Genomic DNA, 54,837 nt, shown 5'->3' with positions numbered 1-54,837 from the left:
GGTGAGGACCCGTCCGAACAGGAATTGCTCGGCTTTTTTGACGGCAAGATCGCCAAATGGCAGGTGCCCGACAAAGTGGTCTTTGTGGATGCGTTGCCCCTGAACGCAACCGGCAAGGTCCTCAAACGCAACCTGCGCGACGACTTCAAAGATGCCTTTTTGGGGTCGTGAAACTAAGGAAATTGGCTCCGGCGGTAGGGATCGAACCTACGACCAATTGATTAACAGTCAACTGCTCTACCGCTGAGCTACGCCGGAACGGTTCGCGCCGTATAGCAACCTGTTTTCACGCCGTCCAGAGGGGGATTTCAGTTTTTTCACCACCTGGCAAACGGCGCAATGCGACCGCAGGTTTGACGGAGTCTTGTGACAGATGATGTTGGAAATTGGCTCCGGCGGTAGGGATCGAACCTACGACCAATTGATTAACAGTCAACTGCTCTACCGCTGAGCTACGCCGGAACTTTCAGCGCGTATAGCAACAGGGATTTTCGGCGTCCAGAGCATAAAACGCGATGGCGCTCAAAAAATCTTGCATCAGCTCAGGCGCTTGAACCGCGCGTGCGCAGACAGAATGCCAACCGGTGCCACGGTGGATTTTCCCGTCAGATCAACAAGATGGGCCAGAACATTGCGCTCGGCGGCTGGCAGAAGCGCCGTTGGCGTGTCGTTGTAGATGCGCCGCGCCAATTGGCCAACATCTGCTGGGCCATCCTCCAGCTCTGTCAGGATCTGGCGTTCCCGTTCCAGGCGATGGGCAATCAGCCAGTCCAAGCGGCCTGCAGGGTCAGTGATCGGTGCTCCGTGGCCTGGGTGAAACACCGACCAGTCGCGGGCGCGCAGTTGGTGGCAGGCTGCCATGAAATCGGTCAGATCTCCGTCTGGTGGTGAGACCAGAGAACTGGCCCAGCCCATCACATGATCTGCGGTAAAACAGATATCGTCCCAGGCCAGTGCAATATGATTGCCCAGATGCCCGGGCGTGTGAATCACCTCAAGCGTGATCCCGTCGCCTTGGACTTTTCCACCATCGTCCAGTTCGATATCGGGGCGAAACGCATGGTCGATGCCCTCACCGCCGCCCACCAAGCCGTTTTGAGCCAGTTCCGTCATCACCGCGCTGCGCCCGGACCCCGCTGCGCCAAAGGCCAGAATCGGAGCACCGGTCTCGGCGGCAAGCGGGGCGGCCAGAGGAGAATGATCCAGGTGGGTATGGGTGACAATGATGTGGCTGATGCGCTGATGCGGCTGTATCGCATCCAGAATGGCTTGCAAATGCGGCGCGCTCTGTGGGCCGGGATCGATGACAATCACGTCGCCGGTACCCAGCAAATACGTGTTGGTGCCCCGATAGGTCATGGGCGAAGGGTTGGGCGCCAGGATCCTTTGCAGCCCCGGCGACAGCGTCTCGGGCTGGCCCGGGACAGGGTTGAAATCATCAGGGGCCTGCATCGTCACCTCTTCCTCTTGTCCGGGTGGCTCGCTAGGGTTTAGCTCATGTGGACGCAATGGCTCAAACGTTATATGCCGCGCAGCCTTTACGCGCGTGCCGCCTTGATTTTGGTTCTGCCGGTGGTGGTTGTGCTGCTGGTGGTTTCGATCGCCTTTGTGCAGAAACATCTTGAGGATGTGACCGGGCAGATGACTGATAGCACCTCGCGTGAGATTGACCTTGTTCTCGATGCGATGGCCGATGTCGAAACCCAGCAGCAAGCGCTCGCCGCCGCGCGGGCCGATCTGGCCGCGTTGCAGATGAGCGCCCGTTTTCTGGGCCTGAGTGAGGTGCCCGATCAGGGGCGGAGGCGTTGGTACGACTTTATCGCCCCGCAGGTCGATGCGGATTTGACGGCACGATACCCGCAGCTTGTTGCGCTGGCATTGCCAAATGGCCGTGAGGCACATCTGTATTTCGAAACCTCATTGGGGATTTTGGAACTCAGCTTTGACCGACGTCGCTTGTCCCCTGTGGCTCCACATCAGTTGATCGTGACGGTGGTTGCCTTTGGGATTCTAATGACCTCGATCTCGTTTCTCTACATGCGCAACCAACTGCGCCCGATTACCCGTTTGGCGGATGCGGCGCAGGCTTTTGGACGCGGCAGAACCGTTCCTTATGCGCCCAGTGGCGCGCTGGAGGTGCGCGCAGCGGGCAACGCTTTTCTGGACATGCGCGCGAGGATCGAACGGCAAATCGAACAGCGCACATTGATTCTGTCCGGCGTCAGCCATGATTTACGCACACCGTTGACGCGGTTGAAACTGGGGCTGTCGCTCTTGCCGGAAGACGAGGCCAAGCCGATGCTGAAAGACGTTGACGAGATGCAGTCGCTTCTGGATGCGTTTCTGGAGTTTTCGCGCGGGGCCTCGGAGGTCGCACCGCAAGAGGTTGATCCAGTCGAATGGTTGGGCCAGATCATCGATGACGCCCAGCGGGCGGGTCACAAGGCAGAGCTTGTCTCGGTCGAAGGGCAGGGCAACGTGATGCTGCGCCCCACAGCGATGCGACGGGCGGTTGAGAACCTGATCGGCAATGCCGTCCGGTACGGAGATCGGGCCGAGATCAGCCTGACGGTGACCAACAAGTCCATGCGTATACGGGTCGAAGATGACGGACCGGGCATTCCGTTGGAACAGCGCACCGAAGCGGTGAAACCATTCACCCGTCTGGACGCGTCACGCAACCAGAACCAAGGCAGCGGTGTTGGTCTGGGGTTGGCCATCGTGGCCGACATCGCCCGTGCCCATGGCGGCACCTTGCGCTTGGGAGCAAGCCAGAAACTGGGCGGGCTGTGTGCGGATATTGTGATTGCTCGGTAAAGTGCCGTAACGGTGTGCGAATCTAGAATTCCCAGCCGAAGGCTTTGATCTCACTGGCGTAAACCGTCGCAACCATATCGCGTAGCTCATCATCGTAATAGTCACGATAGTGCAGCTTTTCCTTGTCGCGGAATTGGCCTTTCAGGCGGGGTAATTCTTCGGTTTGCAAGTCGAGTTTCTCGCAAAGTTGATTGAAATCATCCGTCAGTCTTTCATGGCGCAGGTACACGTCGGCAACCGGCGCGCCATCGATAAAATAGATGTGGGTATCGCGACCATTGCGATTCGAATTGCGCATGAAGTCCCGGAATTTGGCAATGATCTCGGCTTTCGGCAGGGACGAAACAGAGCGGTTGTTGAAGTGAAAGAAGGATACGGTTTTGTCCCAAGGGTTCCGAATATTGCAGATCTTGGTGTAGCCATCCCAGATCTCTGGAGAAACAAGTGCCTTGATTTCGGATGCTGTCATATGCGCAAACCAGGTATTGCGCGTTTCGGGATTGGGACCGCGACCGCCAACGACACCAGCGTCGGTGACAATCTGGTCAAAAGGATCGGCCGGAAAGCTGAAACCCTGCGGCACACAGTATTTTTGCAGCAACACCTCGACAGATGTACCGGCAGTCTTGGTCGTCTTGATGAAAATGAACTTCTTTGTGTGGGAAATCAGCATCCTAATGCTCGTTTCATTGGCGAAAAAACCTTTGGTTTGGGCGCCTTATAAGCCAAGTCGGCACCAGCTGCAGCCGAAATTTCGATCAGAACCACTGATGACGTATCAAAGCCATGCAGAGCATAGTCATCCCAATCTCAGTCACCGGCGGTGAGATCGTGGTAGGCCCGGAGGGACTCGAACCCCCAACCAAAGCGTTATGAGCGCTCTGCTCTAACCAATTGAGCTACAGGCCCGCCTGAGCGCCTTGGGTATCACGATCAGGCCCCGCGTCAAGCCTGACCGTTGCATGACGGCGCACAATCGACTAACCCGCGCGCAACACAGTCACAAGGGGTCGGCCATGACAGCGGGCAAGAACGGAATCACCTATGCGGATGCGGGTGTGGATATTGATGCGGGCAACGCTCTGGTCGACCGGATCAAACCTGCGGCCAAACGCACCAACCGTCCGGGGGTGATGAGCGGCCTGGGAGGCTTTGGTGCGCTGTTTGATCTGAAAGCGGCCGGATATGACGACCCGATTCTTGTGGGCGCTACGGATGGTGTCGGCACCAAGCTGCGGATTGCAATCGATACTGGCGTGGTCGATGGCGTCGGCATCGATCTGGTGGCCATGTGCGTCAACGATCTGATCTGCCAAGGGGCCGAGCCGCTGTTTTTCCTCGACTATTTTGCCACCGGCAAACTGGATACGGACACAGCGGCACGCATCATCGAAGGTATCGCTGAAGGCTGTGCGCAATCCGGCTGCGCTTTGATCGGTGGAGAGACCGCCGAGATGCCCGGCATGTATCCTGATGGTGACTTCGACCTGGCCGGTTTCTCGGTCGGCGCGATGGAGCGTGGGGCCGCATTGCCCGACGGCGTGACATCGGGTGACGTTCTGCTGGGGCTGGCCTCGAACGGGGTGCATTCGAACGGGTATTCTCTGGTGCGCAAACTGGTCGAGCTTTCGGGCCTGGGCTGGGATGCCGCATCTCCGTTCGGCGATGACACTCTGGGGGCCGCGCTGCTGACGCCCACGCGGCTTTATGTAAGACCGGCCTTGGCGGCGATCCGGGCCGGGGGTGTACACGCGCTGGCCCATGTCACCGGTGGTGGACTGACCGAGAACCTGCCGCGGGTCTTGCCTGAGGGGCTGGGCGCAAAGATCTATCTGGACAGCTGGGATCTGCCTGCCGTCTTTGGCTGGATGGCGCAGGTGGGCGGAATTGCCGAAGCCGAGATGCTCAAGACTTTCAATTGCGGGATCGGGATGATCGTAGTCTGTGAAGCGGAACAAGCCGATGCCCTGACCACGTTGCTGACCGAGGCTGGCGAGACCGTCGCCCGGATTGGTGCGGTGACGGATGTGCCCGGCGTGACCTATGCGGGTAAGCTCTTGTGAGCCAAAAACGCGTCGCCATTCTGCTCTCGGGCGGTGGGTCGAACATGGTGTCGCTGGTCGACAGCATGGTTGGCGACCACCCGGCGCGGCCGTGTCTGGTGCTGTCGAATGACGCCAATGCCGGAGGCCTGAAGAAAGCCGCAGACAGGGGCATCCCCACGGCAGCGGTGGATCACCGACCCTATAGGGGTGATCGTCCCGCCTTTGAGGCGGAGTTGATCAAGCCGCTGCTGGCCGCGCGACCCGATATCATTTGTCTGGCTGGGTTCATGCGGGTGCTGACCGGCGATTTCGTCTCACAGTTTCAGGGGCGTATGTTGAACATTCACCCCTCACTGCTGCCGAAATACAAGGGCCTGCACACTCATGCCCGGGCGATCGAGGCAGGCGACGCAGAGCATGGCTGCACTGTCCATGAGGTCACAGCTGCGCTGGACGACGGCCCCATCCTGGGACAGGCGCGGGTTGTGATCGCGCCAGACGATACGCCAGAAAGCTTGGCGGCCCGCGTTCTGACCTGGGAACACAAGCTCTATCCGGCGGTGCTGCGCCGCTTTGCCGTTGCGGACAGGACACCCGTTCTTCTGCCTTGATCCTTGGGTGATTTACACCCGCCCGATATTCGGCTTATGGTCGCCCTCAGCGCTCGGGATGAGGATGGACAATCGGGCAGTTATCTAAAGCAAAACCAAGACTAGCACGGCGTATGAAAACCCTGACAACCACGCAAGAGCTGGCCGATTTCTGTGAAACGGCGGCACAATACCCTTACGTTACCGTAGACACCGAGTTCCTGCGTGAACGGACCTATTATTCCAAGCTGTGTTTGGTGCAATTGGCCTATCCCTCGGACGACCCAGACAGTGCGGTTCTTGTGGACCCGCTGGCCGACGGCATCTCACTCGACCCGCTGTACCAGCTGTTTCAGAACGACACGGTGGTCAAAGTGTTCCACGCAGCCCGCCAGGACCTTGAGATATTCTGGGTTGAGGCCGGTATCTTTCCCACACCGATGTTCGACACACAGGTCGCGGCCATGGTCTGTGGGTTTGGTGAGCAGGTTGGCTATGAAACGCTTGTGCGCAAGATCTGCAAGGAAGGTGTCGACAAGACCTCGCGCTTTACCGACTGGTCACGCAGGCCGCTGACTGACGCGCAGAAAACCTATGCACTGGCCGACGTGACGCATCTGCGCAAGATCTATGAACATCTGGCAACACAGTTGGACAAGTCACGGCGCAGCCATTGGGTGGCGGAAGAGTTGCGGATCCTGACCAACCCGGCGACCTACGATATTCGTCCCGAGGATGCTTGGCGCCGTGTCAAGACACGTACGAACTCAGCAAAGTTTCTGGCCGTGGTGCGCGAGTTGGCCCATTTCCGAGAGGCCCACGCGCAGGAAAACAACGTTCCACGCAGCCGCGTCTTCAAGGACGATGCTTTGATCGAGATGGCATCGACCAAACCGAAATCCATGGGTGATTTGGGACGGTCGCGCCTGTTGCTTCGCGAGGCCCGTAAAGGGGTGATCGCCGATGGTATTCTGGCCGCAGTCAAACGGGGTATGGATTGCCCACCGGATCAATTGCCTAAACCTGACAACAGCCGCGAAAACCTGAAAGTGAACCCGGCGCTTGCGGATTTGCTGCGCGTCTTGCTGAAATCCAAAACCGAAAGCGCTGGCGTTGCGGCCAAGCTGATTGCCTCAAGTGCTGAATTGGATCAGATCGCGGCAGGAGAGCGCGACGTGCCCGCGATGACCGGATGGCGGTTCGAAGTGTTTGGCGAAGACGCTTTGAAGCTGTGCGAAGGTAAGATCGCCCTCGCGGCCAAAGGCTCGGCCGTCGAGGTTGTCAGCTTATAGATTGCGGTTAGCGCCTGCGTGATTCCAGCGCGTTTTGTTGCCCGACCACTCGGATCAGCCGAATACCCTGCAAGTCCTGCGTGCTGAGATTTGCCGCATCCGACACCGTGCGGGATTGCACGCTGCCTTGGCGGGTTGCGAAGTCGGGATAGTTCACGCGGAAAGAATACTCGATGATACCGTTTGCGGTGTTCTCTTCCGAGACCACGCGCCGCAACTCGGCGTCAAATGCACCTTGGCGGATCGCGGTTCCCGACGCATAGATGATTGCGCCATGTGGGGTCGGGTCGATGCGAAGCTCATCAATGATCGCAATAGGAACGGTGGTGTCTTGCGCCTCAGGCCGTGAAAACAATCCGAGACTGTCCGAGTCTTGCGGGATCAGGGCGTTGGCATCGTCAGGCGAGACCTCGACCGGGGCAGGGTCGCTGCGTCCGAACCAATTCGAGGGGTTCGCCCGAGAGTTGCCCCAATTTCCACAGGCTGAAAGCAAAACCGTGGCAACGAGCAGAGCGGACAGATTTTTGTACATGGGCCCCAACATTTAGCACTAATTCACCCGCACCGGATTAGCCTAATTCCGCAGCTTTGAAAACCCGCGCAAGGGGTGGACAGTCGGCAAAGGCGGGCCTAGGTCTCAGTTGTGAACACGAACCGCTAGAAAGAGCCGCACCATGGCAACGCCCGCCTTTGAAGAGATCGTTGAAGATTTTGAGTTTCTGGACGATTGGGAAGATCGCTATCGCCATGTGATCGATCAGGGCAAAGCGATGCAGCGATTGGATGACGCGCTTAAGGTTCCGGCAACAAAGGTTGATGGCTGCGCGAGCCAGGTCTGGCTTCATCCCGTTGTTGAAGGGGGCGTTTTCCGGTTTGATGGCGATAGTGATGCTTTGATTGTGCGCGGGCTTATCGCGGTTCTGCGTTGTCTTTATAACGGGTTGCCGGTTGCCGAGGTGCCTGGTGTCGATGCTGCCGCCGAGCTGGCGCGGCTTGGTCTGAACGATCACCTGTCGGCGCAGCGTTCGAACGGGCTGCGCGCGATGATCGAACGCATTCGCGAGGTTGCACAGGCAACCGCCTGATCACTCACTCTGGGACAACGGCCTGGCGGCCCAGTCGGACAAGGTGGTTTCCAGATCGCCATAGCCAGTCAGGCGACGCTCGAAAGCCAGTCCCATGCGCTGTGCGCAGTCCTGCGCGCGCCGTGTCAGTTCCGGGTCGTCTGTCTGAGCCTGATAGACAAGCTTGGTGTAATTGCCGAAATACATGTCACGCAGTTCGGGATGACGATCCAGGCCCAGCGGTTTCCAGACAAAGGCGTCAAACTGACGGGCCAGAAAATCTGTCAGGTAGAATGCCGTGGTCTCATCCTCACCATGGGCCGCGAAGGTGTCATTGCCTTCGAAGAAGGAATAACAATGTGGCCCCTGGATCATCTCGACATTCAGCTTTTCGCAAGCCTTCTGCAACATCCCGCCGGTGCCACAATCTGCATAGACCACGTAGACCTGTTCATAGCTGTCGCGGTGTTTGGCAATGGCGTCCTCAACCGCTTGCGTGATCTTTTCGGGATGCACGTGCAAAATCGCGGGCAGGCAGGTCAGCGCGATGTGATCCCAGCCGTTGCGGTTTTTCAGATCAAGGATCTCGCGCGCAAGTGCTCCGCAGGCGATCAGCAGGATCCGACCACCGGTGTTGGTGGAAAACGTGTTGTTGGTCAGTTGGGTCGGGTCGGGCAGGGTGTCGTTGGGCATTTTGGGGGGCTTTCAGCTGCGCTTGGGCCACAGAACGACGATTGGGGCACCAAGGCAAGCCTTGCACCGACATCTTTTTCTAGCCCACCGACGCCTGTGTTTCGCTCCGGGCCAGCAAAGGCCGTGCTGTGGTGCCATAGGCGGCAAGCCCTTCCGTCTGCAACTCGGGGAACAAGCTTAGGATTTCAGAGCGCGCCTTTCGATCCAGACTGTTCCAGCCCTGAGCACCGGGATGAAAGCTTTCGGTCAAACATCCCTCGGACCAGATCAATTCATGCTGGTCGAACATCAGGTGGACATAGGTGACCATTCCGCCATCTATCAGCATAATATCATCGCCATTCACCAGATGTTTGGCCGGAGCCAGCGCTTCGGCATATCCGCTGCAAAGCTCGCCCCTGAAGTCGTTCAGCAAAACCCGATGTTGCTGCGATACCCGTAAATCGCGTGTATTTCCCAAGGCGTGAGCCTTGAACAGAATCGGTGCAAAAGCGCCTTCGGCTGGTACTGTGCGCTGCCCAATCCATCGAACGGGTTGAAACCCATGATCCAGAGTGCGAACCCCGTCGCCCGCGCGGATGGTTTCGATCGCACTGATACCCGTTTCGGTTTCGATCCGTGTGCCCATGGTAAAGCAGGTCACCAGATCCCAGTCTTCACGCACAGAACCCAGCCCGCTGAACCGGTTGCCAGCAAGCCCGTCAAGCGAGATGGATTGGATCGGCTTCGCCTCAAGCGCGGCTTGATCCGCATTGTCCGAGAGTTCCGGTGCGAGATAGGTGTCTCCGGTAGTGTCCTGAACGATAACGGCCGAAAACGTATCTGTTGAGCCATCGGAATAGGTCAGAGTTGCCTGATAAACCGCCGTGCCATCAACGGTCTGCGGCGGGCCGCCATCGATTGAGAACTGATCATTCGAAATGGCGTTGTTCATGTTGTAAACGCCCCTCGGATTGCCAACCGGTGACCAGGTCACCGCGTTGCTGAACAAGGCGTTCCCCGGGCCGCCAAAGCTTTGCCCCACCAGCGCGGCGGCGTTTTCGGCGGTTGTGTTTCCTTCAAACGTGTCAATGTCTGACAGGTTACCCAACGAAATTACGGTGAATGTCGTCTGCACAAGAACCTCAAAGCTGCTTCCGCTCTTGTGTAACGGCAGGCCGGTTTAAAAGATGTTAAGCGCGAGGCGACGCAAGGCATCTCGTGGCCCAAAAAAAGAAGCCGCCCGAAACCGGACGGCCCATTGCAGAAATTGTGAGGGGTTTTAGCCAGCCAATTGATTGTGGCGGCGAGATACGAATTCCTTCGCAGTCTCAACGGCCACCGCGGCATCGCGGCAATAGGCATCGGCTCCAATGGCCTTGCCGAACTCTTCGTTCAGGGGCGCACCGCCCACCAGAACGATGTAATCATCGCGCAGGCCTTGTTCGACCATCGTGTCGATCACGACCTTCATGTAAGGCATTGTGGTTGTCAGCAGTGCGGACATTCCCAGAATATCAGGCTTCTCGGTCTCGAGCGCTTCCAGATAGTTTTCGACCGGGTTGTTGATGCCCAGATCAACCACTTCAAAGCCTGCGCCTTCCATCATCATCGACACCAGGTTCTTGCCGATGTCGTGGATGTCGCCCTTGACGGTACCAATCACCATCTTGCCCACACGAGGGGCCCCGGTTTCGGCCAGAAGCGGCTTGAGAATGGCCATTCCGCCCTTCATCGCATTGGCGGCCAACAGAACTTCGGGCACAAACAGAATACCGTCCCGGAAATCATGGCCCACGATGGTCATCCCGCCGACCAGAGCCTTGGTCAGGATGTCATAAGGCATCCACCCGCGCTCGAGCAAGATGTTGGTGCCTTCTTCGATCTCTTCCTTCAGACCGTCATAGAGGTCGTCGAACATCTGTTCGACAAGCTCTTCGTCGTTCAGTTCGGACAGGACGATATCTTCTTCGTCGGACATGGAGCGTATTCCCGAGCTTTGGGGCCAAGCGGCCCACAGTGGCTATATTTTCCGTTTTTGGCCATTTCGTCGCAGAAACACTGTGTCGATTGCGACCATGGCCGTTCTCAGACCGACCTTTATGACAGTTAAGCTGATGTTGCAGTAGAATAGTTTACAAGATGATCTAGCGGAAATTTCATCTTAGCTGGGGGCTTTGCGGAGTTTTGACTGCGCAGGGGCGCCACGCGGTCAAGGCTTGTCAGGCCCTTTGGTGTCGCGTAAGACTGAAGGTGAAATGAGAACAAAAAGCGAACAGATTGGGTCGGCGATACCGATCGGGCGGGGCGCTGGGTCGAACACCACAGGTCGGTTCGAACCCCTGTCGGTCACGCCAGTCTCAGATGATTGGGACCTGCCGGAAGACCTGCCGCCTTTGCGCACCGAGGTCAGCGACGAGGTGGCGCGCAGCCTGATCAGCTATAACCGATCTCCGGATCTGCCCTTTGACCGGTCGATCAACCCGTACCGCGGATGCGAACATGGCTGTGTCTATTGTTTCGCACGGCCCAGCCATGCCTATCTGGGGTTGTCGCCCGGGTTGGATTTCGAGACGCGCTTAATTGCCCGACCGAATGCCGCCGAGGTCTTGCGGCGCGAGCTGTCGGCGAAATCTTACAAGGTGGCGACGCTGGCGCTTGGAACCAATACAGACCCGTATCAGCCCATCGAGAAAAAGCGCGAGATAACAAGGGAATGCCTGCAGGTTTTAAGCGCGTTCAAGCACCCGCTGGGGATCGTGACCAAAGGGTCGCTGATCGAACGAGATATCGACATTCTGGCCCCTATGGCCGCACAAGGTCTGGTGCGTGTCGGCATCTCTCTGACCACGCTTGATGCCGGTCTCAGCCGCCGGATGGAGCCTCGGGCGCCCTCGCCAAAGCGCCGGTTACGGATGATCGAACGGCTGAGCCAGGCGGGTATTCCGGTGCGGGTGATGACGTCTCCGGTGGTTCCCGGACTAACCGATCATGAGTTGGAAAGCCTTTTGGAGGCCGGTCAACAGGCAGGCGCGGACGCGGCCAGTTGGATCATGCTGCGTCTTCCGCGTGAGGTGTCACAGCTCTGGCAGGAGTGGCTGGCCGAACATGAGCCGGGCCGGGCCGAAAAGGTCATGGCGCGCCTGCGTGAGATGCATGGAGGGCGGGATTACGACCCGCGTTGGGGTCATCGGATGCGCGGAGAAGGGATCTATGCCCAGATGATTGCCCAACGGTTCAAGGCGGCAGTCAAACGCCTGGGGTTAAGAACAAAATCACCCCCATTGCGCTGTGATCTGTTCGCAAGACCGGCACAGGCGGGGGACCAGTTGTCGCTGTTCTAATGCTTAAAAACTGATGCCGATTCCGGCACTGAACCCGTTGACCGTATCGCTTCCGTAATAGCGGACCATAATCCGTGTGGTGCTCACCCACGGCACCCATGTGTCCGAAAGATCCACCTCGATGCCGCCACCAATCCGGGCCAACCAATCGGTGCCCAGCACAAGCGACTGATCTCCGACCAGGTATGACAGTGACAGATCACCGACCCAGCGTATCGAGCGCCCGAACATCCGCTTGCCTGTTGGAAAGCGGTATCTGCTCCACAACACCGCATTTGCCGCCGTGGACCGGATCAGCAGGTCCTCGTCATCTCCAATGGGCCGGTATTCAATATGGGTATAGCGCAGGCTGGCCTCGAACTCGCGATCGTTGGACAAGGGGCGTTCGTAGGCAAGCGTCATCGATCCACCCGCGCCACCAGCCCAGAGCCCGCCGCTTTCAAGATAATCGCGATCCAGGCCGAGGCGGTCGGCGATTACCTGCGCTCCGATCGAAGCGTCAGATTGCGTGCGCCCGATCGAGATATGAGCCATGGGCGTGACCGTCCACGCCTCGCCGATATCGAATTGATAGCCGATCCCGCCGGTCACGGCAGCACTGGTCCATTTCAAGGGTACGCTGTTGGTCGTGCCGGTCCCACTGAAAAAAAGAACTGGGTCGTATCGGGCATATCCGATGTAACCTTCCAGATAGAGCGGAAACCTTTCGGCAACGCGAAAGCCACCGCCCAATTGGGCGGACCGAAAGTCGTAATCGCGATCACCGGTATTGGATTCCAAAAATATCGTACTGGCAGAGTTATCTGGAATGCCGGCCAGACCCAGGATCGCCAAAGAACCGGCTGCGTTTTCCCGTTGCAGATTCTCGAAAGCTCTTTCCAGAAGTGTTTGGCCCGTGGCCGGGGTGGCGATCAGAAAAGACAGAAAAACTGCGATACGTCGCATGATCTTGGCACTTACCCACACTCAGACAGCAGGCAGCCTAATTCTACCTTTGTTGTAGGGAAAGTTCTGACAGTCCAATGGTATGGCTTCGCAGTACAAGGTTTCATTTTGGTAACACATGACCCCAGCAAAAAACCCCGCAGCGACGCGGGGTTTTGTCTTGGCGTTCGAAACCACAGATCAGCGGTTTTCGATATCCACGTAGTTGCGTTCGGTCTCACCCAGATACAGCTGACGTGGACGCCCGATCTTGTTCTGCGGATCGGCGATCATCTCTTTCCACTGGCTAACCCAGCCGACGGTGCGCGACAGCGCGAAAATCGGCGTGAACATCGAAGTCGGGAAACCCATCGCTTCGAGGATGATACCGGAATAGAAGTCCACATTCGGGAACAGCTTCTTCTCGGCGAAATACGGATCTTCCAGAGCCTCGCGTTCCAGCTCTTTGGCGACCTGCAGTTTCGGGTTGTCTTCGACGCCAAGCAGATCCAGCACTTCATCAGCCGATTGCTTCATCACTTTGGCGCGCGGGTCGAAGTTCTTATAGACCCTGTGGCCAAAGCCCATCAGGCGGAACGGGTCGTTCTTGTCTTTGGCGCGGGCGATATATTCGGGGATACGATCCACCGACCCGATCTCTTCCAGCATCTCAAGGCAGGCTTGGTTCGCACCACCATGTGCAGGCCCCCATAGGCAGGCAATGCCGGCAGCGATACAGGCAAACGGGTTCGCGCCCGAAGACGACGCCAGACGCACGGTCGAGGTCGAGGCGTTCTGCTCGTGATCGGCATGCAGGGTAAAGATGCGGTCCATCGCGCGGCTGAGGATCGGGTTGACCTCATACTCTTCGGCCGGAACGCTGAAACACATGCGCAGGAAGTTCGACGCATAGTCCAGATCGTTGCGCGGATACACGAAGGGCTGACCGGTGTGGTATTTATAGGCCCAGGCCGCAATGGTCGGCATCTTGGCGATCAGGCGGTGCGAGGCGACCTCACGCTGATGCGGGTCCGAGATATCGGTCGAGTCGTGATAGAAGGCCGACATTGCGCCCACAACGCCGACCATGATGGCCATCGGGTGCGCATCCCGACGGAAGCCGCGATAGAAATACTGCATTTGCTCGTGCAGCATCGTATGGCGTGTGATCGTTGTTTCGAACTTTTCCAACACAGGAGCCGTCGGCAGCTCTCCGTAAAGCAGCAGATAGCAAACTTCGAGGAAGTGCGATTTGCTGGCCAGCTGATCAATCGGGTACCCGCGGTGCAACAGCTCACCCTTTTCCCCGTCGATATAGGTGATGGTGCTGTCACAGCTGGCAGTCGATGTGAAACCCGGATCGTAGGTGAACACTCCGGCCTGTCCGTACAGCTTGCGAATGTCGATTACGTCGGGTCCTGCCGTGGGCGAGTGAACCGGCAACTCGTAGGTTTCGCCATGAACTGTAAGGGTGGCTGATTTGTTGCTGTCGGTCATATTTTCCCTTCCTCATTCTTCGCATATCGGCGCCGAAACCGGGCCTGCGGGCAACGGCTGCGCAAGGACGCGCAGTCCGGGTGTTAGCGCAGCTGCGTTACCCGAATGTGAAGGTCGGGATTAAGTCACTGCATCTGAAAGCCGCGCCAGGGTTTCTTCACGTCCCAGCACCAGCATCATGTCGAAGACCGAAGGTGTTACAGCGCGTCCGGCCAGAACCGCGCGTAACGGACCCGCCAGTTTGCCGAACTTGACCCCTTTGGCTTCCGCGTAGGAATTCAGGGTCTCCTCCAGTTCGTTCCGCGTCCAGCTAACACTTTGCAACTGCGGCGTCAATTCATCCAGTATACCATCGGATACAGAAGCCAGCGCTTTTGCTGCTTTTTCATCGGGTTGGATTGGGCGTGACGTGAGGGCAAAGTGCGCTTTTTCAAGGAGTTCTGGGAAAGTTCGGGCGCGTTCTTTCAGGCAATACATGGCGCGTTCCAGATCACCAGATTGTGTCTCGCTCAGCGCCGGAAGACCGGCCGCGACCAGGTAATCCTCGGCTTCTTGCCGCAGCGCGGCATCGTCCGAGACCGCGATATGCTGACCGCATAGGTTTTCCAGTTTCTTCAGATCAAACCGCGCCGGGCTTTTGCCAATGCCATCCAGATCGAACCATTCTCGGGCTTGCTCATCGGTAAAGAATTCATCGTCACCATGGCTCCAACCCAGACGCGCCAGGTAGTTGCGCATGCCGGCAGCGGGATACCCCATCGCCTGGTATTCCTGCACCCCCAAAGCGCCATGGCGTTTCGACAGTTTCTTGCCATCGGGCCCATGAATCAGCGGGATATGCGCCCAGACAGGGACGTCCCAGCCCATCGCCTCATAGATCATCATCTGACGCGCAGCATTGTTGAGGTGATCATCGCCCCGGATCACATGGGTCACACCCATATCGTGGTCGTCGACAACCACAGCCAGCATATAGACCGGAGTGCCGTCCGAGCGCAGAAGGATCATGTCGTCCAACTGATCATTGCGGATGGTGACATCGCCTTGCACCTGATCGCGGATCACGGTCACACCATCCTGTGGTGCCTTGATGCGGATCGCAAAGGGTGCGTCCGGGTGGGTTGACGGATCAGCGTCGCGCCACGGGCTGCGGAACAAGGTCGATCTTCCCTCGGCCCGGGCCTGTTCACGGAACGCGGTGATCTCGTCCTGTGTCGAAAAGCACTTATACGCTTTGCCTTCTACCAAAAGCTGATGCGCAACCTCTGCATGGCGGGCAGCACCCTCGAACTGGCTGATCACATCGCCATCGTGGTCCAGCCCCAGCCAGGACATCCCTTGCAGAATCGCGGCTGTTGCCTCGGGGGTCGAGCGTTCACGATCCGTGTCCTCGATCCGCAGCAGAAACTTGCCGCCACGTCCGCGCGCAAAAAGCCAGTTGAACAGCGCAGTGCGCGCGCCGCCGATATGCAGAAAGCCAGTGGGCGAGGGGGCGAAACGGGTGACGACCTGTTCGGACATGGTGGGGATTAACCTTTTGGTAACCGGAGCGGGCTTAGTTTGGCGACTGTCTAACGAGCCCGAAGGACGGGGGCAACCATGCGTGTTCTGACGGGGATCGAGACGGCTCTGCTGAACCAGAGGGGCTATTGGTTTCCGTGGTCGCCAGTATGCCTGGCAATTGGTATCGGGATCTATTTTGGGCTGCGGTTTGAACCCGGCCCTCAGAATTACGGTTGGGTTATCTTCCTGACCGGCGGTACCTGGGTATGGGGACGCAGCCTCTCTGCGACCTGGGCACCGCTTTTATTTGGCCTGACCCTTGTTGGCTGCGGTTTTCTGCTGGCCGGGGCGCGGGCCCATATGGTTGCAGAGCCGGTTCTGGATTGGCGTTTCTACGGCCCGGTCGAGGGGCGGGTCGTGGCGCTGGACCGCTCTGCGTCGGACGCGCTGCGGGTGACATTGGATCGGGTGCGACTTGGGGATGTAAGCGCCGATCAACGCCCAACGCGCGTCCGGCTTTCCATTCATGGCGACACGGTTGATCTGTCCCCCGGACAACGGATCATGACCACAGCGCTTCTGTCGCCACCGCAGGGCCCTGTCGAACCCGGAGGGTTCGATTTTCGCCGCCATGCCTGGTTCCAAGGATTGGGTGCGGTTGGTTATACCCGGTCGCCGGTGCTGACCATTGCCGGGCCGCAGGACGGGTTGGACGGCGTCAGGATCACGGCCTGGCGCATCGCGATTTCACATCATGTTCGCAAGATCTTACCCGGTGAAGTGGGCGGTTTTGCAGCCGCCGTAACCACCGGCGATCGCAGCGGCATCAGCCAACAGAGTCTTGAGGCGCTGCGGGCCTCTAACCTGGCGCATCTGTTGGCGATTTCCGGTCTGCATATGGGATTGCTAACGGGGTTTGTCTTTCTCTCCTGCCGCATTGGATTTTCGGCTATCCCGGCGCTGGCCTTGCGCTGGCCGGTGCGCAAGCTGGCCGCGATCGGTGCGCTTGTTGCTGCGGTCATCTACCTGTTGTTATCCGGTGGCAACGTCGCGACCGAGCGCGCCTTTGTGATGGTCACTGTGCTGTTGGGGGCGGTACTGATCGACCGCCGCGCCATATCCTTGCGCGCAGTTGCTGTGGCCGCGCTGATCGTCTTGATACTGCGACCCGAGTCGCTGCTTAGCCCCGGATTTCAGATGTCCTTTGCGGCCACCACCGCCTTGGTTGCTATCTTTGGCGTGTGGCGGCAAAACCAACTGCCGGGGCCCAAATGGTTGCGACCCGTTCTAGGGGTCTTGATGTCTTCGGGCATTGCGGGCCTGGCGACGGCGCCCATCGGCGCCGCGCATTTCAACACCATGTCGCATTACGGCCTTGTGGCCAATCTCTTGTCGGTTCCGGTCATGGGTACTGTTGTGGTCCCGGCAGCGGTGGTCGCCGCCTTGCTGGCGCCCTTGGGGCTGGAGTGGATTCCGATGGCGGTGATGGGCCTTGGCCTGGGCTGGATTCTGGACGTGGCAGAGTTTGTTTCAGGACTGGACGGCGCTCAGGGCTTTGTTGCCAGCCCACCTGACTTGGTTCTGCCCGTGCTGACCTTGGGCCTATTGTGGGTGATCCTTTGGCAGGGGCGCGCGCGATGGCTGGGTCTTGCGCCTGCGCTGTTTGCGATGGCGTTCTGGGGGCAGGGGCACCGGCCCGAGATTCTGGTGGCCGATACCGGCGGGCTGATCGGCGTGATGACGGATGAGGGAAGGGCTTTGAGCAAGGCCAAAGGCAGCGGCTTTATCGCCACCGTCTGGCTTGAAAATGACGGCGACGGGGCGGACCAACCGCTTGCGGCGGGGCGCTGGCCGCATGAGCCCGCGAGTATTCAGAGATATATACTGGGCGGTAAGGAACTTGTGCATCTGACCGGCAAACGCGCCGCCGGGCAGTTCAGCGAATGCCTGGGCCATCAAATCGTTGTCGCCCCGGTGGCGCTGCACCTTGATGGCGCATGCCAGATCATCGATCCCCATATGCTGCGCCAGACCGGCAGCCTCGCCATCACAGATAGCAAGATCACCACCACCAGCGCGGTCACGGGGTTCCGGCTGTGGTCACCGCAGCCCCGCAAACGGGATCAATAGCTGCGGATCAGGCCGACCAACCGCCCTTGAACCTTAACCTTTTCCTGCGGTAGAACACGCGTCTCATAGGCCGGGTTTGCAGCCTCAAGCGCGATGGCCTGACCACGGCGGAAGAACCGTTTCAGAGTGGCTTCCTGATCTTCGACCAGAGCCACCACGATGTCGCCATTGTCTGCAATGTTGGTTTCACGGATCACCACCACGTCACCGTCATTGATACCCGCCTCGATCATCGAATCGCCGCGCACTTCCAGCGCGTAGTGCTCACCCTGACCCGACACCATGCTGCCGGGAACAGCGACGCGGTGTGAGACATGGCTGATCGCCTCAATCGGCACACCGGCGGCAATGCGGCCCATGACCGGCAGTTCCATCGCGTCCACGGTAACCGGTTCAAAATTCGCAGGCCGTGGGCCCGAGGGCCGGTCGCCTTCGATCACACGCGGGTTGAAACCGGCGGTGGGCTCTCCGCCCAGGCTTTCGGGCAGCTTCACGATCTCGATCGCGCGGGCGCGGTGCGCCAAACGGCGGATAAAGCCGCGCTCCTCCAACGCTGTGATCAATCGGTGAATGCCGGATTTGGATCTCAGGTCCAAAGCCGCCTTCATTTCATCAAAGCTAGGGGGAACACCATCCGCTTGCACGCGTTTATGGATGAATTCCAGCAAATCCAACTGTTTCTTGGTCAACATCGCTCGCACCTCGTGGCTTATGCGTTTTCTTTTGTTCTACGCATGTTCACGTTTTGTGTCAACGGATAGAGCGGTGTTCTGTCAGATCGGCAGGTATTCGACTTCTTCGCCAATGGCGCGGGCAGGATCATTGGGGGCGCGGACCAGCAAGGCATTCGCCTCGGCCAGAACACTCAGCAGTGAGCTGTCCTGATCGGCGCAGGCCCGGATACCGTCCGGGCCAATAACTGCGCGCATATAGTGTTCGCGCGGCCCGTTTGGCGTGAGCGGTTCGGTCAGCTTGGCGGTCTGGAACGGAGGCACCGTTTGCGCGACCCCAAGCATCCTGCGGATCATCGGGGCCAAGAAAAGATAGCCGCAGACCATGGCGCTGACCGGATTGCCCGGCAGGCCAACCATGGCCGCATCGCCGATCCGGCCCGCCATCAGGGGTTTTCCAGGCCGCATACGGATTTTGTAGAAAGACCGCTCCATCCCGAGGCTGTGCGAGACATCTGCGACCAGATCATAGTCACCAACCGAAGCACCACCGATGGTCACGACAAGATCGGCGCCTTTGGCCAGCTCAAACGCCATTTCAAGCGAAGACACCGTATCGCGCGCAATGGGTAGCATCCGCACCTCGGCTCCAAGACCTTCCAGTAAAGCTTTGAGACCAAAGGTATTTGACGCGATGATCTGGTCTGGGCCGGGGGTTTCGCCGGGCATTACCAACTCATCACCGGTTGAGATCAGCGCCACCGTGGGGCGGCGGGTTACAGGTACGTCCGCGATATTCATCGCCGCCATCAGCGCCACATCTTCGGGTCGCAAAAGACGCGGGGCAGAGATCACCGTACCTGCGGTAAAATCCACTCCCGCAGGCCGCACATTTGTTTTGGTTCCCGGATCGTCCGAGATTGTGATCAGATCGCCGCGCCGGTCGATGTCTTCCTGAATGACCACAAAATCGGTGCCATCTGGCATCGGCGCGCCGGTAAAGATGCGAACGGCCTGACCTGCGCTGACCGACCCATCGAAACGGTTTCCGGCAGCGGATTCGCCGATAACCTTAAACATGGCGTGCAGCTCAACCTCGGTCGTGTTGACCGCATAGCCATCCATGGAAGATGCCGCAAACGGTGGTTGATTACGCGTTGCTGTCACGTCTTTGGCCAATACACGCCCGGCGGAGTGCGCCAGCGGCACAGTCTCGCAAGGCAACTGTGAGACCAGATCGAAAAGCAGGGCGCCCGCCTCTTTGACGCTGATCATGTCGCCTCGTAACGGCCTGATTTGCCGCCATCTTTCAGCAACACGCGAATGCCGCCGATCTCCATCGCCTTGTCCACGGCTTTGGTCATGTCATAGACGGTCAACGCGGCAGTCGAGACCGCCGTCAGCGCCTCCATCTCAACCCCGGTCTGGCCGGAGGTTTTGACGGTCACCTCGATCTGAACACCGGGCAAATCCGGGTCGAGCGTCAGTTCCACAGCCACTTTGGTGACCGGCAGAGGGTGACACAATGGGATCAGGTCAGGTGTTTTCTTGGCACCCATGATCCCAGCCAGCCGCGCCACGCCCAGCACGTCGCCCTTTTTCGCTCGCCCTTCGGTGATCAGGTCATAGGTGGCCTGCGCCATGCGAATATGACCCGCCGCAACGGCCACGCGGTCTGTGACGGCTTTGTCCGAGACATCGACCATGTGGGCCTGACCTTGCGCGTCGAAATGGGTGAGTGCCATCACATCACCCCGGGAACCAGAGGATTCGCCAGCAGATCACGCGTTGCTTGTTCCACGTCATCCTGCCGCATCAGGCTTTCGCCGATCAGGAAACAGCGCGCGCCATAGCGAGCGATATCGGCCAGATCCTCGCGCGTGCTGAGCCCGCTCTCGCACACAATCGTCCGGTCCACCGGAACCAGTTTGGACAATTGCCGCGTCGTATCAAGAGTGGTCTCGAAGGTCTTGAGATTGCGGTTGTTTATGCCCAATAGGGGGCTTTTCAGATCGGTCGCGCGTTCCAGTTCTTCGGCGTCATGCACTTCGATCAGAACATCCATGCCCCAGTCAAACGCGGTCTGCTCAAGCTCAGCCGCTTGCGCGTCGCTGACCGAGGCCATGATGATCAGAATGCAATCCGCCCCCAGCGCGCGCGCCTCGACGACCTGATAGGGGTCATACATGAAATCCTTGCGCAAGGCTGGCAGAGACGTTGCTTCGCGTGCGGCCACCAGGAACTCTTTGGCACCCTGGAAACTGGGGGTATCGGTCAGAACCGACAGACAGGCCGCGCCACCCGCCTCATAGGCTTGGGCCAGCGAAGGCGGATCAAAATCGGCGCGGATCAGACCTTTGGAGGGGCTGGCTTTCTTGACCTCGGCGATCAGGCCATAGCCTGTGCGAGTGGCCTTGTTCAACGCTTTGGCAAAGCCACGCGGTTCCGGGGCTTCGTGCGCCTCGGATTCCAGAACCTCCAGCGATTTCTGCGCCTTATCTGCCGCAACTTCTTCAAGCTTATAGGCTTTGATCCTGTCCAGAACGGTCTCGGTCATGCGGCTTCCTGTGTGATGCAGGCCAGGGTGGCGATCTTGTCTTTGGCAGCGCCGCTGTCGATGCTTTCGGCGGCCTTGGCAACACCTTCGCGCAGATCCGTGGCAGCATCCGCCACCACAAGCGCAGCGGCTGCGTTCAACAGCACCGCGTCGCGATAGGCCGAAGGTTCACCCTCCAGCAAGGCGCGGAAGGCCTTGCCGTTTTCTTCGGGTGTACCACCCAGAATGGCCTCGAACGGATGCACGGGCAGGCCTGCATCTTCGGGATGCAGTTCAGCCTCTTTGATCTGGCCATCTTCGACCGAGGCAACCCAGCTGATGCCGGTAATTGTCAGCTCATCCGTGCCGTCCGAGCCATGGACCAGCCAGGCGTGATCCGAGCCCAACAGGCGCAGGGTTTCGGCCATGGGGCGGATCAGGTCGCGACTGAACGCGCCAGTGAGCTGGCGTTTGACGCCTGCGGGGTTGGTCAGCGGTCCCAGGATGTTGAAAATCGTCCGGGTCCCAAGCTCTTGCCGGGAGGGCATGACATGGGCGATGGCCGGGTGGTGCATCGGCGCCATCATGAAACCGATCCCGGCCTCTTTCAGCGCTTTCTCAACGGTTTCCGCGCCGACCATCACGTTGATACCCATCTGTCCCAGCGCGTCAGCGGCGCCCGATTTCGAGCTGAGATTGCGGTTGCCGTGCTTGGCCACGGTGACACCTGCGCCCGCCACGACAAAGGCGGTTGCGGTCGAGATGTTCAGCGTACCCTTGCCATCGCCACCCGTCCCTACGATGTCCATCGCGCCCGCGGGGGCCTGAACCGCGTTGCACTTGGCGCGCATCACGGCGGCGGCTGCGGCATATTCATCGACCGTTTCACCCCGGGTGCGCATGGCCATCAACAACCCGCCAATCTGGCTGGGCGTCGCTGCGCCGTCGAACAGGATCTCAAAGGCTTTTTCAGCCTCGGCACGGGTCAGGGGCCGATCAGCCGCAGCGCCGATCAGCGGTTTAAGAGCGTCGCTCATGCGGGGACTTTCATCTCTTTCAGGAAGTTTTTGAGCAGGGCATGACCATGCTCGGAGGCGATGGATTCCGGGTGGAACTGCACGCCATGGATCGGAAGCTCGCGGTGCTGAAGCCCCATGATCGTGCCGTCTTCCAGCTCTGCCGTGATCTCAAGGCACTCGGGCAGGGTTTCGCGCTCCACGATCAAGGAATGATAGCGCGTCGCTTCGAACGGAGATGGCAGGCCGGCAAACAGGCCTTTGCCGCCATGGGACATCGTGCCCATCTTGCCGTGCACGATCTCGTGGCAGCGCACCACCTTGCCGCCAAAGGCCTGCCCAATGGTCTGGTGCCCCAGACAGACGCCCATCAGCGGCGTCCGTGTCTCGGCGGCGGCCTCGGTTAGGGCCAGGCAGATACCCGCCTGATCGGGGTCACAGGGGCCCGGGCTGAGAAGGATGGCGGCAGGGTTCATTGCCATTGCTTCTTGCACATCCAGCGCATCATTGCGGCGCACGACCATTTCGGCCCCAAGCTCGCCCAAATAATGAACCAGGTTGTAGGTAAACGAATCGTAGTTGTCGATCAGCAGCAGCATTTGGGTACTTATCTTGTCTTTGGCATTTCGGGCTGGCGATGCAGGCCCGAGCCACGGTATAATGTCGCGACATACATGCTCAGGCTTGTGCGGCAGCGTCAAGAGGACATTCCCCTTGAGGCCACCGGGCGGGCAAGTGCCGCAGCAGATGGCGCATGTGCGAGTGAGGCAGAAAACAACGCGAAAGGCGAGAGTTCGATGAGCGGTTTTTTCGGTGGAGTGATCATAGGGGCATTGACTGTCCTGATCCTGGGCGTGGTGCTGTCGGTGACATCACCATTGGCGCGCAAGCCTGAGGTGGCCGAGCAGGCACCGCAAGAGGTTGTGGTTCCCGATGTGCAAGAGGTCGCCTCTGTGGCCGCGGCTGATGCTGGCGCCGATCTTCTTGATCTGCCACCGGTTGGCCCGGAAAGCCCGGCGGCAGAAGCTGATAGCTTGGTCAATCTGGACGGGCTGGAGGTTGAGGCGGACACCCAACCCGTGACCGAGGCAAACTCTGCGCATCAGGGTTTAGGTACTCCGGGCATTGGAAATTCTGCGCCCGTTGTGGTGGCCTCGGCGACTCCGGTGGCGCTGCAGGCCCCAGGTGTTGTTCCGCAATCGCCCACCCAGGATTCGCAACCCGAAGTGGTGACGACGGCTCCGCCGGCACCAGAGCCAGTGGTTGCAGAAGAAGCCGCCCCGCTGCCCGCGCCCGAGGTCGTTGCCGAGACCCCGTCGCAGCCCGTCGAAGATATCACGGACGAAATTGCGACTGCCCCAGAGTCTAAAGACGAGGAAGAATTTGAGGTCGCTATTGTGCAACCAGAGCCTCAACCCGAACCCCAAAAAGTGCCCGCAGCGATCCCACGTCAGGAAGACATTCCGCTGCAGCCAAGCGAACCCCAGGCGCAAAAGCCCCAGTTGATCGAGTTCGATACACCCGATCTGCCTCAGGTCAACGCCACTCCGGTTGAGGCTGAAGAAAAGCCAGCCGAGCAGAAATCACCTCGTATCGCGACTCTGCCGCAAATCGGGGGAAATCAGACCGCTCCCGCTCCGACGCAGGTTGGCAAGCGTGTGGTACCGCTGACTGAGCGGGAAACCGCGCAGGACAAAGAAGCATCTGCGGCTGAGGATGCGGCGACAGATCCGAAAACGGGCAAGCCGATTCAGGATTATGCCGCCAAGTTTGAAAACCCCGAGGCAAAGCCGTTGATGTCGATCATCCTGATTGACGATGAAGGCGCGTTTGGGGCCGAGGCGTTGCAGGACTTCCCATATCCGCTCAGCTTTGCTGTCAGCCCGGAGGACCCGGATGCCGCAGCCAAGATGGAGCGCTATCGCGCCGCCGGGTTTGAAGTTCTGGCCCTGGCCGATCTGCCCGTTGGAGCCAGCGCGCAGGATGCCGAAGTGTCGTTCTCGGTCTGGCTGGACCAACTGCCCGAGACGGTGGGCATACTGGAAGGCGTGAACACCGGTATTCAGGGCAACCGCAAACTGGCTGACCAAGTGGCCGTGATTGCAGGGGATACGGGCCGTGGCTTGGTCACGCAGGGCAAAGGGCTCAACACTGTTCAAAAGCTGGCTGCGCGCAATGGCGTTCCTTCCAGCGTTGTCTTCCGCGACTTCGACGGTGCACGGCAGGATCCAAATGTTATGCGGAGGTTCCTGGACCAAGCGGCCTTCCGCGCCGGGCAAGAGGGCGCGGTTGTGATGCTGGGCCGTTTGCGCCCCGAAACGATCTCAGCCCTTTTGCTATGGGGGCTAGAAGATCGCAGCAGCCGGGTGGCGATGGCTCCGATCTCTGCCGTGATGCTGCACGAAATCCAGTAATGTGCAAAGGCGGCAGAATGCGCTCTGCCGCCTGTCAAAGGTCAGCCCCTATTGGGATAAGCCTATGAATTCCCGTTTCCGGTAAACCGGGCCGCATCCGCAGCTGCCCGACGGATCGCGTTCGATTTGTGAACGGTCTCCATGAACTCCGCTTCGGGGTCGCTGTCATAAACAACGCCGCCACCGGCCTGGATATAAAGCTTCTGATCTTTCACGATGGCTGTGCGCAAGGCGATGCACATGTCCATATCGCCACCGGCGCTGAAATAGCCAACCCCACCGCCATAGACGCCCCGTTTTTCGGGCTCCAACTCGTCAATGATTTCCATTGCGCGCACCTTGGGTGCGCCCGAGACGGTCCCTGCGGGCATCCCGGCAAAGAACGCGTCCAACGCGTCTTTGTCTTCGGCCAGCTCGCCCACCACGTTCGATACAATATGCATCACGTGGCTATAGCGCTCGATGATGAACTCTTCGGTCGGGCGCACGGTGCCGATTTTGGACACGCGGCCCGTATCGTTGCGGCCCAGATCCAAAAGCATTAGATGCTCGGCGAGCTCTTTCTTGTCCGCCAGCAAATCCAACTCGTTTGCCTTGTCCTCTTCCGGCGTGGCACCGCGCGGGCGGGTACCTGCGATGGGGCGGATGGTAACCTCGCTGCCGAAGACCCGCACAAGGATCTCGGGGCTGGCCCCCACGACCTGAAAGCCGCCGAAGTTGAAATAGAACATGAAAGGCGACGGGTTGGTGCGCCGCAGCGAGCGATAGAGCGCAAAAGGAGGTTGCGGGAAATCCTGGGTCCAGCGCTGCGCCGGAACAACCTGAAAGATGTCACCGGCGCGAATGTATTCCTTGGCCTTCTCGACCGCCTCCATATATCCGGATTTGGTAAAGTTCGAGACAGGCGGGCCGGCCTCAAGCGCTTCGCCCAGATCGCGTGTCTCGCTTGGCATCGCGCGTTCCAGATCGCGAACCGCATCCATCACACGTTCTGCAGCCTGCGCGTAAGCTGCCTTTGCCGACTGTCCGTCACTGACCCAGGCCGGAGACACCACGGTCACCTCGCCTTTGACACCGTCCAGCACGGCAATCACCGACGGGCGCAACATGATCGCATCGGGCAGGCCCAAAGGATCTGGGTTCACATCTGGAAGATGTTCGACCAGACGCACCATGTCATATCCCAGATAGCCAAAGAGCCCGGCCGCCGCTTGCGGCAGGTCATCCGGCAGTGCAATACGGCTTTCAGCCAGCAGCGCGCGCAGGTTGTCCATCGGGTTGCCGTCCTGCGGAACAAAGGCCTCCGCATCATAGCGGGCCGAGCGGTTCAGGGCCGAGCCTTCGCCGTGACAGCGCCACACCAGATCGGGTTTCATACCGATGATCGAATACCGGCCCCTGACTTCACCACCGGTGACCGATTCCAGCATGAACGCATCTTTCTGCGCACCGGTCAGTTTGAGCATCAGCGAAACCGGCGTATCCAGATCCGCTGCAAGGCGCGTATACACGACTTGGTTTTCGCCCGCTTCGTAGGCGCGCGCGAAACTGTCGTACTCGGGTGTCAGGGACATGTCAGGTCTCGTTCAATAGGCGGCTTGCACGGCGTTCAGCGCTTGCTGATCCACAACCGGGCGCGCACGTGTCTGTGCGTCACGGACGTAGATTTCAAAGATGTTCTGGGCCAGCTCCTGATTCATCTGCGCGGCCAGCGCCTCTTGCATACGGCGTTGCTCATCGGTTTCTGCCGGGGGCAATTCCTCATCCAGACGCACGATATAGGCCGCACCGGGCCCCGAAATGACGCGCAGTTCACCGGTGTCCATCTCAAAGACCTGAGACATGAAATCAGCGGGCACGTCATCCAGGAACGCAGTGCGCGTCAGCGCATTTTCCACGCGGAAAGGCAGGCCGGTGGCGGTAAAGTCACCATCCGTGGCCAGTTGTGTCAGCACGGTGTTGGCTTGCTCTTGCAGAGCCTTCGCGATTTCCTGCTGAACCCAGGCTCCGGCCACGCGCTCGCGCGCGCTGTCCAAGGGTTCGGGACGGGGTGCCAGTTCTTCTTCGAGCCGCAGCGCAAAGATCGAGCCGTCCTCAAGGAAATCGATCTCGGGGAAATCACCCTCTTGCACGGCCTGCGCCGCTGCCCGGAATTCGTTATAGGCGGCTATGCCTTCGCCACCCTCGCTGGTCCAGTCGATTGTGCCCAGTTCCAAGTCGGATTCACTGGCCAGTTCTTCCAGCGTCGCGCCCCCGGCCAACAGGTCATTGAGATCTTCGGCTTGCGCCTCGATCTGGCGGCGCGCACGGTCTGCGGCCAGTTCTTCGCGCAATTCCGGCTGTGCATCTTCAAAGCTGACATTGCTTTCGGCAAGTACACCGTTCACGCGAAACAGGGCTGGGCCAAAGACAGAAGGCAGTGGCCCCACAACGTCATCGATCTCGGCGCCAAATACGGCATCTGCAGCGTCACCAAGATCTTCGCGGGTCACATCACCCAGATCAACATCGCTCAGTTCCAGATCGCGGGCACGAACCAATTGTTCGAACGTCGCCCCACCGACCTCGAACTGGGCCAAGGCTTCGGTTGCCGCGGCCTCGTCAGAAAAGACGAGACGTTCGACAAGGCGCCGCTCGGGCTGTTGGTACTGGCTGGCGCGGTCTTCATAGAGCTTGCGCATCGCGTCTTCATCCACCTCGATCGAGTCCAGCAGGCTGTCGGGTGAAAGAACCACATAAGTCAGTCTTTTGGTGCGGGGCAGGGTGAATTGGTCAGTATTGTCATCGTAATACGCCTGGATTTGAGCATCGATAGGGGCAGGGACCTCAGACTCCAGTGCGGATTCGTCCAAAGTTGCAACTGTGAAGCTGCGCCGGGCCAGCACATAATTTGCCAAGGCTTCGGTAAAGATTGCGGGCATCTGAACACCGCTGGTGACCGCACCCTGGACAAGCGTGCGCGCAGAATCCTTGCGCAGATCTTCCTCAAACTCAGATTCGCTCAACCCGGCCTGTTCCAGTTGAAACCGATAGGCTTCACGGTCGAACGTACCGTTCACGCCTTGAAACGCTTCGATCTGCACGATCTCGTTTTGCAGGTTTTCATCGCCCACCGACACGCCAAGCTGGGCCGCTTCGTTGTCCAATGCCGCCTGCGCGACAAGACGCGACAGGGCAAGCTGATCCAGACCCAGTTGATAGGCCTGCGAAATCTGCATCGGCTGACGCGTCTGCGCCTCGATCGCGCGGATTTCGTTCTGAAGCTCGCGCACATAGGCATCAACCGAAATGCTCTCGTCGCCGACCTGCGCCACGGTCCGGACAGTCCCCGTCAGGCTGGTGGCGCCGAACCCGGCCAGACCCAGCATCAGCAGGCCCATGAGGATCCATACAAATGTCTTTGATAGGTTTTTCATGCCTGCGGCCATGGTGCCCTCTTGTTCAGTGTTTGCGGGTTTGAACCCGAGTGGGTGCGGCTTTGAATACGACGCCGACTGCCGGGGGGCAAGCTTAGAAGGTCAGAGCCTGCAACCGGTCAAACAATTGCGTGATACCGGCACGGTCGAGATTGGCAAAAGCCACGCGCAACTGTTGTTTTCCGGCTGGATCATGGTCGGGCATGAACATTGTGCCAGGCAGCAGCAAAATGCCTGCATCCTTCACCAACTGGCGCGCCAGATCGTCAGACGCGATGTCGAACGGGTGTTCGAGATAGGCAAAATACGCGCCCAGACCCAAGAGCTTCCATCCTTTGGCTTCGAGTGCAGGCATGCCCTCGGCAATGGCGGCGCGGCGATCCAGGATTTCATCCCGTTCCCCGGCCACCCATTGTGACAGGTTCTGCATCCCCCAAAGGGCCGCGAACTGGCCCAACTGGCCGGGGCAAATGGCGACGGTATCCAGAAATTTCTCGATCTCGGACAGCAGCGCGGGGCTGGTGGCCAGAGCGCCGACACGATGCCCGGTCAGGCGGTAGGCTTTGGAGAAGGAATAGAGATGCACAAGGGTCTGATCCCAGCCCGGTTGCTGGAACAGATCGTGCGGCGGGCCGGACCGGCTGTCGAAATCGCGATAGGTTTCGTCGACCAGAAGATGGATACCAGTCTCTTGCGCCAGTTCATAAAACGCGTGCATCAGTTCGGCGGGGTATTCAACGCCGCCGGGGTTGTTGGGGGTCACCAGCGCGATTGCGCGGGTTTTGTCGGTGATGAGTGCACGGGCCTGTTCCGGGTCGGGCAACAGATCGTCCCCTGTTGGCAGGTCAACCGCGCGCACGCCCGCCATGTCGAGCCACATTTTATGATTGAAATACCATGGGGTCGGCAGGATGACCTCATCCCCCTGATCGGTAAGCGCCGCAATCGCTGCGGAAAACGCCTGGTTGCAGCCCGAGGTGATGGCCACCTGATCGGCAGAGACGGTCGCGGCGTAATGGGAGCTGATCTGCTGTGCCAGTTCAGCGCGCAGATCCGGGTTGCCCAGAACCGGCCCATAGAGATGGGCGCTGTCTTGTGAGAGCGTAAACTCGGCCATGGCCTGTCGCAGGGCCAAGGGCGGCGGATCCACCGGCGCGGCCTGGCTGACATTGATCAATGGTGTGTCGTTGCTGAAGGTTACACCCTCAAGCCAGCGGCGCGCCTCCATCACCGGAGGGGGGAACGTGGCGCTGGTGCGTGTGTGAGCCATGGCAGGACCGATATTTTTGGGCGAGGCTCTGCCTCGCGCTCCGAGGTATTTTTGAACAGAAGAAGTCAGTCGGTGCCGCGATAGGGCTCGACATATTGCAGGGCCATGTCCCAGGGGAAGAAGATCCAGGTGTCCTGGCTGACCTCGGTGATGAAAGTGTCGACCATCGGGCGGCCTTTGGGTTTGGCGTAAACCGTCGCGAAATGGGCCTTGGGGTACATCTCGCGCACCAGCTCCAGGGTTTTGCCGCTGTCAACAAGGTCGTCCACGATCAGGATACCGGTTCCGTCGCCCATCAGGTCGGCATCGGGCGCTTTGAGCACTTCGGCTTCGCCCTGTTCCTGATGATGGTAGGACCGCACACTGATTGTATCGACAGTGCGAATGTCCAACTCGCGGCTGACAATCATCGCAGGCGCCATGCCACCACGGGTGATCGCCACCACGGCGCGCCAATTGCCGTCATCGGGCCCTTGCCCATCCAGCCGCCATGCCAGAGCACGGGAATCGCGGTGGATCTGATCCCAGCTGATGTGAAAGCCTTTTTCGTGCGGCAGACGATCTTTGGCGCTCATGATCCTTATCCCTTTTCGATATCGGGCGCGTCGACGGCTTTCATGCCGACAATATGATAACCTGAATCCACATGCAGGTTTTCGCCGGTAACCCCGCTGGACAGGTCTGACAGCAGATACAGCGCGGATTTGCCGACATCGTCGATGGTCACGTTGCGACGCAGGGGCGAGTTATATTCGTTCCACTTCATGATGTAGCGGAAATCGCCGATACCGCTGGCGGCCAATGTCTTGATCGGACCTGCCGAGATCGCGTTGATGCGGATACCGTCCTTGCCCAGATCCTCGGCCAGATACTTGACCGAAGCTTCAAGTGCGGCTTTGGCCACGCCCATCACATTATAATGGGGCATGACTTGCTCGGCACCGTAATAGGTCAGCGTGATGGCGCTGCCGCCTTCGCCCATCATCTTCTCCGCCCGCTGCATCACCGCGGTGAAGGAATAGACGGAAACGTCCATCGTCAGATTGAAATTGGCGCGGCTGGTGTCGACGTAACGACCGCGCAATTCGTTCTTGTCCGAGAAGCCGATGGCATGGACAACGAAATCCAGTTTGCCCCATTTCTCCTGAAGCGCGGTAAAGAGGGCGTCAATCGAGGCCTCGTCGCTGACATCGCATGGCAGGACGATATCGCTGCCCAATTGCTCGGCCAGCGGATCAACGCGTTTTTTCAGCGCATCCCCTTGGTATGAAAAAGCCAGCTCTGCCCCGGCATCGGACAAGGCGCGGGCGATTCCCCATGCAATTGACTTGTCATTGGCCAGCCCCATGATGAGGCCACGTTTGCCGGCCATCAACTGATTTGACATGTTCGGATCTCCGCCTGTCGTCGCGTTACGTTCGGTTGGTTTATGCCATTGAAAGCGCTGCATCAAGGCCGTGCGCTCTTGCCGTAGGGCGGTTCTCGGCCTAGGGTCGTGCCTAATACTTTCCGAGGGATGGAAATGGACGAACGCAGCGGCATATTTGCTGGGACTAATCCGTTTGAAATTGCGCAGCGCTGGCTGAACGAGGCCGAAGCAAGCGAGCCAAATGACCCCAATGCGATTGCCCTGGCGACCGTAGATAATGATGGTTTGCCCAATGCCCGTATGGTATTGTTGAAAGAGATCGAGTCCGATGGGTTTGTTTTCTATACAAACTATCAAAGCGCTAAAGCCGCAGAATTGGACTCCGCCGGCAAAGCAGCCTTTGTGATGCACTGGAAATCACTGCGTCGGCAGATTCGAGTGCGCGGGGAAATTTCGAAGGAAAACGGCGCGCAGGCAGATGTATATTATGCGTCGCGTTCCCTCAAAAGCAGATTGGGGGCTTGGGCCTCGCGCCAGTCACAGCCCCTGGAAAGCCGTGCGTCGCTGATGGCTGAGGTCGCAAAGGTCACTGCAAAGCTCGGGACTAACCCACCCAGGCCAGAGTTTTGGGGAGGATATAGACTAAGGCCGCTAGAGATCGAATTTTGGGCAGATGGGGCGTTTCGCCTTCATGACAGGTTCCGGTGGAGGCGGGACTCAGGCGATCAGAGCTGGGTGGTGACCCGCCTAAATCCGTGACTTTCACGTCACGTGAAATGCAAGATGTTGTAAACGCAAGGGATTTTCGGCTTGAATTTGTGTGTTAATCTCATAGAACCGAAGACTCCAAAACGTTAATGTTTTCATGAAGAGAAGACAGTGCCAGAAGATCTGAACAGCATGTACCGCGTCCGCGGACACGTAAAGTGGTTCGACCCTGCCAAAGGGTACGGATTTGTCGTGTCCAATGAAGGTGGTCCTGACATTCTGTTGCACGTCAATGTGCTGCGCAATTTCGGGCAAAGCTCGATTGCGGATGGCGCTGGTATCGAGATCATGACACATCGCACGGATCGCGGTGTTCAGGCCGTTGAAGTGGTGAGCATCGATCCGCCCGAACGTGGCGATATGATGATGTTGGCCGATTTTGCCGAGATGGATCCTACTGCCATTTCGACCGCTCCGCTTGAGGCCGCGCGTGTCAAATGGTTCGACAAGGGCAAAGGCTTTGGTTTCGCCAATGTGTTTGGCAGCAGTGAAGATGTGTTCCTGCATATAGAAGTCTTGCGCCGTTCGGGCCTGGCTGATTTGCAGCCCGGTGAGGCGCTTGCCATGCGGGTGATCGACGGCAAGCGTGGCCGGATGGCTGCACAGGTGCTGGCTTGGGAGGCCGCTCTGAACGGATGAGGACCCCATGATCAGGTTCTTCTGGGTTCTCGCCTTTATGACATTGGCGCTAAGTTCTGTTGCTTCGGCCGAGTGCCGCGCAGATCGGGTTGCGTTGCGAAATGATGCAACGGAAGTCCGTTTCGACATCGAACTGGCCGTGACGCCGCAAGAAAGATCGCGCGGGCTGATGTTCCGCGAAGAAATGCCGCTCAGATCTGGTATGCTGTTCGTTTTCGATCCGCCGCAACGCGTTGCGTTCTGGATGAAAAACACCTTGATCCCATTGGATATGATCTTTGTCGATCGGCGAGGCACAGTGACACATGTGCATGAAGGCGCGGTTCCCGGTGATCTGACCCCGATTGAGGGTGGAGATTCGGTCTATGCGGTGCTGGAAATCAATGCTGGTTTGTCATCGCGCTATGGGATTGTGCCGGGCACCGAGATGCAGCACGAAATTTTTTCACAAGGTCCTGCAATTTGGCCCTGTTAGGGCTTTTCAAATCAGATCAGCGCGTTTAGGAAGGCGCACGGTCCGGGGCGTGGCGCAGTCTGGTAGCGCACCTGTTTTGGGTACAGGGGGTCGTAGGTTCGAATCCTGCCGCCCCGACCACTTTTTCTTGAAACGGCAGCGAATGCATTGATCGGGTCCAAAAACTACCTGTTGGTTGGTTTGCTTGCCCGGTCCAAAAGAAACTCGAGTTTTTCGAGATCAATTTGCGGGCATGGATCCGTCATGGTTCCGATGTAAGCCAACACTTCTTGTCTTGCCCGTTATCTTCCCACCAGCACACCATACAGATTTCATAGTTTCAGCGTTCGCTCAGGGTTGGTAGCCGACAGCAAGGACAAGTTTTTTGATCTGTTTCCATAAAAGACACCTCAAAAGCTCGGCTTGCCAGAGAAAAAGCGGTTGTGTCGCACGCTTTGCTCAGTCGTTCGAAATGCGGAAAGGCGTAGGCCTTGTTTTGCATCGACCTTTCGTTTCGACCTTTGTCGAGTTGCGCGTCCTATACCAACAATGTTTGCGCTCGCTTCGACCACTCCCAAACAATCCCGCAGTTTTCGGCGATGGTGGAAACTACGCGGTTTTGTGAGATCCCGACTGCCCAAGCTAGACCGGCTCTCCCCCGAAACCGAGGTAGATTTGTGAAAAGGTCTGATCCAATGCGGTACCTTCAACCGGGACTCGCAGCGCATCGCCATTCTGTTGCGGGACCAGGAAGTAGAGATCAGCGTCAACGCGGTACCCGTCCGAATTCTTGGATGATTCCAGCCGTGTGACGATTTTGGGCAGGTCTTGCGGATAACCACCGAAACGAAGAATCAAAAACGCGGTTGCTTCGGGTGGCAGCACTTCGTGGCATTCCGCACTGTTGCGGCCGTTTTTGAAAAAGTCTTCTCCGGGTCCGGCGCAATCAGTTTCGAAACTGCTGAACAGGTTTTCAGGATAGCTTGGAAATTGTGCGCTGCGCGACCCTATTGGCACATCTTGTGGTGTGCAGGCCACGATTGCCAACACAGCGAGCAGCGCAGGAATGTGTCTGAACATGTTCTGGCGTTTCCTTTTGGTCGGCTCACAAGAGGCAGTATGACATGCGCAAACCCGTTGCTGCGATGATTCTCTGTTATCTATGTTAATGGGAAGCCGGATGATGATTTTCCAATAACTTTGCCGGGAAAAACAAGAATTTCGATTTGAGCACTGCGTCATTTGCCTGCGCGATTTGGGGATAAAGATGTGGAGGAATCAGGCAAGCGCCCGATGGGTTGGACATAGCTTTCGGCGTCAACAAAAAAGATTTCAAAAAAGTTGGAAAAGCACGTTGACTGGATATGGCTAGATACGCCAAATTGTATGAGCCGGAAGGATTGCTACTAAATCTGGTATGGAAAACCAGAGAGTGGGCAACGGGCGAGGGTCGGAAAGCACTTTATTCATACGTGCAACCGTTGGATCGGGAAGCGCGCTGCCTCTGGCGGCGACCGATTGCCCTGTGTCTGGATTCCGGTGGGTAATGGGCGGCACCGAGCACCACAATATCAGGTGTCTGGAACCGGAAGTTGGGCTGTAAATAATAAGGCGCGGACATGAAGATTGAGAGAAAATTCACCAAACCAGGGCAGGACGCATACTCAGAGCTGGATTTCGTGTCCGCCACGTCGGAAATCCGCAACCCCGATGGCACCATTGTTTTCCGGCTGGACGACATCGAGGTGCCGTCGAGCTGGTCGCAAGTGGCCAGCGATGTCATCGCGCAGAAATACTTCCGCAAGGCGGGCGTTCCCTCCAAGCTGAAGAAGGTCAAAGAAAAAGACGTGCCCGAATTCCTGTGGCGTTCGGTACCCGCCGACGACGCGGAAATGGGTGGTGAAATCTCGTCCAAGCAGGTGTTTGATCGTTTGGCCGGCGCCTGGGCTTACTGGGGCTGGAAAGGCGGGTATTTCTCGACCGAGGAAGACGCGCGCGCCTATTTCGACGAAATGCGCTATATGCTGGCGACGCAGCGCGCCGCACCAAACTCGCCGCAATGGTTCAACACTGGCCTGCATTGGGCCTATGGTATCGATGGCCCGGCGCAGGGGCACCACTATGTCGATTACAAGACCGGCAAGCTGACCAAATCAAAATCCGCCTATGAGCATCCGCAGCCGCATGCCTGCTTTATCCAGTCGGTCGATGATGACCTGGTGAATGAAGGCGGCATCATGGATCTGTGGGTGCGTGAGGCGCGGCTGTTCAAATACGGCTCGGGCACCGGGACCAACTTCAGCCATCTGCGCGCCGAAGGTGAGGCGCTGTCGGGTGGCGGCAAATCCTCGGGCCTGATGGGCTTTCTCAAAATCGGTGATCGCGCGGCCGGCGCGATCAAATCAGGCGGGACAACCCGTCGAGCAGCGAAGATGGTGATTGTCGATGCGGATCACCCCGACATCGAACAATTCATCGAATGGAAGGTAATCGAAGAACAGAAGGTGGCCTCGATCGTTGCCGGATCGAAGATGCACGAGAAGATGCTGAACGGCATTTTCGAGGCCATCCGCTCTTGGGACGGCGCAGCAGATGACGCCTATGATCCCAACAAGAATGACAGCCTGAAAAAGGCGGTGCGCGAGGCCAAAAAGGTCGCGATCCCAGAGACTTACATCAAGCGCGTGCTGGACTATGCGCGGCAGGGTCACGACAGTATCGAATTCCCCACATATGACACCGACTGGGATTCCGAGGCCTACAGCTCGGTCTCGGGCCAGAACTCGAACAACTCGATCCGTGTGACCAACGCGTTCCTGACCGCAGTTGAAAAAGACGCGGATTGGGAGTTGATCAACCGCACCGACGGCAAGGTTGCCAAGACAGTCAAGGCGCGGGATTTGTGGGAGAAGGTCGGCCACGCGGCCTGGGCCTGTGCCGATCCGGGCATCCAGTTCCACGACACCGTGAATGAGTGGCACACTTGCCCGGAAGACGGCGAGATCCGCGGCTCGAACCCGTGCTCGGAATATATGTTCCTGGATGACACGGCCTGTAACCTGGCCTCGATGAATCTGCTGACCTTCCTCAAGGATGGTGAGTTCCAGGCAGCGGACTACATGCACGCCTCGCGGTTGTGGACTCTGACGCTGGAAATCTCGGTGACCATGGCGCAGTTCCCGTCCAAGGAAATTGCCAAACTGTCCTACGATTTCCGAACCCTCGGTCTGGGCTATGCCAATATTGGCGGTCTGCTGATGAACATGGGCTATAGCTACGACTCGGATGAGGGGCGTTCGATCTGTGGTGCGCTGACTGCGATCATGACCGGTGTGGCCTATGCCACCTCGGCCGAGATTGCCGGAGAGCTGGGCGCCTTCAAAGGGTATGAGCGCAACGCCGACCATATGCTGCGCGTCATCCGCAACCACCGTCGTGCAGCGCAGGGCGTGACTGAGGGCTACGAGAAACTCGCGGTGAAACCGGTTCCTTTGGACCACGGCAACTGCCCGGACAAGCGTCTGATCGATCTGGCCATGTCGGCGTGGGATGAGGCGTTGAGCCTGGGTGAGAAACACGGCTATCGCAACGCTCAGGCGACCGTGATTGCGCCTACAGGCACCATTGGTCTGGTGATGGATTGCGACACCACCGGGATCGAGCCCGACTTTGCTCTGGTCAAGTTCAAGAAGCTGGCAGGCGGCGGATACTTCAAGATCATCAACCGTTCGGTGCCGTCGGCGCTGGAAAAGCTGGGCTATTCTTCGGCTCAGATCGAAGAGATCGTTGGCTACGCGGTTGGTCACGGCACCATCGGCAACGCGCCGGGGATCAACCACACCTCGCTGACCGGTCATGGCTTTGGCCCAAATGAGCTGGCCAAGGTGGATGCCGCACTGGAAAGCGCCTTCGACATCCGGTTCGTGTTCAACCAGTGGACCTTGGGCGAGGATTTCTGCACTGGCGTACTAGGTATCCCAGCGGCCAAGCTGAATGACCCAACCTTCGATCTGCTGCGTCATCTGGGCTTTACCAAAGCAGATATCGACGCGGCCAACGACCATGTCTGCGGGACCATGACGCTGGAAGGTGCGCCGCATCTGAAGGAAGAGCACTACGCCATCTTCGACTGCGCCAACCCTTGCGGCAAGAAGGGCAAGCGCTTCCTGGGTGTGGACAGCCACATCACCATGATGGCTGCGGCGCAAAGCTTCATCTCGGGCGCGATCAGCAAGACGATCAATATGCCCAATGACGCCACCATTGAAGATTGCCAGAAAGCCTATGAGCTCAGCTGGTCGCTGGGTGTGAAGGCCAACGCGCTTTATCGTGATGGCTCGAAACTGTCGCAACCGCTGGCCGCCGCGCTGGTCGAAGATGATGATGAAGCGGCAGAGGTGCTGGAAAGCGGCTCACCCGCTGAAAAGGCCGCCGTTCTGGCCGAAAAGGTCATCGAGAAGGTGGTGGTCAAGGAACTGGTCCGTTCGCATCGGGAAAGAATGCCCGAGCGGCGCAAGGGCTATACCCAAAAGGCCATCGTGGGTGGACACAAGGTTTACCTGCGGACCGGCGAATACTCGGACGGGTCGCTGGGCGAGATCTTCATCGACATGCACAAGGAAGGCGCGGGCTTCCGGGCGATGATGAACAACTTTGCCATCGCCGTGTCGGTCGGTCTGCAATATGGCGTGCCGCTGGAAGAGTTCGTCGACGCCTTTACCTTCACCAAATTTGAACCGGCCGGGATGGTGCAGGGCAACGACTCGATCAAGAACGCGACGTCGATCCTGGATTACATCTTCCGCGAACTGGCTGTGTCTTATCTGGATCGCACCGATCTGGCCCATGTCAAACCCGAAGGCGCCTCGTTCGACGATATCGGACGCGGGGAAGAAGAAGGCGTGTCAAACGTCTCGGAAATCAGCGACAGCGCTGCGTCCAAGTCCCTGGAAGTGCTGAAACAAATCAGCTCGACCGGGTATCTGCGCAAACGCCTGCCGCAAGACCTTGTGGTGTTCAACGGAGGTCAGGCCGAGGTGACCGGCATGGCCGAACCCGCCGCCAGCTTTGAAGCTCCGGCTGAAACCGCTGTCGCAACAAGCATGGACGCCCGCACCAAAGCCAAGATGCAAGGCTATGAGGGCGATCCTTGTGGCGAATGCGGAAACTACACTCTGGTGCGCAACGGCACCTGCATGAAATGCAACACCTGCGGCGCGACAAGCGGGTGTAGCTAGGAAAGACCGCCCCGGCAATGGGGCGTAGGGGCCAGGATTTCCCTCGGAATTCCGGCCCCGCCGAAATACGGAACAGGACACAGCCCAAGACTTACCCATGGCGTCCTGTTCCACTCGGCCGACATGCCCGTGTTGGCCGGGAACAGGGTGGGGCGGAATATTGCTCTTTCCCACTCTTTCACGGGGCGGGTGCGCTCGCCCCATGCGCAGTCCAGGCCGCAGGCAAAAAAACACCGGGCGGTCAACGATATGAGCCTGGAAGGCGAAACTCAAAGGGGGCTTCGGCCCCCTTTCTTTCTTTCAAGGCCTCGCTGGCATCTTAGGCAGGTGCCCGCCGGATGTGCTGGCGGTGGTCGGGCAAATTTCGCCGAAACACGGATATCGCGTTTCACCCAGCGGTTGCTTGCAGATGCGACTCGGACAATCCAGCAGAGAATGGCGCGAATTCACGCGACGCGGCAGGTTGGGGTGGCGCGATGCCTCGATCCCGTATGTCTTGCGGCTGTCCGGACTCACATATCAAAGCAACCAATCAAGAGGCACCACAATGAAACCGCAAAATCTTACGCTTATCTCTGCCATTGCTATCGGGCTCCCAACCCTTGGGCTGGCGCAAAGCTCGGCGGATACCAATGGCGATGGTGTTCTGACCATCGAAGAAGTGCAGGCCATCTTGCCCGATATTGACGCTGACAGCTTTGCGTTGATGGACGCAAACGGCGATGGCGCGCTGGATGTGGATGAGATCGCAATCGCACAAGAGGCTGGTTTGCTTCCCCCAAGCGACGGCTAACCTGCTGATTGTGTTGGCGGTCCGAGCCCTCTCGGGCCGCCTGTTATCGACGGGTTACTGCGGCAAATGAATGTTGAACCTGGTTCGTAGTTCGGCATCCAGCTCTGGGGTGAATCTTGCCGGTGACGGTGTCGACAGAATCTCAAGCTTGCGGGCTGTGGCCTTCTCGACCAGATCGGGCTTGTCCAACTCGGCCCATTCCTTGGGTGACGTGCGGTCTCCCAAAGTGGGATAGACATAATCGGATTGCATACGGCTGAGCGTTGCGTCCGTGCCCAGATAATGGCCGGGCCCACCCATGCACACCTGCGCAATCTGATCCAGAGCCAACGTATCTTCAGATACATCAATGCCGCGTACACAGCGCAGTGCCTGTCCAATCAGATCATCGCTGAGGATCAGCGACTCGTGGCAGAACCCCAGCAGCGACGAATGCATCCCGGCGGCCTCATAGACCATGTTCAGGCCCGACAGCCCGGCCATGACATTCGAACACATCTGCTCCCATCCGGCCTGCATGTCCGGCAGCTTGGCGTCGCTGGCCCCGGCGGCAGCCCCACCGGGCAGGTCATAAAACCGATGCATCTGAGCGCAGCCCGCTGACAACAACGCTTGTTCCCCAGAGCCTACCGACATCGCGCCTGTGCGCAGGTCCAGACCAAAGGGCCAGGTGCCAAAGACCGCAGGCGCACCGGGTTTGACCGCGTTCACGTAAACCAATCCGGCCAGACATTCTGCGGTGGCCTGAACAATGGCGCCCGCGATGGTTGACGGCGCGGTGGCCCCGGCCATTCCGGCAGACAACAGCAGGATGGGCATACCCGCCTTGATGCATTCCTCCATCACCAGGCAACTTTCGGTGGCGAACTTCATCGGAGGCACCACAAAACAGTTGGTGTTCGACACAAACGGACGGGCGCGCCAATTGTCCTCACCACCCGCAATCATGTGCAGCATTTCCATCGCCGGCGCGACATAGCTTGGGTCGGTGAACGACGTGCCTACGTGTTTGTAGGTACCGGAACAACAGGCATAGATCGTGTTCAGATCCATCTCGCGGTTGTCTTCGATGTCGCGACAGACCATCGGGCGCTGAACAAAGTGGATATTGTCCAAATGCTCGCAAATCCGCGCGGCATCATGCAGATCCTGAACCGTCGAGTCGCGGTATTCCCGGCCATCGACATCAACCATGTGCACCGCAGCACCGGCGGTGCCATAATGTACCCGCGTGCCGCTGAGATCGAGGTCGGATTTTCCGTCCCGGCTGTGCAATGTGACGGCGCGATTGGCACGGGCAAGGGTATCTTCGACCAGCGCGGGCGGAAAGCGCAGGCGACCGTCATCGCCCAAAGTGCAGCCCGCTTCGGTCAAATAGTCGATCCCACTTTGCGGTGCATCAGCGAGGCCAATGGTTTCCAGCGCTTTGAGCGCAGTTTGGTGAATACGCTCAAGGTCCTGCTGCGCCAGCGGTTGATAGGCGCCGCCTTGCAGTCCCGGGCGAACGGGGCGCAAGTGATCGGGCAAAGCCGAGGCACGCGCAGCGCGTCGGGCGGCGCGACCGCCGCTGCGAGAGGTTGAGCGGGATTGGTCATTCATGGTGTATTCCAGAGTCAGATCGAATGTCGTGGTGGAAAGAAATTCGTCAGCTCATGGTCTTCCACGTGCCGCACGCCCGCGATCCGCACCAATCGTGCGGCTTATCAGGCAAATCTTCCAGTTTTCATTCGGCATACACACCTCGTGGCAGTGGCCTTATTGGTGCAGATTGAGGCGACACAGTCTGTTCTGTTTGCGACGTTTGTTCCGCATGGGTAAACGGGTGTGTGAAAGGCGCATCGAATCCGATGCAATCTCAATTCAAACACTAGGATGTGAGAATAGTTTTACGCTGCAGCTTCGAAATCTGTTAACCTGACCTTAGGTTATTGGTGAAATGAGTTGATCATAGGGAATTGAGGCCATTTTCCCCGCGTTTGGGGTGAAGAGGGCAAACCTCGTTCCGTTTTCGGAGTTGCTGTTGAAACTGATCCAGGCAATATCGTTCTCTGCAATAGCGGCTTTTGCCAGTCCGACTTTGGCCGAGGATTGGACGGGCGCCTATGCTGGATTCAGTTTCGGTTATGCGGATGTTGATGGGCCCGCAGGTAGCGGCGGCAGTACCGGTATTTTCGGGCCACATGTCGGTTTCGACTATGATTTCGGCAATATCGTTCTGGGCGGCGAGCTTGAGTACAACCGGTTTAACTTGGACCTTGGCCAATCTGAGGGCAGCCTGGACAGCATGTCTCGCTTAAAGCTGCGCGGCGGGTATGATTTCGGCTCGGCGTTGGGATATGTGGTCGTTGGGACCGCACGCGCTGAAACCTCGGGCGATAGCGATACGGCTGCGGTTTATGGAATCGGTGTTGCCTATCCGATCAACGACCGTTTCATTATCAGCGGTGAGGCGTTGCGACAGGATTTTGACGGGCTGCCCGAGTCGGGCGGAGGACTTGACGCCAACGTGTTCAACCTGCGCACAACCTTTCGCTTCTGACCTTCTAGGCCGCTCCGGATTTCTGCGCCAGGCCAGCTGCGAAATCACATAGAATTCCGAGGGATGCGGCGAATTTCTCATCCTCAACCGTCATCGCAACCCGAATGTGGCCAGCAGCAGATCTGCCAAAGCTTTCACCGGGCATGACGGCGATGGCGTGGGTGTCCAAAAGCGCATTTGCAAAGGCCTCACCGCTCAGACCAGTGGCACGAATATCCAGCATCAGATACATGGCCCCTTGCGCCGGAACCAGATGGATCACGTGCTGGCGCGACAGGATGTCGATGGCAATGGCACGGCGGCGGATGAACGGCGCCGAGATTTTGTCTTCAAGGGCAGTACCGGCATTCAAGGCAAACTCTGCCGCGTCCTGAATAAATCCGGGCACACCATAGGTGGTATGGGTCGCAAGGTTGATCAGATGTTCAATTGCGGTTTCAGGCCCGACAATCCAACCGCAGCGCGATCCTGTCATGGCATGAGACTTGGACATTGAGCCAACAACCAGCGTTTGCTGGTCCATGCCAGGAAGAGAACGCGGCGAGATATGCGAACCTTCCCAGACCTGTGTGTCGTAAACCTCATCCGAGATCAGCCAGAGATTTCGGCGCTGACACAAGCCGGCAATATCGCTCAGCGTCTGCGCGGAATAGACCACCCCGGTCGGGTTGTTGGGGGAGTTGATCAGCAATGAAACCGCCCCGGCGGCCTGCTCTTCGATCAGTCCGGCACGGGGTTGAAAGGAATCTTCGGCTCGGGTCTGAATGGCCCGCGCCTGCGCGCCTGCCGCCCGAATCGTGCCGGGATAGGTGGCGTAATAGGGATCCATAAACAGCCCCACGTCACCGGGGTCACACGCAGCTTTATGGGCCGCAAACAGGGCCGCCTGACCGCCGGGCGTGATCAGAACGTTGTCGCGCGTGGTCGGTACGCCGGTGCGCGCCTGCACACGGGCTGCCACTGTGTCACGCAGTGAATCGGTGCCGGGGACCATGGCATATCCGGTGTGCCCTCCGAGCGCGGAGGCGTCCATCGCGGCCAGGATCGATTGATCTGTTCGAATGTCATGTTCACCGATGGTCAATTCGGTGACCTCGTGCCCGTCCCGGATCATTCGCCGCGCGCGATAGAATACATCCCAACCGTCGCTGTCTCCGGTCAAATGGGTGATGTGATGCGACAATTTCATTGGCTGCTCCGGGACGAGTGTGTTGCCGAACTTGGGGCAGAGCGCGCGCGAAATGTCAATCGTCGCGTGGCGGCAGCGTGGCTTGTAATTTTTTGGTCAGCGATGCGCGTACCAGATCGTAGGAACTCAGCAAGCGGTGGCGCATCTCGGACGGTTCTGCATCAAGCGGGAGCCGGATCCAGCTGCGGTGGAAATAGGGGGCTTTGACGCCGACTCCGGCGTCGATCAACATCTGTGCCGTTTCGATATCACGGGTCTTGACCGATACGCCGTCCTGAACCGCGCCGATACAGGCGAACATTTTGCCACAGACTTTCCAGGCGTCATGGCCGCCGCCCCAGGGATCGGACAGCTCGGCGCCCGGCAGCTTTTGACAGATATTGTTGACCGCGGCGCGCGACATCTCAGAGTTTCTTCGTTTCAGAGCGGTAATACTTGTTCATCAAAATGATGATCTGAATAATGCGCAAGATCACCACAAAGGGGCTGTTGGGGCTGGAACTGACATGGGTTTCTTTGCTTTTCGAGATTTTCCCAAGCGTCTGAGCCTTTTTGAAAGCTGCATCCATATAGCGCTTTTCGAAGGTTCGCACTTGCCCTCGGAAATTGTCCGCAGCGGTCTTTCGTTCGGCACGCGACAGCATTTTGATATTCTTCGAGGCTAGCGCCAGAATGCTGCGCAGCTCTTTGTCGACATCGACCATGGTTTTAAGGGCGGCGGTGGCCTCACGTGACAGGGTGCTGGCGTCCAAAACGGGCAGGCCTGACATCTTGATCATCAAATCCAACTGCTTCAGCACGGGCGTCATCTTGCGTTCCAGCAGCCGGATCCGTTTGCTGGTTTGACTTAGAAAAAACAGGTTCTTGGCATCGGATTTTTTCAACATAACGGCCACCACAAATAAGAAACACGGGCCATTTTACCATTTCAACGGCTTGGCGCAAAGAATGTCACCTGCTATGGTCCCGGCATGAACCGGATGACCTGCATCATTATCTGCTGCATTTCCTGCTGATTTTTCCAGCGGGCCGGTTTCTTTCGTTTTCATCTCTGAGACAAGTTGCTAAGCCCGCGCCAACGCGCAAGCCCAGGAGCATGGCCTGATGACGACGATCAAACTGCACAATACGCGGACGCGGACAAAAGAAGATTTTGTTCCGATCGACCCTGAAAACGTGCGGATGTATGTCTGTGGACCCACCGTCTATGACCGCGCCCATCTGGGCAACGCGCGCCCCGTCGTGGTGTTTGATGTGCTCTACCGTCTGCTGCGCCATGTCTATGGTACGGAGCAGGTGACTTACGTGCGCAATTTCACCGACGTGGATGACAAGATCAACGCCACGGCCTTGGCCCGCAAAGAGGCCGGGGCCGAGGGGTCGCTGGAGCACTTGGTGCAAGAGCGGTCGGATGAGACCATCGGCTGGTATCTGCACGATATGGGGGCGCTTGGGGCGTTGGAGCCCAACGCGATGCCGCGGGCGACGCAATATATTCGCCAGATGGTCGAAATGATCGAAGATCTGATTGCCAAGGGTCATGCCTATGTGGCTGAAGGCCATGTGCTGTTTGCTGTGGACCGTTGGAAGGAAGGCTATGGCAAGCTCTCGGGGCGGTCAGTGGATGACATGATCGCCGGGGCGCGGGTCGAAGTGGCGCCTTACAAGAGAAACCCGATGGATTTTGTCCTGTGGAAGCCATCGAGTGATGACTTGCCGGGATGGGACAGCCCCTGGGGGCGGGGGCGTCCGGGCTGGCATATCGAATGCTCGGCCATGGCCTATGAGTTGCTGGGAGCGAGTTTCGATATCCATGGTGGCGGCAATGACCTGATGTTCCCGCATCATGAGAACGAGATCGCGCAAAGCTGCTGCGCCCACCCAGAGGGCGAGTTTGCGCGGGTCTGGCTGCACAATGAGATGTTGCAGGTCGAAGGTAAGAAGATGTCCAAGTCTCTGGGCAATTTCTTCACCGTGCATGACTTGTTGGAACAGGGTGTCCCGGGCGAAGTGATCCGCTTTGTCTTCTTACAGACGCACTATCGCAAGCCGATGGACTGGACCGAGAAGAAGGCGCGCGCCGCTGAGGCAACGCTGCGCAAGTGGCGGGCGCTGACAGCGGGCATCGAACCCGCCGCCAGCGCGGCCCCTGCGGTGATCGAAGCGCTAGCGGATGATCTGAACACGGCGGGGGCCCTGACCGAGCTGCACCGTTTGGCATCAGAGGGTGATGCGGCTGGGTTACTGGCCAGCGCGCAGGTCTTGGGTCTGCTGGAGCCCGAGATGGGTCAATGGGCTGATACCGATGCGGTGGACCTGACGGCACATGCGGATCGTTTGGCCGGTGCGCGGGCTTTGGCCATGCAAAACAAGGACTTCTCGGAAGTGGATCGCCTTAAGGCAGCCTTTGTCGCGGCGGGGCTGGAAGTGCGTATGAGCAAGGACGGTGTCGAACTGGTGCCCGGTCCTGGGTTTGATGCGGCCAAGCTGGAGGCTGTGTGATGGGCAAAGAACGGCTTTATCTTTACGACACCACCCTTCGCGATGGGCAGCAGACGCAGGGCGTGCAGTTCTCGACCGCTGAGAAAGTACAGATCGCACAGGCGCTGGATGCGTTGGGCGTGGACTATATCGAAGGCGGCTGGCCCGGGGCGAACCCCACAGACAGTGCGTTTTTTGAGGCCGCACCCAAGACGTCTGCCCGTTTGACGGCCTTTGGCATGACCAAGCGGTCAGGGCGTTCGGCTGAGAATGATGACGTTCTGGCCGCCGTGATGAATGCAGGCACGCAGGCGGTTTGTCTGGTGGGTAAGTCGCATGATTATCATGTCTCTCACGCGCTGGGGATCACGCTGGAAGAGAATGTCGAAAACGTCCGAGCCTCGGTTGCGCATATCGTGGCGCAGGAGCGTGAGGCCCTGTTTGATGCCGAGCATTTCTTTGATGGCTATAAGGACAACCCTGGCTATGCGGTTGAGGTCTGTCGTGCCGCGTTAGAGGCGGGCGCGCGCTGGGTGGTGCTGTGTGACACCAATGGCGGCGCTTTGCCGGGCGAGGTAGGGCGGATCGTGTCCGAGGTGATTGCAGCAGGCATTCCCGGTGATCATTTGAGCATTCACACCCATAACGACACTGAAAACGCGGTGGCCTGTTCGCTGGCGGCTGTGGACGCGGGCGCTCGGCAGGTTCAGGGCACGTTGAACGGGTTGGGGGAGCGTTGCGGCAATGCCAACCTGACTGCCCTGATCCCGACCTTGCTGTTGAAAGAGCCTTATGCGTCGGGCTTTGAGATTGGTGTGGATGCCGAGGCTCTGGCGGGTCTGACCCGGATCAGCCGCATGTTGGATGATATTCTGAACCGGGTGCCCAGCAAGCAATCGGCCTATGTGGGGGCATCGGCCTTTGCCCATAAGGCCGGGCTGCATGCCAGCGCGATCCTCAAGGATCCGTCGACCTATGAACACATTGATCCCGCGCAGGTGGGCAACGCGCGCATCATTCCGATGTCGAACCAGGCCGGGCAATCGAACCTGCGCAAGCGTCTGACCGAAGCGGGGCTTGTTGTCGAAGCGGGTGACCCAGCTTTGGGGCGGATCCTGGATCTGATCAAGATGCGCGAGGCCGAGGGCTATTCCTATGACACCGCGCAGGCCAGTTTCGAGTTGTTGGCACGGGCCGAACTGGGGCAACTACCGGATTTCTTCGAGGTAAAGCGATATAAGGTCACGGTTGAGCGGCGCAAAAACAAGTACAACAAGATGGTCAGCCTCTCCGAGGCGGTCGTTGTGGTGAAGGTGGACGGTGAAAAGAAGCTTTCGGTCAGTGAATCGCTTGATGACGCAGGCAGCGACCGGGGGCCGGTGAACGCGCTGGCGCGCGCCTTGGCCAAGGATCTGGGGCAGTATTCCCCGATTCTGGACGATATGCATCTGGTGGATTTCAAAGTGCGCATAACCCAGGGCGGGACCGAAGCGGTCACGCGCGTTATCATCGACAGCGAAGACGGTCAGGGGCGGCGTTGGTCGACAGTGGGGGTGAGTGCGAACATCGTTGATGCCTCGTTCGAGGCTTTGCTGGACGCGATCCAGTGGAAACTGGTTCGCGATTGCGGGGCGCAACCGGCGGCGGCGGAATGACGACTGGTTTCAGCGAAGACGTTAAGGCCTGCGCTGCGCTTGTGCATCGCGCGGATCCCGATCGGTTCATGGCGGCGATGGCAGCACCTGTTGAGGCGCGTGCCGTACTATTTCCGATCTACGCGTTGAATGTCGAGGTCGCGCGCGCGCCTTGGGTCACGCAAGAGCCGATGATTGCCGAGATGCGTTTGCAATGGTGGCGGGATGCGTTGCAAGAGATTGCCGAAGGTCCCGAGGTGCGGCGGCACGAGGTGGTGACGCCGTTGTCAGCTGTTCTGTCCTCACATCTGGCCTCGATTCTGGATGAATATGTCGCGGTAAGGCGTTGGGATGTCTATAAAGACCCGTTCGAAGACGAGGCGCATTTTGACGCCTATATCAATCACAGCGCGGGCAGCCTGATGGTGGCGGCTGCGCAGGCACTTGGCCCGGCGGACGAAGAGGTCCTGCGTGATTTTGGCTATGCGGTGGGCGTTGCCAACTGGTTCCGCGCAATCCCGGAACTGGAAAGCCGGGGGCGTATCCCTTTGTTGGATGGTACAGCCGAGGGTGTGCAAGCTTTGGCTGAAAAGGCCTTGGCCCGGCTTGAGAACGCGCAATCTCAACGCTCCAAGGTGCCGCCTTCATCGCGACCTGCACTCTTTGCAGGGTGGCAAGCGGGGTGGGTTTTGCGCAAAGCAATGGCGCAGCCGCAACGCGTGGCCAATGGGCAGTTGGCGCAGGGTGAGTTGAGACGCAGATTGTCCCTGATGCGGGTGGCGAGCACCGGGCGTTGGTAGAGGCCTCAGGCCGTTTCGGGATCGGCCGGGCGCAGAACCAACCAAAGCAGCGCGCCGCCCGCCAGCGTCAGCAACGGGATCATCGCCAGGTTCACGGCTGTCCAGCCTTCGATTGCCGAACCCCCCGAACAGTTCATCAGCCCGCCAGACGCCACCGAAGCAAAGGTGACGCCACCAAAGACCAGCAGGTCATTAAGGCCCTGCATCCGACCGCGTTCCGCCTCGGTATGGCTTTCAGCCAGCATCGCCGTTGCGCCGATAAAGCCAAAGTTCCAGCCGATACCCAGAAGGAAGAGGGCAAGATAGAAATTGCCCAGTTCAACCCCTTGCAAGGCAACAACTCCGGCAGCAGCCAGGATCATCAGGCCAATCGCCACAATCTTTTCAACGCCGAAGCGTGCGATCAGATGGCCGGTGAAAAAGCTGGGGATGAACATGGCCAGCACATGGCCGGTGACGATATCGGCGGCGTCGCCCTCGGTATAGCCACAGCCCACCACCGCCAAAGGTGTCGAAGTCATCACCAGGTTCATCAGCGCGTAAGAGACCATGCCACAGATCACCGCCACCGCGATGCGGGGGGTTCTGAGCAGTTCCAACCGGCTGCGGCCTTTGGGATGGGTTTCATCCGGGCGTTCGGGTGTTGGGATATCAAGCGCAAAGAACAAGAGCGCTCCAAAGAGGTTCAGCGCAATGACCGCCAGATAGGTGCCCAGAAAGGGGATCACATAGGCCTGTGAGGTCAGTTTGACGATCTGCGGCCCGATGATCGCGGCAGCAAGACCGCCTGCCATGACGTAAGAGATCGCCTTGGGTTTGAAGTCGTCCGACGCCGTGTCGGCAGCTGCAAAGCGATAGAATCCGTGGGCGCTCATATAGACACCGGTCAGCAGGCTGCCAGCCAGAAACACAGGAAACGAGCCCAGAAACAGGCCATAGGCACCGATCAAGGCCCCCAATGCGCCAGCCGTGGCGCCGATCAGAAACCCTGCGCGTCGGCCCCAGCGTTGCATGATCGCCGAAATGGGTGTGGCCGACAGCATCGACCCCAGAACAATCAAAGAAATGGGTAGTGTCGCCAGACAGGGATTCGAAGCCAGTGACTGCCCGGCCAGCCCACCGACGATGAACATCATTGGCATCTGTGCACCCAGGATGGCCTGCGCCGCGACCAGAACGGCAACATTGCGTTTGGCCAGTGAATTGTCCGGGGTGGCGGTCGACATTGTCATGGGCCTATGCGTATCGGTGAAACTTCGACGGCACAAGCGGGTTGCATCTGCGGCACATGCGCCTAACGTGCGCGGGACAGCCAGACTGAAGGGGGGCGCATGTCCGTTGGCCGTATCATCGAAACGCCGGACTGCGTGACCGAAGGGGCCGAGTGGCTGGCCAGCGCGTGCCCTCGAATGGCCTATGCGATGGAGCAAACTGGGCCGCTGCCTCTGCGCCGCAAGCCTGACGGGTTCGCGCAATTGCTAAGCGCGATTGTCAGCCAGCAGGTCAGCGTGGCCTCGGCCAATGCGATTTGGAAACGCCTGCAAGATGCCAAGCTGACCGGTCCGCGCAAGATCATGTGGGCCAGCGATGACGACCTGCGGGCAGCGGGACTGAGCCGCCAGAAAATCCGCTATGCCCGCGCGCTGGCTGAGGCGCGGATCGACTTTAAGACACTGCGCGATACCCCGGACGATGAGGTTGTGGCCATCCTGACCGAGGTGCCGGGTATCGGTGTCTGGACAGCCGAGATCTATGCCATGTTCTCGCTGGGCCGCGCGGATGTCATCGCGCCGGGTGATCTGGCCCTGCAAGAGGCTGCACGCGTTCTGTACAATCTGCCCAAACGCCCCACGGACAAGGAACTGCGCCAGATGGCCGAGGCCTGGTCGCCCTGGCGCTCGGTTGCGGCGCGGGTTTTGTGGGCCTATTACCGGGTGGCAAAGCAAAGAGAAGGGATCAGATGACTCGGGTTTTGAATGCGCTTCGGAAAGAGCCTGTTTCGGGCGACACGCGCTCGGTCGTGGTGTTCGTGCATGGCTATGGCGCGAATGGGGCCGACCTGCTGGGGCTGGCCGATCCGCTGGGCGAACATCTGCCCGATACGCTGTTTGTGGCCCCTGACGCGCCCGAACAGATCCCCGGCATGCCCAACGGATTTCAGTGGTTCCCGATCCCCTGGATTGATGGTTCATCCGAAGAAGAGGCCCGACGCGGGATGGAAATGGCGGTTGAGGATTTCAACGCTTTCCTCGATGCCCTGATGGTAGACGAAGATGTTCTGCCCGAGCAGGTGGTTCTGTTTGGTTTCAGCCAGGGCACGATGATGAGCCTGCATGTGGCGCCGCGCCGAGAAGACCCGGTGGCGGGCATAGTGGCCTTTTCCGGTCGGCTGCTGGAGCCGGACCTGCTGCCGGATGAAACCGTCAGCCGGATGCCCATTCTGCTGGTGCACGGAGATGCGGATGATGTTGTACCGCCCCAATCGCTGCCCGAGGCTGCCGAAGCGCTGCAGGCGGCAGATTTCAAAGAGGTTTACGCCCATGTCATGAAAGGCACCGGCCACGGTATAGCGCCCGATGGGCTGGGCGTGGCGCTGGCCTTCATGCGCGACAAGTTGAGTTTCTGACCCATGATCCTTGTCCGCCCGATGATGCGCGAAGATGTGTCGGCTGCATGTCGTATCTTGAACGATATCATCGCTGCGGGCGGTACCACTGCCTTTGAGATCCCATTTTCCGAGGTCTTGTTTGCGCAAAGCTATCTAGAGGGCTCGGATCTGGTGTGCTGCCACGTGGCGCTGGATGACACGGGCGAAGTTGCGGGGTTTCAATGGCTTGGCGTGCACGAGGCGCTGCCCGAAGACTGCGCCGATATCGCCACCTTCACCCGCCGCAACCCGGTTTTGCGCGGGGCTGGTCGGGCGTTGTTCGCCGAGACAACAACACGGGCCAGAGCGCTTGGGTTCAACACTCTGAACGCGACCATTCGGGCGGATAACGTTCTTGGGTTAAGCTATTACGACAAGATGGGGTTCGTTGACTACTCGGTGCGATACGGCGTCAAGCTGCGCGATGGCACGCCGGTCAACAGGATCTCGAAACGGTTTGACCTGAGAAAGGAAGGCCCATGCTGATCGTTACCGGAACTGTCGAAGTGTCCGCCGACAACGTCGAAACTGCGACCCAAGCGGCGCAGATAATGGTTGCGGAAACGATGAAAGAGCCGGGATGCCTGATCTATGAATTCAGCCAGGTTCTGGGCCATGTCAACCTGTTTCGGGTCTATGAAGAATGGGAAGATCAGGCCGCGCTTGAGGCGCATTTTGCAACCCCTCATATGGCAGAGTTTGGTCGGGTGCTTGGCGAAATCGGTGTTGTTTCCAGCGAAATTTACCGGGTGGTTGGTGGAGAAAAGCAGCCGCTACGCTGATCAGACTACGACCACAGATGCGGTTCGGCGAACTCGACCGAGTTTCCTGCAGGGTCTCGCACATACAAAGATCGCGCACCATTTGGCCAGTCAAACTCGGCATCCACGGGGATGTTCCAGTCCAAAAGATGTTTACGCATGACGGCGATTTCGTCTCGGGTCAGCACCAAACAGACGTGACCGGGGCCGCGCGCGCCATGTGGCGGCACAGGCAGGTCGGGATTGAGTGGTGGGTGTTCGGTTTGCGCGGAGTTGAACAATAACAAAACCGATCCGCCGACCCGGTAAAACACGTGCCGGTCCTTGACCCGCTGGATCTGTTCCAGTCCCAGAACCTCTCCATAAAACCGTTCGGCAGCATCCAGATCCGATGCATAGAGCGCTGCTTCCAAGATCGCCGATGGGGTGGGTATGTCCGGTGACACTTTCATGGCTCGAGCCTAGCAGACAAGGCCCGCAATTGTCACCGACGCGCGCGGCGGTCGCGTTTGCGCTGGTGGGCCGCGTTCAGCGACGGCATCGGCAGGCTGTCCCACGACCCGGGTGCGAGGTCGTCCAATGTCCAGTCGCCGATGCGATACCGGATCAGGCGCAGGGTAGGCAGGCCAACCGCGGCGGTCATACGACGTACCTGTCGGTTCTTGCCCTCACGGATGGTCAGTTCGATCCAGCTGTCGGGCACGGTTTTGCGTTCTCGGATCGGCGGAGTGCGCGGCCAAATCCCTTCGGGTTCGTCGATCTGACGCACTTTCGCCGGGCGGGTCACGCCATCCTTCAACTCGACCCCGTCGCGCAACGCCTTCAGGGCCGCCGGATCAGGCAGGCCTTCGACTTGCACCCAATAGGTTTTGGCCATCTTGTGTTTGGGGTCCGAAATCTGCGCTTGCAGCCTGCCATTGTCTGTCAGCAGCATCAGCCCTTCACTGTCGCGATCCAGCCGTCCCGCCGGATAGACACCCGGTACATCGATATAGTCCGACAACGTGCTGCGCGGGCTGTCCGCGTTGGCCCGATCGGTAAACTGGGGCAAAACGTCAAAGGGTTTGTTGAAGCGAATGAACCACGACATGCGCTTGGCAATAGCTTGCAAGCCAGCGCCACGCAACCTGTGGATAACTGTCATCAGCCTGTTACCGATTCGGCTTAACCAGTCTGCGACATATTGTGGAAAATCAGGACTTGTCAGAGTTTTAACACGATATATAGTCATCATAAGACCGGAGCGGGTGCTCTCCGCTCTGGCGTCACAAACGGGCAGCTGAGAGCGAGGAGCGATTCTGTGATGGACGGAGATTTCAGGACCGAATTTGTCAGAGAGCCGGGGATGCTCAAACAGCATCCGGCGCTGGTGCTGAATGCCGATTATCGCCCTTTGTCTTACTACCCGCTGTCGCTCTGGCCCTGGCAAGAGGCCATCAAGGCCGCCTGGCTGGACAGGGTGGATATCGTGGCCGAATATGACGAAGTTGTTCGCAGTCCCAGTACCGAGATCCGAATACCTTCGGTTGTTGTTTTGAAGGACTATGTGAAACCCAGAAAGCGCGTGGCCTTCACGCGCTTTAATTTATTCCTGCGTGACGAATTCAAATGCCAATATTGCGGCAGCCGGGACAATCTGACCTTTGACCATGTGGTGCCGCGCGCGGCCGGTGGCGTGACCAGTTGGCAAAACGTTGTTGCCGCCTGCAGCCCCTGTAACCTGCGCAAAGGGTCGAAGTCGCTGCGCCAGGCCGGGATGTCGCTGACCAAACCTCCGCGTCAACCGGACGCCGAGGCGCTGCGCAATATCGGGCGCAAATTCCCGCCAAACCATCTGCACGACAGCTGGATCGACTTTCTCTATTGGGATGCGGAACTGGACGAGCAGTAAAGCTCAGCGCAACCGCCAGGCGGCAAGCCACAGCAGGACCAGCCCGGCGGACAGAAGCGCGTTCCATCCGGCCATCGACAGGCCCAGCATCTCCCACGCGATTTCATCGCAGCGGACGACGGGCGCATTCATGATCTGATTCAGCAGTTCCTCGGGCGAAAGTCCCGAGATGCTGCCAGAAGTGCAGGTGGAGGGGCCTTCCCACAGGCCTTTTTCAACACCAGCGTGAAAGATCCCGATCCCGGCGGTTGTGGCAGCGGCCAGTGCGCCCAGCAAGGGCAGGGGGCGGATCCCTGGAAAAACAAAGGCCAGAACACCGATCAGAATCGCTGCACCATGCGGGAACCGTTGCCAGATGCACATCTTGCACGGGGCAAGACTACCCAGATACTGAAAGCCCAATGCTCCCAACAGCAACGCCGCTGATCCGGCTGTCGCGAGTGCGATCAGGGTCTTGCGCGCGGTCATAGCAGTTTCACCGCCGCAAACCCGCCGATCAGCAGCAAGATGAACAGGGTGAACATCAGACCCAGACGTTTTTCGATGAAATCCCGGATCGGTTCCCCGTATTTCCAAAGCAGCCCGGCGACGATGAAAAACCGCAAGGCGCGCGCCAGGATCGAGGTGGCGATGAACGTGCCCAGAGGCATCCCGGTCCATCCCGACATGATCGTGATCACCTTGTACGGGAAAGGCGTGACGCCCGCAGTCAGAACCGCCCAAAAGCCGAAATCGTTGAACCGCGTATTGAACTCGGCCATGGCATCCGCTTTGCCCATCGCTTCAAGAATAGGCTGTCCGATGCTGTCGTAGAAAAACGCACCGATCGCATAGCCTAACAAGCCGCCCAGTACCGAGGCGACCAGCGCCACAGTCGCGATCAGCCAGGCCCGAGACGGGCGCGCCAGGATCATCGGGATCATCAGGACATCGGGCGGAATGGGAAAGAAAGAGCTTTCGATAAAGGCCACAATCGCCAGCGCCCACAAGGCGTGCGGGTGGTCAGCCAGTCGAATGGTCCAGTCATAAAGTGATTTCAGCATCCGCGCCAAATCCCGTTTCAAATCCGGGAAAGCCAAATCACGAGGCCACGCAGGCGTCAACCATTGGTTGGCTCAAGATTTTGATTTGAGCGCTTTTTGCCTCTGGACCTTCCTGATCCTTGGCGCTAATCCACTGTGCGTGGCCCAAGTGGCGGAATGGTAGACGCAGGGGATTCAAAATCCCCCGCCTTCACGGGCGTGAGAGTTCGAGTCTCTCCTTGGGCACCAAATTTTCCGCGTAAGGTATTGTTTTGAATAGAGATGGCAGACGGACTGTTTTCTGGCACCACAATTTGCCCTACGATCCAGCATTAGTGCTTTGCATTAGCTTGTCGATTTCGGACACCTTAAAAAGGTATCGACCGCATGGCTTTCAGAAAAAAATTTAGCACTCAATCTTCCGTCCGCACAGGGATTCTTCTGTCAGGCTGCAACGAATTACGGCTGTCTAGCCCCCGTGTTATGGGCCATCTCGGACTAGAGTTTCGGGGACTGGTGGGCGCATGTTGAGGGCCTGATGCGGTCGGGTGTGGTTGTATTGCCTGAGCCAGCAATTGATCACGATCTGTGCCTGCTTGGTCGTTGTGAACCATTCGGAATTGAGAACCTCGCGGCGGAGCGTTCCATTGAACCTCTCGTTGTATCCGTTCTCCCAGGGAGAGCCCGGGTAGATCCGGATCGGGTTCACACCGACCTTCTCGAGCCAACTCTGGGTTGCCCGTGAAGAGAACTCTGGGCCGTTATCGCTTCGAACGAAATCAGGCTTTCCGTGGCGCAGGAACAGCCCGTAGAGAACCTCCAGCACATCTTCAGAACCCATGCGGGTCCGAACTTCCACTGCGAGCGCCTGGCGGGTGTATTCATCCAAAACCGTGAGCATCTTGTAGCTCCGCCCATTGCTCAGCTTGTCGTGAACGAAATCGACGCTCCAGACATGGTTAGGATGCGTCGGTCGGAGTCGAATGATCGAGCTGTCCTTGTGGTACAGGCGACGCTTCTTCTTGTGCCGCTGCGGGAGTTGCAGACCTTCCTCCCGCCACAGCCGTTCCACCTTCTTGTGATTGACACGCCAGCCCTCGACCCGAAGTAGCTGCGCCACCTTACGGTAGCCATACCGGCCATAGCTCTTGGCCAGACGGATCATGGCCAGTCGAAGAGCATCATCGTTCTTCTCTACGGCCTGGTATTGCATGGAGCTGCGTGCAAGGCCGACCACCTTGCAGGTGCGACGCTCTGATGTGCCGAGCTTCTGGCGAGCATGAATGACGGCCTGACGAAGTTGGCTCGTCGTCAGGCCCTCGGTTTTAGGTAGTTCAGACTTTCTTTGAGGATCAGCTTGTCCAGTTCCAGTTCGGCCACGATCTTCTTCAGCCGGGCATTTTCTTTCTCCA

Annotated in this window: 55 protein-coding genes and 5 tRNA genes (1 of these 60 only partly in view); 25 read left to right on the top strand and 35 right to left on the bottom strand. The window is 58.7% G+C overall.

Annotated elements, in window-relative coordinates; translation table 11 throughout:
- Positions 1-171 carry the 3' end of a long-chain-fatty-acid--CoA ligase gene (locus GOW40_RS08760; RefSeq protein WP_171129711.1) on the top strand. It extends 1,452 nt beyond the left edge of the window, so the window shows 171 of its 1,623 coding nt (coding positions 1,453-1,623); the start codon falls outside the window, past its left edge; the stop codon is at positions 169-171.
- 12 nt (positions 172-183) lie between these two features.
- Here the strand turns inward: GOW40_RS08760 and GOW40_RS08755 are convergent.
- The 3 genes from GOW40_RS08755 to GOW40_RS08745 all read right to left on the bottom strand — a co-directional run bounded on the left by GOW40_RS08755 (position 184) and on the right by GOW40_RS08745 (position 1,452).
- Positions 184-258, bottom strand: a tRNA-Asn gene (locus GOW40_RS08755).
- A gap of 129 nt (positions 259-387) precedes the next feature.
- Positions 388-462: transfer RNA gene (locus GOW40_RS08750), tRNA-Asn, on the bottom strand.
- 75 nt (positions 463-537) lie between these two features.
- The gene (locus GOW40_RS08745) at positions 538-1,452 is read right to left on the bottom strand and encodes an MBL fold metallo-hydrolase (RefSeq protein WP_171129708.1); all 915 of its coding nucleotides are present in this window, start codon (positions 1,450-1,452) and stop codon (positions 538-540) included.
- A gap of 45 nt (positions 1,453-1,497) precedes the next feature.
- Between GOW40_RS08745 and GOW40_RS08740 the strand changes: the two genes are divergently transcribed.
- Positions 1,498-2,817: an ATP-binding protein gene (locus tag GOW40_RS08740; RefSeq protein WP_171129706.1), complete on the top strand. Its 1,320-nt coding sequence runs from the start codon at positions 1,498-1,500 to the stop codon at positions 2,815-2,817.
- Positions 2,818-2,839: 22 nt separating this feature from the next.
- Here the strand turns inward: GOW40_RS08740 and GOW40_RS08735 are convergent, their stop codons facing one another.
- Both GOW40_RS08735 and GOW40_RS08730 read right to left on the bottom strand, forming a co-directional pair.
- The gene (locus tag GOW40_RS08735) at positions 2,840-3,490 is read right to left on the bottom strand and encodes a sulfotransferase family 2 domain-containing protein (protein WP_171129704.1); all 651 of its coding nucleotides are present in this window, start codon (positions 3,488-3,490) and stop codon (positions 2,840-2,842) included.
- A gap of 159 nt (positions 3,491-3,649) precedes the next feature.
- Positions 3,650-3,726: transfer RNA gene (locus GOW40_RS08730), tRNA-Ile, on the bottom strand.
- Between the two features lie 107 nt (positions 3,727-3,833).
- On the opposite strand from GOW40_RS08730, the gene purM reads away from it, so the two are divergent.
- The 3 genes from purM to rnd all read left to right on the top strand — a co-directional run bounded on the left by purM (position 3,834) and on the right by rnd (position 6,744).
- The gene (gene purM, locus GOW40_RS08725; protein ID WP_171136449.1) at positions 3,834-4,880 is read left to right on the top strand and encodes a phosphoribosylformylglycinamidine cyclo-ligase; all 1,047 of its coding nucleotides are present in this window, start codon (positions 3,834-3,836) and stop codon (positions 4,878-4,880) included.
- Positions 4,877-5,473 (top strand): phosphoribosylglycinamide formyltransferase, encoded by a 597-nt coding sequence (purN, locus tag GOW40_RS08720; protein ID WP_171129700.1) that lies wholly within the window; start codon positions 4,877-4,879, stop codon positions 5,471-5,473. The genes purM and purN overlap by 4 nt, the downstream gene beginning before the upstream one ends.
- 113 nt (positions 5,474-5,586) lie before the next feature.
- A complete protein-coding gene (gene rnd / locus GOW40_RS08715) occupies positions 5,587-6,744 on the top strand; it encodes a ribonuclease D (protein WP_171129698.1) in 1,158 nt (385 codons plus the stop codon).
- 7 nt (positions 6,745-6,751) lie between these two features.
- Here the strand turns inward: rnd and GOW40_RS08710 are convergent, their stop codons facing one another.
- Positions 6,752-7,276, bottom strand: coding sequence for a hypothetical protein (locus tag GOW40_RS08710; protein WP_171129696.1), 525 nt, complete (start codon positions 7,274-7,276; stop codon positions 6,752-6,754).
- A 142-nt stretch (positions 7,277-7,418) separates the two neighbouring features.
- Here GOW40_RS08710 and GOW40_RS08705 point away from each other — a divergent pair, with 142 nt between their 5' ends.
- Positions 7,419-7,829 carry a SufE family protein gene (locus tag GOW40_RS08705; protein WP_171129694.1) on the top strand — a complete coding sequence of 137 codons (411 nt, stop codon included), beginning with the start codon at positions 7,419-7,421 and terminating at the stop codon, positions 7,827-7,829.
- Here the strand turns inward: GOW40_RS08705 and GOW40_RS08700 are convergent, their stop codons facing one another.
- The 3 genes from GOW40_RS08700 to GOW40_RS08690 all read right to left on the bottom strand — a co-directional run bounded on the left by GOW40_RS08700 (position 7,830) and on the right by GOW40_RS08690 (position 10,461).
- Positions 7,830-8,501 (bottom strand): DUF1638 domain-containing protein, encoded by a 672-nt coding sequence (locus tag GOW40_RS08700; RefSeq protein ID WP_171129692.1) that lies wholly within the window; start codon positions 8,499-8,501, stop codon positions 7,830-7,832. It lies immediately after the preceding gene.
- A gap of 79 nt (positions 8,502-8,580) precedes the next feature.
- The gene (locus GOW40_RS08695; protein ID WP_171136450.1) at positions 8,581-9,618 is read right to left on the bottom strand and encodes a Hint domain-containing protein; all 1,038 of its coding nucleotides are present in this window, start codon (positions 9,616-9,618) and stop codon (positions 8,581-8,583) included.
- A gap of 144 nt (positions 9,619-9,762) precedes the next feature.
- Positions 9,763-10,461 carry a B12-binding domain-containing protein gene (locus tag GOW40_RS08690; RefSeq protein ID WP_171099365.1) on the bottom strand — a complete coding sequence of 233 codons (699 nt, stop codon included), beginning with the start codon at positions 10,459-10,461 and terminating at the stop codon, positions 9,763-9,765.
- A 277-nt stretch (positions 10,462-10,738) separates the two neighbouring features.
- Between GOW40_RS08690 and GOW40_RS08685 the strand changes: the two genes are divergently transcribed.
- Positions 10,739-11,824, top strand: coding sequence for a PA0069 family radical SAM protein (locus GOW40_RS08685; RefSeq protein WP_171129688.1), 1,086 nt, complete (start codon positions 10,739-10,741; stop codon positions 11,822-11,824).
- A 3-nt stretch (positions 11,825-11,827) separates the two neighbouring features.
- Here GOW40_RS08685 and GOW40_RS08680 read toward each other — a convergent pair whose 3' ends face one another.
- From GOW40_RS08680 to gltX, 3 genes are all read right to left on the bottom strand, one after another.
- Positions 11,828-12,769 (bottom strand): autotransporter domain-containing protein, encoded by a 942-nt coding sequence (locus GOW40_RS08680; RefSeq protein WP_171129686.1) that lies wholly within the window; start codon positions 12,767-12,769, stop codon positions 11,828-11,830.
- Between the two features lie 180 nt (positions 12,770-12,949).
- Positions 12,950-14,245 (bottom strand): citrate synthase, encoded by a 1,296-nt coding sequence (gltA, locus tag GOW40_RS08675; protein WP_171099360.1) that lies wholly within the window; start codon positions 14,243-14,245, stop codon positions 12,950-12,952.
- A gap of 120 nt (positions 14,246-14,365) precedes the next feature.
- The gene (gltX, locus tag GOW40_RS08670; RefSeq protein WP_171136451.1) at positions 14,366-15,766 is read right to left on the bottom strand and encodes a glutamate--tRNA ligase; all 1,401 of its coding nucleotides are present in this window, start codon (positions 15,764-15,766) and stop codon (positions 14,366-14,368) included.
- Positions 15,767-15,844: 78 nt separating this feature from the next.
- Between gltX and GOW40_RS08665 the strand changes: the two genes are divergently transcribed.
- Positions 15,845-17,878 (top strand): ComEC/Rec2 family competence protein, encoded by a 2,034-nt coding sequence (locus tag GOW40_RS08665; RefSeq protein ID WP_171129682.1) that lies wholly within the window; start codon positions 15,845-15,847, stop codon positions 17,876-17,878.
- Here the strand turns inward: GOW40_RS08665 and lexA are convergent.
- From lexA to GOW40_RS08635, 6 genes are all read right to left on the bottom strand, one after another.
- Complete coding sequence (lexA, locus tag GOW40_RS08660; protein ID WP_171129680.1) at positions 17,872-18,570, bottom strand: transcriptional repressor LexA; 699 nt, start codon at positions 18,568-18,570, stop codon at positions 17,872-17,874. The two genes, GOW40_RS08665 and lexA, sit on opposite strands and share 7 nt — an antisense overlap.
- An 81-nt stretch (positions 18,571-18,651) precedes the next feature.
- Positions 18,652-19,824 carry a gephyrin-like molybdotransferase Glp gene (gene glp / locus GOW40_RS08655; RefSeq protein WP_171129678.1) on the bottom strand — a complete coding sequence of 391 codons (1,173 nt, stop codon included), beginning with the start codon at positions 19,822-19,824 and terminating at the stop codon, positions 18,652-18,654.
- Positions 19,821-20,294, bottom strand: a complete 474-nt coding sequence (gene moaC / locus GOW40_RS08650; RefSeq protein WP_171129676.1) for a cyclic pyranopterin monophosphate synthase MoaC — start codon at positions 20,292-20,294, stop codon at positions 19,821-19,823. Before moaC ends, glp begins: the two co-directional genes overlap by 4 nt.
- On the bottom strand, positions 20,294-21,106 hold the full coding sequence (gene trpC / locus GOW40_RS08645; RefSeq protein WP_171129674.1) for an indole-3-glycerol phosphate synthase TrpC: 813 nt from the start codon (positions 21,104-21,106) through the stop codon (positions 20,294-20,296). The genes moaC and trpC overlap by 1 nt, the downstream gene beginning before the upstream one ends.
- Positions 21,103-22,122, bottom strand: coding sequence for an anthranilate phosphoribosyltransferase (trpD, locus tag GOW40_RS08640; protein WP_171129672.1), 1,020 nt, complete (start codon positions 22,120-22,122; stop codon positions 21,103-21,105). Before trpD ends, trpC begins: the two co-directional genes overlap by 4 nt.
- Complete coding sequence (locus GOW40_RS08635) at positions 22,119-22,700, bottom strand: aminodeoxychorismate/anthranilate synthase component II (protein ID WP_171099347.1); 582 nt, start codon at positions 22,698-22,700, stop codon at positions 22,119-22,121. Before GOW40_RS08635 ends, trpD begins: the two co-directional genes overlap by 4 nt.
- A gap of 198 nt (positions 22,701-22,898) precedes the next feature.
- Between GOW40_RS08635 and GOW40_RS08630 the strand changes: the two genes are divergently transcribed.
- Complete coding sequence (locus tag GOW40_RS08630; protein WP_171129670.1) at positions 22,899-24,515, top strand: divergent polysaccharide deacetylase family protein; 1,617 nt, start codon at positions 22,899-22,901, stop codon at positions 24,513-24,515.
- Between the two features lie 62 nt (positions 24,516-24,577).
- Here GOW40_RS08630 and trpE read toward each other — a convergent pair whose 3' ends face one another.
- The 5 genes from trpE to fabI form a co-directional block, all read right to left on the bottom strand.
- On the bottom strand, positions 24,578-26,089 hold the full coding sequence (gene trpE, locus GOW40_RS08625; protein ID WP_171129668.1) for an anthranilate synthase component I: 1,512 nt from the start codon (positions 26,087-26,089) through the stop codon (positions 24,578-24,580).
- A 12-nt stretch (positions 26,090-26,101) separates the two neighbouring features.
- Positions 26,102-27,943, bottom strand: coding sequence for a peptidyl-prolyl cis-trans isomerase (locus GOW40_RS08620; protein WP_171129666.1), 1,842 nt, complete (start codon positions 27,941-27,943; stop codon positions 26,102-26,104).
- A gap of 82 nt (positions 27,944-28,025) precedes the next feature.
- Positions 28,026-29,201, bottom strand: coding sequence for an aminotransferase (locus tag GOW40_RS08615; protein WP_171129664.1), 1,176 nt, complete (start codon positions 29,199-29,201; stop codon positions 28,026-28,028).
- A 65-nt stretch (positions 29,202-29,266) separates the two neighbouring features.
- Positions 29,267-29,776, bottom strand: coding sequence for a xanthine phosphoribosyltransferase (gene gpt, locus GOW40_RS08610; protein ID WP_171099338.1), 510 nt, complete (start codon positions 29,774-29,776; stop codon positions 29,267-29,269).
- Positions 29,777-29,781: 5 nt separating this feature from the next.
- Positions 29,782-30,588 carry an enoyl-ACP reductase FabI gene (gene fabI / locus GOW40_RS08605; RefSeq protein WP_171129662.1) on the bottom strand — a complete coding sequence of 269 codons (807 nt, stop codon included), beginning with the start codon at positions 30,586-30,588 and terminating at the stop codon, positions 29,782-29,784.
- A 135-nt stretch (positions 30,589-30,723) separates the two neighbouring features.
- On the opposite strand from fabI, the gene pdxH reads away from it, so the two are divergent.
- The 4 genes from pdxH to GOW40_RS08585 all read left to right on the top strand — a co-directional run bounded on the left by pdxH (position 30,724) and on the right by GOW40_RS08585 (position 32,572).
- Positions 30,724-31,329, top strand: a complete 606-nt coding sequence (gene pdxH, locus GOW40_RS08600) for a pyridoxamine 5'-phosphate oxidase (protein ID WP_171129660.1) — start codon at positions 30,724-30,726, stop codon at positions 31,327-31,329.
- A 141-nt stretch (positions 31,330-31,470) separates the two neighbouring features.
- Entirely contained in the window at positions 31,471-31,977 is a 507-nt protein-coding gene (locus GOW40_RS08595) for a cold-shock protein (RefSeq protein ID WP_174838501.1), read from the top strand.
- Between the two features lie 7 nt (positions 31,978-31,984).
- Positions 31,985-32,452 (top strand): DUF192 domain-containing protein, encoded by a 468-nt coding sequence (locus GOW40_RS08590; protein ID WP_171099330.1) that lies wholly within the window; start codon positions 31,985-31,987, stop codon positions 32,450-32,452.
- 43 nt (positions 32,453-32,495) lie between these two features.
- Positions 32,496-32,572, top strand: a tRNA-Pro gene (locus GOW40_RS08585).
- A gap of 501 nt (positions 32,573-33,073) precedes the next feature.
- On the opposite strand, the gene GOW40_RS08580 is transcribed toward GOW40_RS08585, so the two are convergent.
- Positions 33,074-33,673 (bottom strand): hypothetical protein, encoded by a 600-nt coding sequence (locus GOW40_RS08580; RefSeq protein WP_254444384.1) that lies wholly within the window; start codon positions 33,671-33,673, stop codon positions 33,074-33,076.
- Between the two features lie 377 nt (positions 33,674-34,050).
- On the opposite strand from GOW40_RS08580, the gene GOW40_RS08575 reads away from it, so the two are divergent.
- Both GOW40_RS08575 and GOW40_RS08570 read left to right on the top strand, forming a co-directional pair.
- Complete coding sequence (locus tag GOW40_RS08575; protein WP_171129654.1) at positions 34,051-37,668, top strand: vitamin B12-dependent ribonucleotide reductase; 3,618 nt, start codon at positions 34,051-34,053, stop codon at positions 37,666-37,668.
- A gap of 547 nt (positions 37,669-38,215) precedes the next feature.
- Positions 38,216-38,461: a hypothetical protein gene (locus tag GOW40_RS08570; RefSeq protein WP_171129652.1), complete on the top strand. Its 246-nt coding sequence runs from the start codon at positions 38,216-38,218 to the stop codon at positions 38,459-38,461.
- A 54-nt stretch (positions 38,462-38,515) separates the two neighbouring features.
- Here the strand turns inward: GOW40_RS08570 and GOW40_RS08565 are convergent, their stop codons facing one another.
- Positions 38,516-40,060 (bottom strand): trimethylamine methyltransferase family protein, encoded by a 1,545-nt coding sequence (locus GOW40_RS08565; protein WP_171129650.1) that lies wholly within the window; start codon positions 40,058-40,060, stop codon positions 38,516-38,518.
- Positions 40,061-40,481: 421 nt separating this feature from the next.
- Here GOW40_RS08565 and GOW40_RS08560 point away from each other — a divergent pair, with 421 nt between their 5' ends.
- A complete protein-coding gene (locus GOW40_RS08560) occupies positions 40,482-41,000 on the top strand; it encodes an outer membrane protein (RefSeq protein ID WP_171099317.1) in 519 nt (172 codons plus the stop codon).
- A 4-nt stretch (positions 41,001-41,004) separates the two neighbouring features.
- Here the strand turns inward: GOW40_RS08560 and GOW40_RS08555 are convergent, their stop codons facing one another.
- From GOW40_RS08555 to GOW40_RS22335, 4 genes are read right to left on the bottom strand one after another with little or no spacing between them, the layout of a single operon-like run.
- A complete protein-coding gene (locus GOW40_RS08555; RefSeq protein ID WP_171129648.1) occupies positions 41,005-42,189 on the bottom strand; it encodes a pyridoxal phosphate-dependent aminotransferase in 1,185 nt (394 codons plus the stop codon).
- A 55-nt stretch (positions 42,190-42,244) separates the two neighbouring features.
- Positions 42,245-42,592, bottom strand: coding sequence for an MmcQ/YjbR family DNA-binding protein (locus GOW40_RS08550; protein ID WP_171129646.1), 348 nt, complete (start codon positions 42,590-42,592; stop codon positions 42,245-42,247).
- Between the two features lies 1 nt (position 42,593).
- Complete coding sequence (locus tag GOW40_RS08545; protein ID WP_171099311.1) at positions 42,594-43,076, bottom strand: hypothetical protein; 483 nt, start codon at positions 43,074-43,076, stop codon at positions 42,594-42,596.
- A gap of 33 nt (positions 43,077-43,109) precedes the next feature.
- Positions 43,110-43,238, bottom strand: a complete 129-nt coding sequence (locus GOW40_RS22335) for a hypothetical protein (protein ID WP_256367842.1) — start codon at positions 43,236-43,238, stop codon at positions 43,110-43,112.
- A 55-nt stretch (positions 43,239-43,293) separates the two neighbouring features.
- Here GOW40_RS22335 and cysS point away from each other — a divergent pair, with 55 nt between their 5' ends.
- From cysS to GOW40_RS08530, 3 genes are read left to right on the top strand one after another with little or no spacing between them, the layout of a single operon-like run.
- Positions 43,294-44,691 (top strand): cysteine--tRNA ligase, encoded by a 1,398-nt coding sequence (gene cysS, locus GOW40_RS08540; RefSeq protein WP_171129644.1) that lies wholly within the window; start codon positions 43,294-43,296, stop codon positions 44,689-44,691.
- On the top strand, positions 44,691-46,325 hold the full coding sequence (gene cimA, locus GOW40_RS08535; RefSeq protein WP_171129642.1) for a citramalate synthase: 1,635 nt from the start codon (positions 44,691-44,693) through the stop codon (positions 46,323-46,325). The genes cysS and cimA overlap by 1 nt, the downstream gene beginning before the upstream one ends.
- On the top strand, positions 46,322-47,104 hold the full coding sequence (locus GOW40_RS08530) for a squalene/phytoene synthase family protein (protein ID WP_171129640.1): 783 nt from the start codon (positions 46,322-46,324) through the stop codon (positions 47,102-47,104). The genes cimA and GOW40_RS08530 overlap by 4 nt, the downstream gene beginning before the upstream one ends.
- 5 nt (positions 47,105-47,109) lie before the next feature.
- Here the strand turns inward: GOW40_RS08530 and GOW40_RS08525 are convergent, their stop codons facing one another.
- The gene (locus tag GOW40_RS08525; RefSeq protein WP_171099303.1) at positions 47,110-48,336 is read right to left on the bottom strand and encodes an MFS transporter; all 1,227 of its coding nucleotides are present in this window, start codon (positions 48,334-48,336) and stop codon (positions 47,110-47,112) included.
- 99 nt (positions 48,337-48,435) lie between these two features.
- On the opposite strand from GOW40_RS08525, the gene GOW40_RS08520 reads away from it, so the two are divergent.
- Genes GOW40_RS08520 through GOW40_RS08505 form a run of 4 tightly spaced genes read left to right on the top strand, consistent with a single transcriptional unit; the run spans position 48,436 to position 50,533 of the window.
- Complete coding sequence (locus tag GOW40_RS08520; protein ID WP_171129636.1) at positions 48,436-49,068, top strand: DNA-3-methyladenine glycosylase; 633 nt, start codon at positions 48,436-48,438, stop codon at positions 49,066-49,068.
- On the top strand, positions 49,065-49,730 hold the full coding sequence (locus GOW40_RS08515; protein WP_171129634.1) for an alpha/beta hydrolase: 666 nt from the start codon (positions 49,065-49,067) through the stop codon (positions 49,728-49,730). The genes GOW40_RS08520 and GOW40_RS08515 overlap by 4 nt, the downstream gene beginning before the upstream one ends.
- A 3-nt stretch (positions 49,731-49,733) precedes the next feature.
- Positions 49,734-50,237 carry a GNAT family N-acetyltransferase gene (locus tag GOW40_RS08510; protein WP_171129632.1) on the top strand — a complete coding sequence of 168 codons (504 nt, stop codon included), beginning with the start codon at positions 49,734-49,736 and terminating at the stop codon, positions 50,235-50,237.
- Positions 50,231-50,533 carry a putative quinol monooxygenase gene (locus GOW40_RS08505; RefSeq protein ID WP_171129630.1) on the top strand — a complete coding sequence of 101 codons (303 nt, stop codon included), beginning with the start codon at positions 50,231-50,233 and terminating at the stop codon, positions 50,531-50,533. Before GOW40_RS08510 ends, GOW40_RS08505 begins: the two co-directional genes overlap by 7 nt.
- A 5-nt stretch (positions 50,534-50,538) precedes the next feature.
- Here GOW40_RS08505 and GOW40_RS08500 read toward each other — a convergent pair whose 3' ends face one another.
- Positions 50,539-50,964, bottom strand: a complete 426-nt coding sequence (locus tag GOW40_RS08500; protein ID WP_171129628.1) for a VOC family protein — start codon at positions 50,962-50,964, stop codon at positions 50,539-50,541.
- Between the two features lie 32 nt (positions 50,965-50,996).
- Positions 50,997-51,602: an rRNA large subunit pseudouridine synthase E gene (locus tag GOW40_RS08495; RefSeq protein WP_171130482.1), complete on the bottom strand. Its 606-nt coding sequence runs from the start codon at positions 51,600-51,602 to the stop codon at positions 50,997-50,999.
- A gap of 213 nt (positions 51,603-51,815) precedes the next feature.
- On the opposite strand from GOW40_RS08495, the gene GOW40_RS08490 reads away from it, so the two are divergent.
- A complete protein-coding gene (locus GOW40_RS08490) occupies positions 51,816-52,403 on the top strand; it encodes an HNH endonuclease (protein WP_171099292.1) in 588 nt (195 codons plus the stop codon).
- 3 nt (positions 52,404-52,406) lie between these two features.
- Here GOW40_RS08490 and GOW40_RS08485 read toward each other — a convergent pair whose 3' ends face one another.
- Positions 52,407-52,871 (bottom strand): disulfide bond formation protein B, encoded by a 465-nt coding sequence (locus tag GOW40_RS08485; protein WP_171129626.1) that lies wholly within the window; start codon positions 52,869-52,871, stop codon positions 52,407-52,409.
- The gene (locus tag GOW40_RS08480) at positions 52,868-53,446 is read right to left on the bottom strand and encodes a YqaA family protein (protein WP_171099288.1); all 579 of its coding nucleotides are present in this window, start codon (positions 53,444-53,446) and stop codon (positions 52,868-52,870) included. Before GOW40_RS08480 ends, GOW40_RS08485 begins: the two co-directional genes overlap by 4 nt.
- Before the next feature lie 142 nt (positions 53,447-53,588).
- On the opposite strand from GOW40_RS08480, the gene GOW40_RS08475 reads away from it, so the two are divergent.
- Positions 53,589-53,674, top strand: a tRNA-Leu gene (locus GOW40_RS08475).
- Positions 53,675-53,906: 232 nt separating this feature from the next.
- Here the strand turns inward: GOW40_RS08475 and GOW40_RS08470 are convergent.
- Positions 53,907-54,740, bottom strand: coding sequence for an IS3 family transposase (locus tag GOW40_RS08470; RefSeq protein ID WP_254444396.1), 834 nt, complete (start codon positions 54,738-54,740; stop codon positions 53,907-53,909).
- Between the last annotated feature and the right edge of the window lie 97 nt (positions 54,741-54,837).

The organism is Ruegeria sp. HKCCA6707 (genome assembly GCF_013033515.1).
GTDB lineage: Bacteria > Pseudomonadota > Alphaproteobacteria > Rhodobacterales > Rhodobacteraceae > Ruegeria.
Note: the sequence above shows the minus strand (reverse complement) of the source record. Positions and strands in the feature narration are given on the sequence as shown.

What these genes read in the sequence shown, in the direction of transcription:
- GOW40_RS08745 (WP_171129708.1), bottom strand. Translation starts at nt 1,452, where the DNA reads ATGCAGGCCCCTGATGATTTCAACCCTGTCCCGGGCCAGCCCGAGACG.
- GOW40_RS08740 (WP_171129706.1), top strand. Translation starts at nt 1,498, where the DNA reads ATGTGGACGCAATGGCTCAAACGTTATATGCCGCGCAGCCTTTACGCG.
- GOW40_RS08735 (WP_171129704.1), bottom strand. Translation starts at nt 3,490, where the DNA reads ATGCTGATTTCCCACACAAAGAAGTTCATTTTCATCAAGACGACCAAG.
- purM (WP_171136449.1), top strand. Translation starts at nt 3,834, where the DNA reads ATGACAGCGGGCAAGAACGGAATCACCTATGCGGATGCGGGTGTGGAT.
- rnd (WP_171129698.1), top strand. Translation starts at nt 5,587, where the DNA reads ATGAAAACCCTGACAACCACGCAAGAGCTGGCCGATTTCTGTGAAACG.
- GOW40_RS08710 (WP_171129696.1), bottom strand. Translation starts at nt 7,276, where the DNA reads ATGTACAAAAATCTGTCCGCTCTGCTCGTTGCCACGGTTTTGCTTTCA.
- GOW40_RS08705 (WP_171129694.1), top strand. Translation starts at nt 7,419, where the DNA reads ATGGCAACGCCCGCCTTTGAAGAGATCGTTGAAGATTTTGAGTTTCTG.
- GOW40_RS08700 (WP_171129692.1), bottom strand. Translation starts at nt 8,501, where the DNA reads ATGCCCAACGACACCCTGCCCGACCCGACCCAACTGACCAACAACACG.
- GOW40_RS08690 (WP_171099365.1), bottom strand. Translation starts at nt 10,461, where the DNA reads ATGTCCGACGAAGAAGATATCGTCCTGTCCGAACTGAACGACGAAGAG.
- GOW40_RS08685 (WP_171129688.1), top strand. Translation starts at nt 10,739, where the DNA reads ATGAGAACAAAAAGCGAACAGATTGGGTCGGCGATACCGATCGGGCGG.
- GOW40_RS08680 (WP_171129686.1), bottom strand. Translation starts at nt 12,769, where the DNA reads ATGCGACGTATCGCAGTTTTTCTGTCTTTTCTGATCGCCACCCCGGCC.
- gltA (WP_171099360.1), bottom strand. Translation starts at nt 14,245, where the DNA reads ATGACCGACAGCAACAAATCAGCCACCCTTACAGTTCATGGCGAAACC.
- gltX (WP_171136451.1), bottom strand. Translation starts at nt 15,766, where the DNA reads ATGTCCGAACAGGTCGTCACCCGTTTCGCCCCCTCGCCCACTGGCTTT.
- GOW40_RS08665 (WP_171129682.1), top strand. Translation starts at nt 15,845, where the DNA reads ATGCGTGTTCTGACGGGGATCGAGACGGCTCTGCTGAACCAGAGGGGC.
- lexA (WP_171129680.1), bottom strand. Translation starts at nt 18,570, where the DNA reads ATGTTGACCAAGAAACAGTTGGATTTGCTGGAATTCATCCATAAACGC.
- glp (WP_171129678.1), bottom strand. Translation starts at nt 19,824, where the DNA reads ATGATCAGCGTCAAAGAGGCGGGCGCCCTGCTTTTCGATCTGGTCTCA.
- moaC (WP_171129676.1), bottom strand. Translation starts at nt 20,294, where the DNA reads ATGGCACTCACCCATTTCGACGCGCAAGGTCAGGCCCACATGGTCGAT.
- trpC (WP_171129674.1), bottom strand. Translation starts at nt 21,106, where the DNA reads ATGACCGAGACCGTTCTGGACAGGATCAAAGCCTATAAGCTTGAAGAA.
- trpD (WP_171129672.1), bottom strand. Translation starts at nt 22,122, where the DNA reads ATGAGCGACGCTCTTAAACCGCTGATCGGCGCTGCGGCTGATCGGCCC.
- GOW40_RS08635 (WP_171099347.1), bottom strand. Translation starts at nt 22,700, where the DNA reads ATGCTGCTGCTGATCGACAACTACGATTCGTTTACCTACAACCTGGTT.
- GOW40_RS08630 (WP_171129670.1), top strand. Translation starts at nt 22,899, where the DNA reads ATGAGCGGTTTTTTCGGTGGAGTGATCATAGGGGCATTGACTGTCCTG.
- trpE (WP_171129668.1), bottom strand. Translation starts at nt 26,089, where the DNA reads ATGTCCCTGACACCCGAGTACGACAGTTTCGCGCGCGCCTACGAAGCG.
- GOW40_RS08620 (WP_171129666.1), bottom strand. Translation starts at nt 27,943, where the DNA reads ATGGCCGCAGGCATGAAAAACCTATCAAAGACATTTGTATGGATCCTC.
- GOW40_RS08615 (WP_171129664.1), bottom strand. Translation starts at nt 29,201, where the DNA reads ATGGCTCACACACGCACCAGCGCCACGTTCCCCCCTCCGGTGATGGAG.
- gpt (WP_171099338.1), bottom strand. Translation starts at nt 29,776, where the DNA reads ATGAGCGCCAAAGATCGTCTGCCGCACGAAAAAGGCTTTCACATCAGC.
- fabI (WP_171129662.1), bottom strand. Translation starts at nt 30,588, where the DNA reads ATGTCAAATCAGTTGATGGCCGGCAAACGTGGCCTCATCATGGGGCTG.
- pdxH (WP_171129660.1), top strand. Translation starts at nt 30,724, where the DNA reads ATGGACGAACGCAGCGGCATATTTGCTGGGACTAATCCGTTTGAAATT.
- GOW40_RS08595 (WP_174838501.1), top strand. Translation starts at nt 31,471, where the DNA reads ATGTACCGCGTCCGCGGACACGTAAAGTGGTTCGACCCTGCCAAAGGG.
- GOW40_RS08590 (WP_171099330.1), top strand. Translation starts at nt 31,985, where the DNA reads ATGATCAGGTTCTTCTGGGTTCTCGCCTTTATGACATTGGCGCTAAGT.
- GOW40_RS08580 (WP_254444384.1), bottom strand. Translation starts at nt 33,673, where the DNA reads ATGACGCAGTGCTCAAATCGAAATTCTTGTTTTTCCCGGCAAAGTTAT.
- GOW40_RS08575 (WP_171129654.1), top strand. Translation starts at nt 34,051, where the DNA reads ATGAAGATTGAGAGAAAATTCACCAAACCAGGGCAGGACGCATACTCA.
- GOW40_RS08570 (WP_171129652.1), top strand. Translation starts at nt 38,216, where the DNA reads ATGAAACCGCAAAATCTTACGCTTATCTCTGCCATTGCTATCGGGCTC.
- GOW40_RS08565 (WP_171129650.1), bottom strand. Translation starts at nt 40,060, where the DNA reads ATGAATGACCAATCCCGCTCAACCTCTCGCAGCGGCGGTCGCGCCGCC.
- GOW40_RS08555 (WP_171129648.1), bottom strand. Translation starts at nt 42,189, where the DNA reads ATGAAATTGTCGCATCACATCACCCATTTGACCGGAGACAGCGACGGT.
- GOW40_RS08550 (WP_171129646.1), bottom strand. Translation starts at nt 42,592, where the DNA reads ATGTCGCGCGCCGCGGTCAACAATATCTGTCAAAAGCTGCCGGGCGCC.
- GOW40_RS08545 (WP_171099311.1), bottom strand. Translation starts at nt 43,076, where the DNA reads ATGTTGAAAAAATCCGATGCCAAGAACCTGTTTTTTCTAAGTCAAACC.
- GOW40_RS22335 (WP_256367842.1), bottom strand. Translation starts at nt 43,238, where the DNA reads ATGAAAACGAAAGAAACCGGCCCGCTGGAAAAATCAGCAGGAAATGCA.
- cysS (WP_171129644.1), top strand. Translation starts at nt 43,294, where the DNA reads ATGACGACGATCAAACTGCACAATACGCGGACGCGGACAAAAGAAGAT.
- cimA (WP_171129642.1), top strand. Translation starts at nt 44,691, where the DNA reads ATGGGCAAAGAACGGCTTTATCTTTACGACACCACCCTTCGCGATGGG.
- GOW40_RS08530 (WP_171129640.1), top strand. Translation starts at nt 46,322, where the DNA reads ATGACGACTGGTTTCAGCGAAGACGTTAAGGCCTGCGCTGCGCTTGTG.
- GOW40_RS08525 (WP_171099303.1), bottom strand. Translation starts at nt 48,336, where the DNA reads ATGACAATGTCGACCGCCACCCCGGACAATTCACTGGCCAAACGCAAT.
- GOW40_RS08520 (WP_171129636.1), top strand. Translation starts at nt 48,436, where the DNA reads ATGTCCGTTGGCCGTATCATCGAAACGCCGGACTGCGTGACCGAAGGG.
- GOW40_RS08515 (WP_171129634.1), top strand. Translation starts at nt 49,065, where the DNA reads ATGACTCGGGTTTTGAATGCGCTTCGGAAAGAGCCTGTTTCGGGCGAC.
- GOW40_RS08510 (WP_171129632.1), top strand. Translation starts at nt 49,734, where the DNA reads ATGATCCTTGTCCGCCCGATGATGCGCGAAGATGTGTCGGCTGCATGT.
- GOW40_RS08505 (WP_171129630.1), top strand. Translation starts at nt 50,231, where the DNA reads ATGCTGATCGTTACCGGAACTGTCGAAGTGTCCGCCGACAACGTCGAA.
- GOW40_RS08500 (WP_171129628.1), bottom strand. Translation starts at nt 50,964, where the DNA reads ATGAAAGTGTCACCGGACATACCCACCCCATCGGCGATCTTGGAAGCA.
- GOW40_RS08495 (WP_171130482.1), bottom strand. Translation starts at nt 51,602, where the DNA reads ATGTCGTGGTTCATTCGCTTCAACAAACCCTTTGACGTTTTGCCCCAG.
- GOW40_RS08490 (WP_171099292.1), top strand. Translation starts at nt 51,816, where the DNA reads ATGGACGGAGATTTCAGGACCGAATTTGTCAGAGAGCCGGGGATGCTC.
- GOW40_RS08485 (WP_171129626.1), bottom strand. Translation starts at nt 52,871, where the DNA reads ATGACCGCGCGCAAGACCCTGATCGCACTCGCGACAGCCGGATCAGCG.
- GOW40_RS08480 (WP_171099288.1), bottom strand. Translation starts at nt 53,446, where the DNA reads ATGCTGAAATCACTTTATGACTGGACCATTCGACTGGCTGACCACCCG.